Raw genomic sequence first — 52,690 nt, forward strand, 5'->3', positions numbered from 1 at the left:
AGGGGTAGGTGAAAGCTTCCCCTACTCGATTTATTTGCGGTTCTCACGGAGGAGGTCGGCATGGCTTGTATTCTTTTTCCTTCACCAATCTTCGGACCGATTCATTCCAGACGCTTAGGTACTTCTTTAGGGATCAATCTTTTGCCGGCTGAAGCCAAAGTCTGCTCTTTTGACTGCGTGTACTGCGAATGCGGCTTTAATAAAGACCACGACGCCAAACGCAAGCTCCCTACGCGGGAAGAAGTTCGAACAGCTCTGGAAAAGAAACTTATTTATCTGCAGAAAACAGGCGTCGTTCCCGATGTCTTTACTTTTGCCGGTAACGGAGAACCGACGTCTCACCCTGATTTTGACCTCATCATTGATGACACGATTGAGCTTAGAGATCGCTATTTTCCCAACGCAAAAATCAGCGTCTTAAGCAACTCTACCTTCCTTGCGCGCGAGAAGGTTGTTAAAGCTTTGGCAAAAGTGGACAACCCGATTATGAAGCTCGATACCGTAAACGCGGACTACATCAAGCGCATTGATCGTCCGAACGCCAAGTACGATGTAAAAGGTGTCATCGAGAAACTCAAAAACATGACGGTTCGTCCGATTATTCAGACGATGTTCATGAAAGGTGAGTTTGAAGGACAGTCCGTGGATAACACGACAGACGAGTTTGTAGATCCGTGGATTGATGTGCTGGAAGAAATCAAGCCTCGGGAAGTCATGATTTACACCCTTGACCGCGACACACCGGCGGCCGGTTTAAAAAAGGCAGATAAAGAGTCACTTTGTAAAATCCGCGACAAACTTGAAAGAAGAGGTTACCGCGTCATGGTAAGCGTCTAAGGATAAACACTAAACTTTGAGATTTATCTCATTTTTGTCATAAAGCTGTCATATTGAATTACTAAATTGGAAGGTGATTTCATAACAACCTTTGAGGACTAAATGCCTGAATCTCTTCCAATGAAAACTCGTCTTTTATTAGCCGGGGCTTCTCTTCAGTTGATCTCCCTTGCTAAGAAGTCTGAGAAAAAAGAGAAGAAGCAAAAAGTCGTTGCTGTTTCCGCAGGAATGACCCTGTCTAAGGCTACCGCCTAATCTATTCGATAGGACAAATAATTTCGTCGGCCGATTGCCGACATCGATGCACAGCCGCAGAGATTTAGCATACCTGCGGCTTTTGCTTTTTCGGGCGCCTCTAAAAATTCTTTCCTCTGATAGTCCTCGGTCTGCGCTCGCGGCATTGGCTAAGAAGTCGGAAAATCGCGATAATTGAGGACTGAAAACTTCGGCTATCTGAGGAAAGCGATGAATATTTTGATTTCAAACGATGACGGTTATTTAGCGCCCGGTATTCAGGAACTCGCCCGTCGTATCCGCCGATTCGGCAATGTCACAGTGGTTGCACCCGAACAAAACCACAGCGGGGCCAGTAACTCCTTAACGCTTAACCGTCCGCTTTCCGTTCGTCAGGTTCAGGAAAATGTTTTCTTTGTGAACGGTACGCCTTCGGATTGTGTCCATATTGCTTTAACCGGCTTGCTGCCTCAAAAACCGGATATCGTTTTAAGCGGCATCAACTGCGGCCAGAACATGGGTGACGACGTGCTTTATTCAGGAACCGTCGCTGCCGCTATGGAAGGATTCTTGTTCGGTTGCCCGTCCTTTGCTTTTTCTCAGGTGCATTCGGGCTGGTCTTGTTTGGATTCCGCCGCGGAGGTGGCCGAGTACATTGTGGACAACTTTATTAAAAGTCCGCTTCCTGCGCCGTTCCTTTTGAATGTCAATATCCCCAACACAACGATTGACCAGCTCTCTGGGTTAGTCGTGACACGTCTCGGTCGTCGTCACGCCGCCCAATCCGTGATTGAGCAGGTTAATCCGCGAGGCGAGACGATTTATTGGCTCGGCGCCGCCGGTGACGCGCGTGACAGCACTCAGGGAACCGATTTCTGGGCAACATCGCACAATTACGTCAGCGTTACGCCGCTTCAAGTGGATATGACGAATTACGGGATGCTGGATACCGTTCGGACGTGGTGTAACAGCTTTCAGTCCTGAGAATAATTCGATTTGTTCTGACGATTAGGACGGTTTTTACTTAAAATCTGTTCGGTAGAGAAATAAAAGAGGCTCATGGAGGAGTTATGAATTGCAGTAAGTATCTTTGGCCGATGGTGTTTGCTTCGGTGATAGCCGGCTGTTCGTTTACCGGAGGCAATGCCCCGATAACGGACGGTTCAGCGACGGCATCCGTCTATACCGTTAAGCCCGGAGACACGCTGTATGCGATTTCCTCCCGCTACGGCCTCGATCCCGCCGTGGTTGCGCGCGAAAACCACTTGACGAATCCGTCCCACCTATTGGTCGGTCAGAAACTTCGCTTGTCCGTATCGTCTTCAACGGACGCCAATATCCGCAGAGTTGAAGCCAACACCAAGACACAGACGAGTTCGAGCAGTTCTGCTAAGCCCTCGACCTCTTCAAGCGCTGCTCCTGCCGCATCTGCAAGTACTACCCAGACCGCTTCTTCAAGTAGCTCTGTCGGCAGCGCAAACGGCACCTACGGCTGGCCGGCTTCAGGAAAGATTATTCAGAATTTCGGCGGCTTGAATAAAGGTATCGATATCGCTGGATCCGAAGGCGAAAAGGTTCACGCTGCTGTGAACGGTACGGTGCTTTTTGACGGTCAGGTCCAGGGTTACGGTAAGGTCGTGATGATTCGCGATAAAGACGGCTGTGTTTCTGTCTATGGCCGGGTGAAATCGATCTCGGTAAAACAGGGCGATCAAGTTCGTAAGGGCCAGGCGATTGCCGTGATGGGAACAACGGATGTTTCTCCCCGTGTCCATTTTGAAATACGTAAAAACGGCAAACCGATCGATCCTCTTACAATGCTCCAAAAGCACTAAGTTAGTAGTTAGGAAAATTCATGGCACGAGCTAAAAAAGAACGGGCAAAGTATGTCGCCGTTATTGAGTCTCTGGATCAGGAAGGCCGCGGTGTCGCACGCCGTGACGGTAAAGTCGTTTTCATCGAGGGGGCGCTCCCCGGCGAGAAAGTCGAATACGAGGTCTACCGCAGCAAACCTTCTTTTGAATTAGGACTGACAACCGAAATTTATAAGGAATCCCCGCTTCGCGTTTTGCCGAAGTGCCCTCACTTCGGCGTCAAGGACGGCAGCTGCGGAGGCTGCGCCATGCAACATCTCGAGGCCCATGCTCAGGTGGCCATGAAGCAAAAGGTTTTGATGGACGCCTTGTGGCATATCGGCAGAGTCCGCCCTGAACAGGTTCTGGCACCGATCTACGGCTCTGCATGGAGATACCGTCATCGTGCCCGTCTGTCTGTGCGTGAAGTCGCGAAAAAAGGAACCGTGCTCGTGGGCTTCCATGAAAAGCGTTCCAGTTTTATCGCAGACATGAAGAGCTGCGAAATTCTTCCCAAGCGTGTCAGCGATCTTTTGGTTCCCCTGCGCGAACTCATTAACTCTTTATCGCTTCGCAAGAAGCTTCCTCAGATTGAATTGGCCGTGACAGATGAAGCGCTGGCTTTAGTGCTTCGTGTCTTGGAAAAACTGACGGCTGATGATGAAGCAAAACTCAGACAGTTCCAAAAAGACTACGGCGTCGATTTTTGGTATCAGCCGAAAGGCCCGGATTCCATTTATCCGATGGACCCTGAAAATGCGACTCGACTGAAACTGCACCATCGAGAAACCGGTGTGGAAGTCGTCTTCAGACCGACAGACTTCACTCAGGTAAATCATCGCTTAAATGAAGTGATGGTCACCAGAGCGCTTCGTCTGCTGCATCTTGAACCCTCGTCCAAAGTCATTGATTTCTTCTGCGGTCTCGGCAACTTTACGCTGCCGCTGGCGACAAGATCAGCAAAAGTTCTCGGTATCGAGGGAAGCACCGAACTGGTTGATCGTGCCCGTGCAGGTGCAAAAGACAATAATCTCGCAGACAAGACTGAATTTGAGGCTCGTAACCTGTTTGACTGGACGCTGGACGATTGGGATGCCGTCTGGAACAAGCTTGGCGGCGTGGATCGTGTTCTGATCGATCCGCCTCGTGAAGGCGCTATGGCGCTTTGCCGCTCGCTCGCGGACACGGATAAGCGTCCCGCTCGTTTGGTTTATGTTTCCTGCAATCCGGCAACGCTGGCCCGCGATGCTGCGCTGCTCGTAAGGGAAGGCGGCTGGAAACTGCTGTCTGCCGGCGTGATGAATATGTTCCCGCATACGGCGCACGTTGAAAGCATTGCCGTTTTTGAACCGGGTCCTAAGCCGGAAAAAATCGACGAAATCGATGAAATCGAAATCGGCGGAATGACTGAAGAGGCTGAGCAGGAAGCTCGATCCGAGGAACCGAAGATTTAACGGAAATGACGTCTTTGGTTTTTCAGATCGTAATTCTGTTTGTAAAAATTTTGGCGGAGCTGCTGGTCATCATTCTAGTGCCGGCCTTCGCCCTAAAATTTTTCAAGAAGGACTTAAGTTTCGGTCTGGCATTTTCTGCCTCTATTTTGATGATCCTTTTGCCCGTGCTCACGTACGTGAATAACGCCGAGCTCAACAACACGATGCTGCCTTTTGCATCCTGGGGGGTGGGTTCGGTACTGACGCTTTCTTGGATGAGCTGGGGACTGTCGACCGGGGCCATCATTTCTTTTTTGTATGCGGCTTACCTTATCGTGGAAAGCCGCGCCCGCGGGACGATAAATTTAGTCCTGCTCTTCACGGGTCTCGGCTACCTCTTAAATCTGGTGTCTCAGGCAGCTGCGCCGTATCTGCTGTTCGGATCTTTCGGAGTAAATCTTGCCAAAGAAGACCTACCGTTCTTATGCCTGTCGCTGGTACTTGCCTTAGGCGTGGGTATTTACGTAAAGTATTCTGAGGCCGCTGGAAAAACATTCAGCAACGAATAAACAAATAAAAACTAAGGAGAAAGAGAGTGGAAGAAAGCGGAGTATTTGAGTACTGGTTTGCTTTTTTGTTTGCATTGGGCTTTTGTGTCTGGTTTCCGACCTATGTCGTCAAAACCAAAGGGCAGGGCATCTCGACGTGGGGGCTGGCGCTTTGTATTGTCTTCCTGTTTATTGGACTGCCGCTCCTTTCAATTAGTCTGATTCGCGATGTTCTTCCTTCTCTGTGGCTGAGCTTTACCAGCGCCAATTACGAGTCTCCGAGCATATCGCTGCTTTACGGAACCATTCATAAGATGGCCACGCTGGACCAGCTGTATGTGGCGCTCGCCATGATTTGTATTTTGGTTGCCATCGGTCAAAGCATTTTTGCTTCTTGGCTGCTTTACATCCGTCACAACCGCGAAAGCCTGGTTCGGGCACTGAGAATCATGTGGTCCTCGGCTTTCTTTATTGTGTTGGCAGCCGGCATTCTGCCGCTCATTATCTTGGGCTCTCACGGATTTACGGTGGCGATTCCTGCCGGATATACGATGGGTGCTTATATTGCAGTGCTCATGGTGATCACTGCTTACCTGAGAATGAGTCCGCAGGTAGCGGATAATTATCCCATTAGTCACCAGCCGAAGAAAGATCGGGAAAAGAAATAGGAGTGAACGCATGGAATTTCTTATGGCTGTCCGCACACTGATTGCAACAACTGTGATGCTGTTTTGCTCATTATGGCTGGCGCGGCAGTTAAAGATCCATCGTCCGAGACTTCCGGTTTCTGCTGTGCTGATTTTGTCTTTAATCATGCTGTTTGAACCGGGCATGCTGGCTTTCTTGGTTTGGGTAGTGCACGATATCGCTTCGGTAAACGGAGGACTGATGATCCACGCCTACACATTTGTCAAAGCTTCTGTCGCGATCTATCTGCTTTTTATCCTTCCCTCGATTTGGTTTGCCAGAAGCTTCTATGTCGAAAGCAAACTCGTGACCCTCAAAGCACTTCGCTTCGCGATCATTCTTCCGGTCGCATTTACCGCCGTAGTTTTTATTGAAGTTCCGAAAATGATCTGGCAGGATCGCGCCACAGAACTTGTTTCTTCCGGTTTGGAGACGTTCATCGTGGTAGCTGTGATTAACTTGATCCTGCTCGGCCTGACCTACCGTTTCAAACCTTCGAATACGCCTGCACCTTGACCGGTTGCAGGAAACCTTGCACAGCGGAAAACTAAGTAATCAGGCGTTTCAGCCTCTCGTAAAACCTTAGTCCTTAATCCCTGCATGATAAAATCAACCGATTGTCTTTTAGACAAAAAGAAGTGCGGAATCCTCTGCATTTCTATTTTTTACTTTTTTCGTTTTTAAGAGATTGAAATGGCTATTGAACGCACACTTTCGATTATTAAACCCGATGCAGTTGCCAAAAACGTTATCGGTCAGATTTACTCCCGCTTTGAATCTAACAACCTCAAGATTGTTGCTTCCAAAATGAAGTGGCTTTCCCGCCAGGAAGCCGAAGCTTTCTACGCTGTTCACCGTGAACGCCCCTTCTTCAAAGATCTGGTTGACTTCATGGTTTCCGGTCCCGTTCAGATTCAGGTTCTCGAAGGTGAAAATGCCATCATGAAGAATCGTGAACTCATGGGCGCTACCGACCCGAAGAAGGCTGCCAAGGGCACCATCAGAGCCGACTTCGCTCAGTCTATCGACGCTAACGCTGTTCACGGCTCCGACAGCCCTGAAACAGCTGCCGTTGAAATCGCTTTCTTCTTCCCGCAGATGGACATCTACGCCGGCCGTTAATCGACCGCGCATGTAGTTTAGTTAGCGATGTAAAGAATATCCCCGCGCAAGCGGGGATAACACCCGATCATGACAGAAGAAAAGTTGCCTCAGAAAGTGAACCTCCTTGGATTTGATGCCGAGGGGCTGAAGAAGTTTTGTGAAGATCTCGGAGAGAAGCCTTTCCGTGCGAAACAGCTTGAGCGTTGGATTCATCGCCGCGGAGCACGCGATTTTTCTGAAATGACGGATCTCGCCAAGTCCTTCCGAGCCAAACTCGAGAAGGTTGCTGAGATTCGGGGTCCCGAAATCATTCGGGATAAAACAGCTGCTGACGGAACTCGTAAATGGCTGCTTGACGTCGGCAGCGGTAACGCCGTTGAGATGGTTTATATTCCTCAGGACGGCCGCGGCACGCTTTGTGTCTCTTCTCAGGCCGGCTGCGCAATGAACTGTCTGTTTTGTTCGACGGGTAAGCAGGGCTTTAACCGTAATTTGAAAGCATCGGAAATTATTGGTCAGCTTCGGCATGCCGAACACACTTTAAGAAAAGATCTCGGTATCACCGATGAAAACGAAAGAGTAATTTCCAATGTTGTCATGATGGGCATGGGTGAGCCGCTCCAGAATTTGGACGCTGTCATCCCGTCCCTGAAACTGATGCTCGACGATAACGCCTACGGCTTATCCCGCCGCCGCGTTACCGTCTCCACTTCCGGCCTGGTCAGGCAGATGGATAAGCTTGCCGAACAGTGTCCGGTCGCATTGGCAGTAAGTCTCCATGCTCCGAACAATGAGCTTAGAGACAAGATCATGCCGGTCAACCGCAAGCATCCGCTCGAGCAGCTGCTCGCGGCCTGCAAGCGTTATTTGGAACACGCCCCGAGAGATTTCATCACCTTTGAATATATTCTCATCGGCGGCGTGAATGATTCACTCGCACAGGCCAAAGAACTGATTACTTTGGTTCAGGACATTCCCTGCAAGTTCAACTTGATCCCCTTTAATCCCTTCCCGGGATCCGGTCTTGAGCGCAGTAAGCCCGAAGAGGTTAAAGCTTTTGCCGACCGACTGAACGGCGCAGGTATTGTCACTACTGTGAGAAAGGTCCGCGGTGACGATATCGATGCGGCCTGCGGTCAGTTGGCCGGGGAAATTAAAGACCGTACTAAGCTCGCAGAAAAGAGAGCAAATCGCGAGATAATCATCAAAGAGATTAAGAGCCCGGCAAAGGCAACAGGAGGCGAGAAAAATGTCTGAGAACAATATCAACTTGGAAGCCAAAGACCAGCCGTCTGAAGCAACGACGTACGGCGGCTTGTTGCGTATTGCTCGTGAAAATAAAGAATTGAGTATTGATCAGGTATCTTCTCAACTAAGAATTTCACCGGATCAGATCGAAGGATTGGAGTCGGACAACTATAAAGTTTTTCCGACCCCTGTTTACGCTCGCGCCCACCTGCGCAGCTATGCCCGTTTGTTAGGCGTCGATGAAGCCAAGATCATTTCGCTCTTTAATGCGGCATTGGCTCCGGACGATAAAGATCCGCGTACGTTCATCCGCCGCACGACTCAGGAGCTCGCTCCTTATCACGATGCTCAGCCGAAAAACTTTGTCGGTAAGTTTATTGCCGGACTGCTTTTCTTAGCAGTTGTAATCGCATTGGGTTGGATCGGCTACAACTACTACATGAGTCAAAAAACCGAAAAAGCTGCCGAAGTTCCTCAGGCAGAGGCTACACAGCCGGCTGAGGCAGCCGCTCCGGCTTCTGAACTTGCAAAGACTCCTGAAGCCGTTCCTGTTTTGGTTTCCAACACAACGGTTGAACCCGCTCCTCAGCCCGCTGCCGCTGCTTCGGCTCCGGCCGCAGCAGAAGCTCAGACACAGGCTGATCGGGATGCCGCATTAAAAGAAAAACTGCAAAAAGAAGCTGAGGCAGCAGCCGCAGCGAAAGTTGCTGAAGAAAAGCGCTTAGCAGAAGAGGCCAAGAAGGCAGCTGCCGCTGCAGCGCTGGCAGCTGCTGCTCCGTCTAAACTGCTGACGCTGACTCATAACGAAGCTGAAGGCCGCTGGGATCTCGTGGTTCCGAAATCCGCCAACGGAACGTACAAAGTGACGATCGGTGCCGAAGGCGGGGAATGCTGGTTCGGTGTTTACCAGGACAAGAAGCTCGTTCACAATGCTCAGTTAAAGAGCGGTGAAACTCGGGATTATGAAGTTCCGTATCCTTTCAAAGTCTCCGTCGGCAACCGTGCTAAGGGCTTTGTGAAAGTTGACGGCGCACCTGTTGATCTGAATATCAATAATCGCGCGACTTCCACCGTGTTTACTTTGGTTCAAAAATAACGAATGTCCTCTTCACAAAAAGAACCGATGATTGTCCGCTGGAAGGACAATATCGTTGAGATCGGCGCCGGCCGCCCCGTAGTGATCCAGTCCATGACGAACACGGATACGGCCGATGTCGAATCCTCGACTAAACAAGTTTTAGAGCTCGCTCAGGCAGGAAGCGAGCTTGTTCGTCTTACGGTCAACACTCCGGCAGCTGCAAAAGCGATCGCTGAAATTCGCAGGAGGCTGGATGAAGCAGGCTGCTTTGTTCCGCTGGTAGGCGACTTTCATTACAACGGCCACAAACTGCTGAACGAATATCCCGAATGCGCCGAGGCGCTTTCTAAGTATCGAATCAATCCCGGCAACGTCGGAAAAGGCGACAAGCAGGAAGAAAATTTCCGCACAATGATTGAGCTCGCGAAGAAGTATGACAAGCCCGTTCGAATCGGCGTCAACTGGGGCTCGCTCGACCAAGATCTTTTGGCCCGCATGATGTCGGAAAATCAAAAGCTCGAGAATCCGCTCGACGCAAAAGAAGTACTTCGTGAGGCCTTAGTAAGAAGCGCGGTTGAAAATGCGGATCGAGCTGTTGAGCTCGGTATGAAGCCCTCTCAGGTAGCTATTTCCGCGAAAGTGAGCGGCGTCAAGGATTTGATCGCCGTTTACCGTGAGCTCGAGGCTCGCTGTGCTTATCCTCTGCATCTCGGTTTGACCGAGGCCGGAATGGGACTTAAAGGTACGGTTTCTACGACCGCTGCACTCTCCGTGCTCCTGCTGGAAAATATCGGAGATACGATCCGTGTTTCGCTGACACCGGAACCGGGCCAGTCTCGTACAGCGGAAGTCGAACTTGCGTGCGAGATCCTGCAGGCTCTCGGGATGAGGAACTTCACGCCTCAGGTTGTTTCCTGCCCGGGCTGCGGACGCACGACCAGCTGCCTCTTCCAGGAGCTGGCAAAGGAAACTCAGGATTTTATTAAGTTGAGAATGCCGGATTGGCGCAAGCATAATCCGGGTGTTGAAAACATGAATGTGGCGGTGATGGGCTGTGTCGTGAACGGCCCCGGAGAGAGCCGTCATGCAAACATCGGTATTTCTCTGCCGGGCTCAGGCGAGGCGCCGGTTTCTCCCGTCTTTATCGACGGTAAGAAATGGGGGTCTTTGAAAGGGCCGAAGATGAGCGAAGAATTCCATTCGCTCATCGAAGAGTACGTTCAGAAAAATTACCAAAATGCTAAGGAACAATAATGGCGATTGAAAAGATTCAGGCAATTCGCGGCATGAGCGACATGCTGCCGGAAGATGCCCCTCTTTGGCACTTCTTTGAAAAAGAAGCTTCCTCTCTGGCGAAACTTTACGGTTATCAGCACATTCGTACTCCGATCGTCGAACAGACTCGTCTGTTTAAACGCGGTATCGGCGAAGTGACTGATATCGTTGAAAAGGAAATGTATTCCTTCGTCGATTCCTTAAACGGCGACGAGCTTTCTCTGCGTCCGGAAAACACGGCCTCTGTCGTACGTGCCTGTATTGAACACAATCTTCTTTATGAAGGACCGAAGCGTCTTTGGTACATGGGCCCGATGTTCCGTCACGAACGCCCCCAGAGAGGACGTTATCGTCAGTTCCATCAGTTCGGCATGGAAGCCATGGGTTTCAAAGGCCCGGATACGGATGCCGAACAGCTGCTGATGCTTAACCGCCTCTGGAAGCGCCTCGGAATTGCTCCGGTTCGCCTTGAACTCAACTGCTTAGGCCAGCTTGAAGACCGCAAAGCCTATAGAGAAGTATTGATCCAATACTTCGAGGCTCACAAAGATATTCTGGACGAAGACGCTTCTCGTCGTCTTTATTCCAACCCGCTGCGCATTCTCGACACCAAGAACCCCGACATGCAGGACTTGGTCAATAATGCGCCGAAGCTCTATGACTCCTTAGGCGAAGAATCTAAACAGTTCCTTGCAGACCTGGAAGCAATTTTGAAAGCCGAAGGTATCGACTATGTTGTCAATCCGAGACTGGTCCGCGGTTTGGACTATTACAACCTCACGGTCTTTGAATGGGTGACCGATAAACTCGGTGCTCAGGGCACAATCTGCGGGGGCGGCCGCTACGACCCGCTCATCGGAATGCTGGGCGGACGCGATGCTCCGGCCTGCGGTTTTGCCATGGGCATTGAACGCGTGCTTGAACTCATGAAGGAATGCGGCGTTAAGCCCGAATCCAGAGAATGCGACGTTTACGTCGTTTGGGACAAGGCGCTTTACCTTAACGCACTGTCTGCAGCTGAAAGACTCAGAGATGCTGATATCGCGACGATCATCCACAGCGGCAGCATGAAGTTCGGCAACCAGATGAAGCGCGCCGATGCTTCAGGAGCTCTTTATGCATTGGTGATCGGAGCCGACGAAGCGGCGGCCGGAAAGGTCGGCCTCAAAGCACTTCGTGAAAACCTTGAAGGTTACGGTGAACAGAAGACGCTTACGATCGACGAAGCGGTCTCGTTACTCGGCCAGCACGTTTAAAAAGAAGAGGGAACCGGCGTCCCCTTACGTTTACTTCTTTTTTTAGAAATTGAATTTAGAACCTTTAAATAGACCGGGAGATACATTACATGGCCTATGACTTAGAAGAACAAGAGTCCCTTGCCGAGATTAAGGCTTGGTGGGAGAAATGGGGTAACTTAATTTTGACCGTCGTGACGGTCGCCTGCTTATGCGCCGCCGGTTTTCAGGGCTGGCGCTGGTATCAGATGAAAGAATCGACGGATGCCGGTGTTCTGTACGCACAGATGATTCAGGCAAGCAATATGAAGGATGAGGCTCGCGTTCAGGCAATCGCCGGCCGTCTGCACGAAAGCTATGCTTCGACGACGTACGCCGGAATGGGGGCTCTGCTTGCTGCGCATAATGCGGAAACCGCCGGTAAGTATGCCGAAGCAGAAAAAGCACTCAAGTGGATCGTTGATTCCGACAAGTATCCCGAACTCAAGCCGCTCGCTTCTGTCCGTCTGGCTGGTGTTTATCTTGATGAAGGCAAATATGATCAGGGCCTGACTGTTCTCAATGCAGTTAAAGACGCTAAAGGCGAAGAAGTTCCTGTTTATGACCGTATGGGCGACCTCTATCTCGCCAAAGGCGATGTTGCCGCTGCTCGTAAAAGCTGGGAAGACGCCTTGCGTCATGCGCCTATGACCAATCCGCTGGTCGGCGTCATCGAAATCAAATTAAATTCTTTACCCAAGGAATAATTCATGAGTACAAAACTCAAGATTGCGGCCGCAGTCGCTGCAGCAGTTCTGCTTTCGGCTTGTTCCAGTCCTAAACATGAACCCATGCCGCTGGTGAAATTTACACCGAGCATGGAAGTCACCGAGGTTTGGTCCAAAGGACTTTCCTCTGCCGAAGGCTTCTTAGTTCCCGCGGTATATGACGATATGGTGTTTGCAGCCGGCGGAAAGACGCTGACTCGTTTAAATGCCAGGACTGGTGAAACCGAATGGTCCGTTTCTTTTAACAGCCCGATTACCGGGGGTGTCGGCTCTGACGGCTACGTTACAGCTGTCGGTCTTTGGGACGGCAATCTGGAAGTTGTGGATGCCGAAGGCAAGGTCAGCTGGGAAAAGAAACTGACAACGGAGCTGGCTTCTCCTCCCGTGGTTTCTCACGGCCTAGTGATCGCCCGCACGATGGATACCCGAGTCTCTGCTTTTGAAGCTTCCTCCGGCGAACTGCAGTGGACTTATCAGAGAAGTCAGCCCGCTTTGACGGTCCGTTTACCCACAAGAATGCTGGCTCATGATAACTTTTTGTTAGTCGGACAGCCGAACGGCCATATCGTGATTTTGGATATTGCCTCCGGAAAACCGATGTTTGAATTCCAAGTCGCCCAAGCGAAAGGCGTGACCGAAGTCGAACGTTTGGTTGACGTTGTCGGGGCGCCGGCCTTCAGCGACAACTTAGTTTGCGCCGCCGCCTTCCAGGGCGCTGTAACTTGTGTGGACAGCACCAACGGACAGACGAGATGGACGCAAAAGATTGATGCCGTCGCAGGTCCTGCCATTGACGAAGACAACGTTTATGCCGTCAGCGTCAACGGAGAAGTCCAGGCCTTCTACCGCGAAAGCGGAGAACAGCGCTGGTCCAATAAGACCATGCTCTACCGCGGACTTTCCGCGCCGGTCGTATTCCCGGGCGCCGTGGCTGTCGGTGATGAAGACGGTTATGTTCATTTCCTTTCGCCGAGAACCGGTGAAGAAATGGCGCGTGTTCGTTTGAGCGGTCCGATCGTAACGCAGGCACAGCCTTTTAGTGCAGGCGCTATTTTCCAAACCAGTAAAGGCGACGTTGCTTATTTGTCGAATAGATAAGAATTATGGTTCCAGTCATTGCGCTTGTTGGTCGTCCGAATGTCGGAAAGTCGACCTTGTTTAATCGCCTGACGCGTTCGAGAGACGCTTTAGTGGCAGACTTCCCGGGTCTGACCCGAGATCGTCATTACGGCGACGGTCGTATCGGCGATAAACCTTACTTAGTCATCGATACGGGCGGTTTTGAACCGATCCGCACCGAAGGCATCGTCAAAGAGATGACCGGACAGGCGCAGTTGGCGATTACCGAATCTGACGTCGTCTTGTTCTTAGTGGACGGACGCGCCGGCTTAACGCCGCAGGATCAGCGAATTGCCCAGAATTTGCGCGAGTCCGGTAAGAAGACCTATCTCGTCGTCAATAAGGCCGAAGGTTTAACGGAAACGGCTAAGGCCGAGTTCTATGAACTGGCCTTGGGCGAGCCTTACACCATCTCCGCCGCCCACGGCGAAGGGGTCAAAGCCTTGATGGACCTTGTTTTGGAACCTTTCCCGACCGAAAAGGAAATCGATGAGGAAGAGGATTTCAAACATAAGATTAAAGTTGCCATTGCGGGCCGTCCGAACGCAGGCAAGAGCACGCTGATCAATGCTCTGATCGGTGAAGATCGTCTGATTGCTTTTGACATGCCCGGAACCACTCGCGATGCGATCGAGGTCGAGTTCCAATATAAAGATCGTGATTACACCCTGATCGATACCGCCGGCCTTCGCCGTAAAGGCAAAGTGTTTGAGGCAATCGAAAAGTTCTCTGTGATTAAAACGCTTCAGGCAATCGAAAGCTCCAACGTGGTTGTGCTTCTTCTCGATGCGCACGCCGGTATTGCCGAACAGGATGCCAACATTGCGGGCTACATTCTCGAAAGCGGTCGTGCCTTGGTGGTCGGTGTCAACAAGTGGGACAGCTTGGACGATTACGAAAGACGCCGCGTGAAGGAAGAACTTGAACGCAAGCTGCACTTCCTGCGCTGGGCCAAGATTGTTTATATCTCCGCGTTGGAAAAACGCGGTCTGCATCACCTGCTCAACGCAGTCAACGATGCCCATACCGCTGCGTTTATGAAGCTCTCTACACCGAAGCTGACACGCGCTTTGATCGAAGCCACGACTCGTCAGCTGCCGCCGAGAGCCGGCGGAGGACGTCCGAAGATGAGATATGCACACCAGGGCGGTCAGAATCCTCCCGTTATCGTGGTTCACGGAAACGCGCTTCAGGATGTTCCGGAAAGCTACCGTCGATATCTGGAAGGCTGGTTCAGAGATAAATTCAAACTCGAGGGCACACCGCTCCGAATCGAATTTAGAACGAACAAGAATCCCTACGCCCAAAAGGCCTAATCGAAGAATTCCCGCCGAGTGCGGGAATTTTTATAAGGAGCCGCGATTGAAGGACGCTGCCCGTTCTGTGCCTCAAATAAGCATTAACAATGATCTTTCCTGACGGCATTTACAGCTAAAATAGTTACTGTAGTAAGAGAATCTGCTGCGGAAACACAGCTCCACAAGGGGGTTGTCGCCCAACAAGAGTCCTTCGATCATAGAAGTGCAGAAGAATTAAATGTGCGCCCAAAATGATTAATACAAAGAACAATTTCGGTGTGCCGCAGCTAGAATTTATTCAGATTTATGAGCGGAAATTTCCGTTTGGAGAAAAACAATGACAAAAGGGCAATTGTTACAAGACCCATTCTTAAACAGTCTTCGTAAGGGACGTATCCCTGTTTCCATCTATTTGGTGAACGGTATCAAACTGCAGGGACAGATCGAATCTTTCGACCAGTATGTCGTTCTGCTTCGCAACACCGTAACTCAGATGGTTTATAAACACGCTATTAGCACTGTTGTTCCGGCTCGCGCCGTACCGCTGGGCAATGAACAGCAGGGAACTGAAGAAGCAGAAACCGTATAGTGGATTATCAATATCAAAAGGGAGACGAGACACCCGGAAAGGTGTGGCTCGTCTCTGTCATTGTGGGCCGCGAAATTCATCGAGACGCGGCACTTGAATTATCAGAATTAGCGACATCCTGCGGCTTCCAAGTTGCAGGTCTGACTGAAGCAAAACGCGATCGTCCGGACCCTAAAACTTTCCTCGGAAGCGGCAAAATCGAAGAAATTAAAAGTGAAGCGCTTGCTAACGGGGCAAAGGCGCTGATTTTTGATGTCGCTTTATCTCCCGCGCAGCAGCGCAACATCGAAAAAGCCGTCGGAATTGAAGTCCTTGATCGGACCAATCTGATTCTGGAAATTTTCCGCCAAAGGGCAAAGACCAGAGAAGGCCGCCTGCAGGTCGAACTTGCTCGACTGACTCACTTGTCGACACGTTTGGTCAGAGGCTGGACGCACTTGGAACGCCAGAGAGGCGGTTTGTCCAAGACCGGCGGTCCTGGTGAAAAGCAGATCGAACTTGACCGTCGAATGATCGCGACGCGCGTCAAAGCGTTAAGAGAACAGCTTAAGAAACTTGAGCGCCAACGCAATACTCAGCGCAAATCTCGTCAAAGAGGCGAGGTGCTGACTGTCGCACTGGTCGGCTATACCAATGCTGGTAAGTCAACGCTCTTTAATCGTCTGACTCGAGGCGGTGTTTACGCGGCCGACCAGTTGTTTGCAACGTTGGATACGACCGCCCGCAGATGCTTTGTCGGCGGAGATGTGGAAGTCGTCTTAAGTGACACCGTGGGCTTTATCCGCGGATTGCCGCACCAGCTGATCGAGGCTTTTAAATCGACACTGGACGAAGCGGCCCAGGCAGACCTTCTGCTCCATGTCGTCGACTCCTCGACGCCGGCCAGAGAAGAACAGATGACGGAAGTCAATAAAGTCTTAGAAGAAATCGGCGCTAAAGATATTCCGCAGCTGCTGGTTTTCAATAAGATCGACCTGGAAGGCAGGAGTCCGTTTATCACTTGTGCCGAGGACGGAACGCCGAAAGCTGTCGGTATCAGCGCCGCAAACGGTGAGGGCATCGATCTTCTCAAAGACGCCATTCGTCAAATAGCAGAAAAAGAGCCGGAAGAGCCCCAAGAGGCTCCCGATAATGAGGACTGGCTCGCTGAATTTGAGCGGTAATTCCTTCGGGGCCTTCTTTGAAAAAGATCGGCCGCGATTAGCTCTTTGTTAAATGTAATAAGTCTTTAATCTTAAAAATATTATTATTTTTCAAGTGCTAAAATTCTCTGCTCTCTTGTCTAACTCACTCGGACAAGTTCCCTATGTCCTGTGATTTTTAAGGAAATATTCGACAATGTCGCTTAATGACCCCCGTTGGGGCCGAAAAGGCTCGGAGGATGATTCCTCCCAGAAAGAAAACGAAATCAAAGAGCCTCCCAAAGAGACTGATGAAGAACCGAGAAAAGCTGAACCGAGCAAAAACGAAATGCCCGGACGCTTTGCTCAGAACAACAATGACGGAGATTTAGAAGAGCTTTGGAAACAGTTCAACGATCGTCTGAACTCGATGTTGGGCACCAAAGGCAATCAAAATCGCAATGCTCAGAAAGAAGAGCCGTCAGCTTCTTCTCAGACACAAAATCAGAAAAACGAAGACTACGACTTCGACGAACCCCCGTTGCGCAAAGACCACGAATTCAAAAATCAGCAGAATTCGTTCGGCAATGGCGGCGGCAATGGAAACGGCGGCGGAAACTCTTTCCCGCAGTTTAAAGTTCCGTCTTCATTCTCCGGCGGAATGGCTGTTTCCGCCATTGTTATCGCTTTGGCCGCTTGGCTCGCTTCCGGTTTCTACATTGTTCCGGAAGGTCAGAACGGCGTCGTGACGACTTTCGGCCGCTACACCGAAAGTACCAACGCCGGTTTCCGCTGGCACCTGCCTTATCCGATTCAGGACGTTGCTTTGGTCGACGTTTCTTCCGTCCGTAAGGCTGAAATCGGTTTGAGAGGCGGTACACAGCGTCTTAAAGAAGCGCTCATGCTGACCGACGACGAGAACATTGTTGACGTGATGTTCAATGTTCAGTATCGAATTAAGCAGGGCAACGGCGCTGAAGAGTTCTTGTTCCGCACCCGCGATCCGATGGGTGCAGTTGTTCAGACTGCCGAGTCCGCCATGCGCGAAGTGGTCGGCCGCAAGAAGATGGACAGCGTTTTGTTCGAGTCCAAGCAGGAAATTGCAGAAGAAGTTAAAAAGCTGATGCAGGAAATGCTGGACCGCTACCACTCAGGTATTCAGGTTCTGTCCGTCGCCATTCAGAATGCTCAGCCGCCTGAACAAGTTCAGGCCGCTTTCAATGATGCCGTTAAGGCCGGTCAGGACCGAGAACGCCAGATTAATGAAGGAGAGGCTTACGCCAACGATGTTGTGCCTAAGGCCCGCGGTCTGGCAGAACGACTTCGTCAGGAGGCTGAAGCTTACAAGTCTCGTGTTGTCTCTCAAGCCGAAGGTGACGCAAACCGCTTCAATCAGGTCTACGCACAGTATGAGAAAGCTCCGAAGGTGACCCGCGACCGTATGTACGTGGACACCATGCAGCAGATCTTCAACAACACGACCAAGGTAATGGTTGACAATAAGTCTTCCAATAACCTGTTGTACCTGCCGTTGGATCAGTTGGCTAAACGAGCTGCTCCGGCACCGGCGCCTGCAGCTGCGGCCGCACCTGTGCAGCCGAACGTTCCTGCTTCATCTGCCCAGCAGACGCATAATCTGCCCGGCGGAGATCAGCCGCCTTTAACACCGGACGCGAGTCAGCCTACTTCCCGTCTTTTATCCCGCACTTTGAGATAAGGACAGAAAGATGAAAAAATTACTTTCCTTAGTTATTGTTATTCTTTTTGGCGCCTTGCTCGCGAGAACCTGCCTTTACACGGTCAACGAGCGTGAGTACGCCTTAGTCTTCATGCTCGGTGAATTAAAGAGCGTTGTTTCTACACCGGGTCTGCATGTCAAACTGCCGTCACCGCTTCAGAATGTTGTCTATTTGGACAAACGTATTCTCACAATCGACACGCCCGCAGCGGACTTGGTTCAAACCAGCGAGAAGAAGAACCTGATGATTGATTCCTATGTCAAGTGGCGTATCAATGATCCGCGCCGCTACTGGGTTTCCTTCCAGGGCAGCGAGCGCGCTGCGGACGACCGTATGTCTGCGCTGCTTCGTGACGTGCTCAACCAGGTTGTAAACCGCCGCACGGTAAACGACATCACGTCCAGCGACAGAGCACGCGCAATGGCAGAAATCTCTGAAGCGCTCCAGAAGCGCGTTTCCGACTTAGGTATTGAAGTTGTTGACGTCCGACTCAAGCGAGTTGATTTCACACCGGAAATTTCTGAGTCTGTCTATCGCCGCATGGAAGCCGAACGTAAGCGCGTTGCCAGCGAAGAACGCTCCAAGGGTGCTGCTGAAGCCGAAAAGATCAAGGCTGACGCCGATCGTCAAAGAACCGTTGTTTTGGCCGAAGCTTATCGTGACGCTCAGAACATTAAAGGTTCCGGCGACGCTCAAGCTAACGAACTTTACGCCAAAGCATTTAGCAAAGATCCGGAGTTTGCGAAGTTCTACCGTTCACTGGATGCTTATCGCCAGTCCTTCAATAAACCTCAGGACATGATGGTGGTGGATCCGAGCAGCGAATTCTTCGACTATCTCAAGAATTCCCGCGGTGAAGCTCAAGCCAATAAACAACCATAAATTTTTTGTGATCTAAATCATGAAGGCCTTCTTGTACGTACTGGGTTTCTGCTTTGTACTTGAAGGCCTTTTACCTATGTTGGCTCCTGATTTATGGAAGCGCGCCGTGAGATTTATCTCACGATTTCCTAGCGAGAAAATCCGTTATATCGGGTTAGAAAGTGTAGTCTTAGGGCTGGTGCTCGTTTGGGCCGGTTCATTGCTTTTTTAGAAAGGATCTTTATGTCAGTATGGCTGCTACCTGAAAATATCGCGGATATGCTTCCACGAGAGGCGAGGGCCATAGAGCATCTTAGAAGTTCTTTCCTAAAACTGGTGACAAGCCACGGTTTTGAAGTCGTCCGTCCTCCTCTGGTGGAGTACGTTGACTCTCTTCTGACAGGAACGGGCGGAGATCTGGATCTCAGAACTTTTAAAATCGTCGACCAGGTAACTGGAAAGACGATGGGCATCCGCGCCGATATGACGCCGCAGGTTGCTCGAATCGATGCTCACATTCTCAATCGTTCGGGTGTATCCCGCCTCTGCTATGTTGGAAGCGTTCTCCATGCACGTCCTCTGCATCCTCTTGCTTCGCGCCAGCCGTACTTGGCCGGTGTTGAAATGTTCGGCTCTTCCAGTGTGGAAAGCGAACGTGAAGTGATCTGTTTGGGAATTGAGTCTCTGCGTCAATTCGGTCTTGAAAATATTTTCTTAGATTTAGGCCACACCGGTGTGGTCAAGGCAATTCTGGACAGTGATCCTGTAAGTGAAGTTGTTCAGGACCAAATTCTCTTTGCTTTGAGTCATAAGGACCGCTCTGCACTTGAGGAGCTCAGAGGTGTTCTTAAAGAGAAAACCGTTGATGATTTAATTCGCCTGACGATGCTCTTCGGTTCGGAAGACGTTCTCAATCAAGTTATCGAAGAATTTTCCGATTATCCGGAAATTCCGGAAATTCTGGAAAGCGTCCGCAGACTCGGTCGTGAATCCGGCGCAGATATCGTCAGCTGTGATTTCGCTGACGTTGCCGGTTACAACTATCACACCGGCGTGACTTTCAGCGTCAATATTCCCGGCCGTTATCAGCCGATTCTGCGCGGCGGTCGTTACGATGATATCGGTGAGCGTTTCGGACGCAAACGTCCCGCGGTCGGTTTTACGTTATACCTGCGCGAGATTATCGCCGTGATGGACACAAAGCGTCCTTATGCGATCTTGGCGCCCAACAGGCTGGACGATGCCGCCCTGCAGTCCCGCATTCGTGAACTTCGCGAAAACGGCGACATCGTGATTGAAAAACTGCCTGAAGACAATGTTGCTTCGCTGGAAGAATCTTTCCGCTTGGATGAAGAATTAGTTTGTATCAATGGTGTTTGGACGGTAGCGGCCCGTACGTCGAACCGTTAATTTTTTAAGAGGATGAAATGAGTAAAAATGTAGTCGTTGTCGGCGCTCAGTGGGGCGACGAAGGCAAAGGCAAGATCGTTGACTGGCTCACCGAAAGTGTACAAGGCGTTGTCCGTTTCAACGGCGGCCACAATGCAGGCCACACACTCGTGATCAACGGCCAGAAAACGGTTCTTCGTTTGATCCCCTCCGGTGTTATGCATCCTCACGTCAAGTGCTACATCGGTAACGGTGCAGTTGTTAGCCCCGAAGCAATGCTGAAGGAAATCGACGACCTGAAGGCTCACGGAATGGATGCCGAAGATCGTATTTTTGTCTCCGGTCAGTGTCCGCTGGTTCTCCCGTACCACATCGCGCTCGACCACGCTCGTGAAAACGCCTTAGGCGATAAGAAAATCGGTACGACCGGCCGTGGCATCGGGCCGGCCTACGAAGACAAGATCGCTCGCCGCGCTGTCCATGTCAGAGACTTGGCAGAACCGAAAGTCTTTGCAGAAAAAGTTCGTGAAAACTGCAAGCTCATCAACTTCCTGCTGGCGAACTATTACAACAGCGAACCTGTCGACGTCGAAAAGATGATCGAAGATACGCTGGCAATGGCTCCGAGAATTGTTCCGAAGATTCGCGACATTTCTCACATTCTCAACACTAAGATGAAGGAAGGCGAACAGTTCCTGTACGAAGGAGCTCAGGGAACCATGCTCGACATCGACCACGGAACTTATCCGTTCGTCACTTCCAGCAACACCGTTGCAGGCTTTGCCAGCCCCGGATCCGGTGTCGGCCCTCAGAAACTCAATTACATCCTTGGTATCACGAAGGCTTACTGCACACGCGTCGGTTCAGGTCCTTTCCCGACCGAACTCTTTGATGAAGTCGGCAAGACCATTGCTAAGAAAGGAAATGAATTCGGTGCAGTGACCGGTCGTCCCCGCCGCTGCGGCTGGTTCGACGGTGCTGCTCTTCGCCGCGCTGTTGAATGGAACGGCTTAAGCGGTCTGGCTGTGATGAAGCTCGACGTTTTGGATGGCTTTGAAACCGTTCGTTTGGGCGTCGGCTACGAATACAAGGGCGAAAGGATCGACATCATGCCTGTCGGCGCTGAAGAAGTTGCTCAGTGCAAAGTCATTTACGAAGACTTCCCCGGCTGGAAAGAACCGACTTTTGGTATTACAAAGTGGGAAGATTTGCCCGTTAACGCTCAGAAGTATTTAACTCGTCTGTCCGAAGTTGCCGGCTGCCCGATCGCAGTTGTTTCTACCGGCCCGGATCGTGCTCAGACAATTTTGCTTCATAACCCGTTTGAATAATTAGGAATAGGAATGAAAGATCTTCACGTTTCTTGGGAAGAATATCGCCGCCTTATTGAGACTCTGGCTTTTAATGTCTATGACAGCGGCTGGAAGTTTGATTCTTTGCTTTGCTTAGCTCGAGGCGGCCTTCGCCCCGGAGACATCCTCTCTAGAATTTTCGATATGCCGCTGAACATTTTGTCGACCAGCTCCTATAGAGAAGCTGCCGGCACGATTCAGGGAAGTTTGGACATCGGTAAGTACATTGCTTCCAGCCGTCCTGACTCTCTCAAAGGAAGAGTGCTATTGGTCGACGACTTGGTCGATTCCGGACTGACTTTGAAGAAGGTTGTTGAGCACCTTCAGAACAACTATCCGGGCGTGACCGAAGTTCGCACTGCTGTTTTGTGGTGGAAAGGCTGCTCTCAGGTTGAACCTGACTACTATGTCGAATATCTCGGAGATAATCCTTGGATTCACCAGCCGTTCGAAGAGTACGACACAATGCGCCTCGGACAGCTGGTAGCCAAAGTAGAGGGAAAAAGAAAACCCGAATAATGATGGTGTGACAGGGCCTTGAAAACCGTTTGCCTTGAGGATAAATAATTTTGCGGCTTACTGTGCCCGGGTGGCGAAATTGGTAGACGCACTCTTCGCGGGCGTGCTGGTTCGAATCCATTCCCGGGCACCAGACCTACTTGTCATATTCCGTCAAGCCTCGGTTTTACGGGATTTTTTGTTGTCCGTTTTGGCATATCTCGTTATATTCAGGTTTAGATAACGGAAATTTAACGGAAACGCTAACGGAAATTCTCGAGGCGGATATGGCAGGAATTAGAAAAACTCCTTGCGGTACGTATGAAGTTTACGGATACAGACTTCAGGCGGACGGAAACAAACAGCGATTCTCCAAAACATTTAAAACACGTTCTGAGGCGAGACGATTCAGCGCTGAGTTAGAAATTAGCGCAGAGGAGCGATCCTCTTCAATCACGCTGGCCGCACTGATAGACGAATATATTTCAGAAGTCACTTCACAGAAACGCTCCAAACGTACAGAAGAAATCCGACTGAGACGCCTCCAGAGAGATAAACTGGCGGCTAAAACTCTATCTTCTTTTACAAACAGAACGATTGAGAACTACATTGAACGTCGCCTCAGCGAACGTGCCAAAAACCGAGACAACTATATTTCACCGTCCACTGTTAATAGAGAGCTGACAATTCTCTCTGACGTTTTTCAATTCGCTATTAAAAACGAACTCACAGATGTGAATCCTTGCCGGGGTGTGGAGAAACCACGGGAGCCAGAGCACCGCGAGAGAGTTGCTTCAGACGAGGATATAGAGAAACTTTTGCAGGCTAGCGGTTGGGACGGCCACACAGTGCCAAAGAACAAAATGCAACTTGCGGTAGCAGCCTTCCTTTTTAGTTGTCAAACAGGAATGCGAGCAGGGGAGCTTTTAAAGATTGAATATTCTTGGTTAGGTGACAATGTGCTACATGTGCCGGCAGAGGCTACAAAAACATTGTCAAGAAGAGACGTGGCCTTGTCTGCAAGAGCTCGGGAAATTCTTAAATTAGTTATGGAGCTCGAGTATGAACCACGGATTTTTGGCGGACTTAACGATCACAACAGAGATACGTTATTCCGAAAAGTTCGGGATAGAGCCGGCCTTGGACCTGAATATGATTCTCAAAACCGACTAATCAAAGAAGGGCTGAATTTTCATGACGGCCGCGCAACTTTTGCGACTTGGGCCGCCAGCCCTGATCCAGAAACAGGGGCGCCCCGTTTAGATGTCCTGGCGCTTGCTAGACAAACGGGGCACAAAGATTTAAAGATGCTCCAGAGATACTACAGAGCGAGCGCAGAAGAAATTGCTAAGCGGCTGAAATAGCGAGCTTGGCTCGGGCGTGTCTTTTGCTTTCCATGTAATCGTCAATGTCTTTTGTGTACCAACGATCGCGCCCGTTCTCGGAGAATGCGTCAGGCTTAGGGAACTTCGGATCCTTCATTACTTCACGAGCGGCAGAAGAGCCAGGAGCAAAACCGATCCTAACCTCTACTTCTGGACGAGAGAGTGTGAGCTTTGTTGTTTTCTGAATCAGTTTTTCAGCGATCTGGCTGGAGACTTTATCTGCCACCATGCTGGACAATTTGTCATAGTCAATGTCATTCATAGCTAGATACCTTTACTCCGTTATACGCACCATCCGGGCGCGTCATTAAGTTTTTTGTTTTGTTCCAGAATTTGATAATGAGTTTTGGACTGTCTTTAACAATTTCCTCCATTACCGGGAGGAAGAACGTGACAGCCTCCTGAATCGTTTTGAGCTCCTCTCCGGTCGGAACGTAGAACTTAGCTTTGTTCTTGTATGTCCGGAGATATAACGATGTCAGACTATCTGAGAGAGCACACTGCAGCTCATTGGAAGAAATCAGATCTTCCTCACTCAAACGATCCTCCCCCAGTTCATTGAATGTCACGCCTGTCAGATTGCTGAAATCTGCTAGAGCTCTCATATCATCTCGATCAAACGTGCCATTGGGCAATTTAAGTTCAACTGAGAATCCGACATTCGTCATCGTGTCGATAATCACATCAATTCGTTCTTCAGAAATGCGCGGAATCTCAATCCTTCGACAGGTGAATTTTTTCCGAGGTTTCTTGTTCCTGGGCATTGTCAGAACCTCACGCGATCGTTGATGATCATGTCAGCAAACTCAACGTAGTAATCACAGTCAGGACGAGCGAATCTCACGTGAAAACGAAGCGTGTATTTAGTTCTGGATTCGTCCGTGATGCCGAGTGTTTTGAAAAACAGCCAGTAGATTTGCTGTAGTTTTTTCTCTGAGTACGGTGCCGTGGTGTCTGCGTGGATGACAATCGTCTTCGCCCAGTCGGGAATTTGAATGTTTTCGGTTGTGTGCTTCAGGCTGATTCTAGTAATGTTCATTTTGCTTCTTCCTTGATTCTTGATAACTGGCGGTCGGCTTTTTCGTTCATTAGACGAGTGATTTTTTCGTCATATTCCGGGGCCTCAAGCAACAGATATTCCATTTGCCGAGACACTAAGAGAACGTCAGCTATTTCTTCGTCCGTTTTTTCCATGGCCTCAGTCCGTTTTTGAGCGATGGATTCACCGCCTTCACCGTTTTCTTGCTGAATCATGAGACCGACGTTCTTCAACGTAGCAGCGGCTAGTTCTGCGCCTTCTTCGGCCAGTTTGATGGCCTGAAGGTCCATGCCGTAATGGTTCGCAATAACTTGTAGCTTTTCTTGTAAATTCATTTGATGAGTCCTTGTTTTCTAAGCCGTTCTCTGACTTCCTGTTTGATCTTTTCTGATCGTTCGCGCCTTGCCTGTCGTTCTTCCGGTGTTAACGTCAATTCCTTGTAAGCATTGGTGATGGCTTTGGCGGCTGCTTCCCTTGTAATGGGGATTGGTTTCCCGTCGTCTGAGTAGCCTGTAGAGTGAATAAAAGGACGCCAGGGATAGTCGTAGCATTCATCCATGTAGACATCAGAGGCTTCGCAAAAATAGGAGTTGAATGCCTGAGCCCAACATGCCATAGGAGGGCTCCAGTAGTTTCTGAACTCAACCCTGATTCGATACTTCCCGACCACTTGTTGAAAGACTGCTTCTGTAAATTCCATCGGTTCTGTCATAGCTTTATCCATAAAAAAAGAGCACCCGGGAAACGGATGCTCTGAGGTTTGATTTGTTCATTTAGTGCGGCACTTCGATTAGGATTGAATCGAAAGGAAGGGACATCTGTACGTCTTTTTGATATTCGTCCATTTTTAAAAGCATCACTTTCTTTTCATCTTTCCATTTGGCGAGAGAAGAGGCGCAGAAACTAATCTGCCGTTTTCGTTCGTCGAACTTTGCCTCCAGTCGAAGGGCCTTTTGATACGTCGACAGGTTGATGTTCTGTAAAGCCTTCACCGCTGCTTCGAAGGCTTGAGCAAATCTGATTTGATACCTTTCCGCTCTTTTTCCGGACAACTTCATCGCCAGAATATTGAATCCCGTTTGATTCATTCTGAATGCTGGAGACTCAATAAAGACATCCGGATTTTTAGGATGTGGACGGCTTGTGGTTGTCTCCTGAAAATATAGGAGACATAAAAGCTCCGAATTTCGAGCTATCAGGCCTCTAATAATCTGGAGCAAGTTGTCATGGCGGTATCCAAAATAATCCGCCACGACAGTTGACAGGACGGTGGGCACTCCATCAATAATTTCTAATGTCGGTGGCGGTAAAGTGGTTAATTCATTCATTTTGTATTTCCAATAAAAAAGCCCCTCAATTTGAGGGGCGCAACCGTGTTTGTTGGTTTCTTACTGTAATTGGGTTCTTTAGGTGTGAACTATTACCGCACTATTGGAACTGTCTTTATAAAGTTGTCCCTTGTCTCGTAGCGGTAGGTTCCTTCTATAGTCGGTTTAGGAATGGTTACTTTAATCCCGTCATAAAAAGGTTTTTCTCTTTTAGCAAGTAGAGCTACATCCCCATAACAGTATTTGTCGTATTCTGAATCACATTCGACGGCCAAAGCATTTCCATCCGGCAAAACTTGAAAGACTCGATAGGTTTTTATTTCATTAAACCAAAATGTCTGACCGTCGACAACAGTGCAACTAGTTAAAGTTAAGAAGCTTATGGGTAGCAACAAAAGGAGTTTTTTCATTTTCATTGGGTGTTTGAACTGGTGAGAGGCCCAACCATCTGAGAAAAAGTTTAGCGACTTTCATGGCGATCTGTAAAGGAATTCCGATTTAACTGGGTGCTTTTAACCTGTTTCTGCAGGTCACGCAGTTCGTCCAAAATCATCTTGAAAGCGAACCGGACATGCTTGCTTAAGAGGTAAAGCTGGTAGGAAAAGCAGGCCACGCATACGCAGAAACAGCTTAGTAAGAAAACGCTTTGAAAAGTGAAGGTCATTGTTTTAGCCCCAGATAGAGAATAGGCTACTTGGCTTATTTCTTTATTTCCTTCAGAGTCGTTTCAACGGATTCCAATCGCTTGATGACGTTGCTTAATAATCCGCAAATACGTTGAGAAGAGAAAAAAACAAGTCCGGAAAAACAGGCAATGCTGACGACCAGACACAAAATATCGAAAACAAGTTCAGTGGTTGAAAAGTTCATTTAAGTACCTAAAGAGAAGAAAGCTCCTCGGTCCTAGAATTGAGATTGTCAAGAAATCAATCTAAAACCAAGGAGCCTAAGGTGGAGTTTTTATTAACTTTTATCGGAACGGTGGCGGCGATCATGGCCTCTTTCTTTTCGTGGCTCGGATATGTCATTAGCAAGCGCGCTGAGGAGCGAGCCAGACCTTGCATTGGCGAAACCTTGTGGACAGAGAGGTCAGACAGCTATTTTGTAACCTTGAAAATATTTCCGGGGCAGTATTTCGTACAAACAAAATCGATTGAAGTTGCTGGTGCGAAACTGTCGTATGCAAGAGATGTCTCTGGGAATGGACGTTTACTCTCCTCAGGAGAGGAAGTATCGTGCCTTCCTTACACTGTTTCCGTTCCGGTCAATAGAGATATTGTCGAGCTCAAGGTTTGCATAACTCCTAAGCTGAAAGTACCTTTTGAAATCAAAGTAAATTTGGCCGGAGATCACAAACCATTGGTTTACCACGTGTACGAAAATCCTTTTACCTCCCGTACACCCGCCGATAAAGTTTGATAATCATCCAGGTGTTAAACATACTGGCGATTGCAAGTGCAAGAATGCTGATGCCAATGCATGACAATAAAAGTGAATCCATATTTTTCCTTCGGTAAGTTATTGGCAAAAATAAAATTGCTTAATTGGCGCCGGTGTGGTCATTCCATTTCAAAGTCCCGCAAAAAGAGGTTCGTTCCGGATGTCCATTAAAGCCTCCATAGCTTTCCTTTCTCGCTCTGCTTTCTCAGCAGCTCTCTTTTGACACCTGATCCTAAATTCTTCTGCTGAAAAATTCTTCTCGTTTGCACGGAATTGCTTGATGTCTTCGCATAACTTTTTGTCTTCTTCAGACAACTCTGTCGGGACCCCTAGGCTGAGTAAATACCGAACTGCTTCCCCTGGAGTCATGAGGTCGGTAAATTCTTCAGCTCTTTTGTTTAGTTCAGCCTCATCAACCTGAGATTTCCCGGCAAAATATTCTGGCCGTTGCTGAAGTTCTTTCTTCTCAAATTCATCAGCAAACAGTGGAGCTGTCTTTTCAACTCTCGTTTGCATCCTCTTTCTTCTCATGGATGCTCGTTTTTCTTCGTCCATCTTTCTTTTTGGTTTTGGATGCTCGAAGTAGATGCCGATTGCCCATGCGTTGATTCCCCAGTTCGAAGCTATGATCCAAGGAAGTGTCAACTCTTCCTCGAAAGGACTGCTGCATAAAATCTTCGGAAGGCCCGCAGGTCTCGGTTTATATGGATTCCTCCAGGTTACCGTGTACCTGAGATCAGAAACTCTTTGATCTTTCATATCTCACAAAATAAAAAGGCCCTCCGAAGAGGGCACGTTATTTTTCAACTTTGAACGTCACTGGCTCCCAGGCGTCGTATGGAAGATTTTTTTGATCTTCCTCGGAGTATTTGCCTTTATAGAAGTACCCGAAGTCGGTTCCCGGAATTGATAACGTCGCATAGTCATCTCTTTTGATATGGTGCAGAAGCAAGACTTTTCCGTTGTGACGCTTTATACAAGAATCTAAATTGCACATTCGACATAGAAACAGACTGTGATCCGGATAATCATCAAACGGGATCGGACCCGAGTGAGTCAATGCGATTTCCATTGGTTCACTCCTTATTTTCGTCTTCGTAATCTTCATAAGTCCCGATGACATCCTTAGCCTTGAATACTCTTGTGTATTCATCCATGAGCGGCTCTCCTGGCAAGTAAGATCCTGCTTGATCCAAAGCGTCGACCCAACTGTCCAAAAGATCATAAACTTGGTCTTCGAAACGCTCTCTGAGCTGTTTTACGATCTTGATTTGTTCATCTCTATCCATGTTTTCTTTCCTTTTTATAAGGGACTGGTAGTTCTTTGAATCCTTGAATCTGGGCTTGTATTTCTCCAACCCATTCTCCATCTCCGCCAACAATTCCCCAACGCCCGATTCGAACTTCTGATCGCTCACCGATTTTTACCGTGATGAGGTATTCACCTTCCTCCGGAGGAAGGATTTCCGGATACGGGTTCCAAGCCTCTTGCTGATAATCTTCGCAGAGAGAAAAGGCGGAAGAGTTGACCACAAAGGTCATCGATAAGAGTGGATTTATCTCTCTATAAAAACCGATAATCTCAGGAAACTCACGCCGATCAATGTCTGCACGGAAATTCTCGTCAATCTCTTTTTCGCTGAAGTTTCTTCTGAGAACGTTTGCAACCCTGAGGTCGTTTGGTCTCCATTTCATTGCCATATTTGTTCTCCGTACCGGTAGGCCCTGTCAGGGCTGTAATCGACATAACAGAACTGTCCCGGATAAGTGAGGCTCCGAGCCACTGCGTTCACCAGTTCCGTTGTTTTCCCGTCTGCGGGCAGCCGCATTGCTTTTTTGACGATCTTTGTTGTGCCGTCATCCATAGCAGCTATGACACCGGCACAAATAGGATTAGCGGGGGCAGGTGTTGACATTCTTGATTGTGGACGACAATGGAGAATGAAATCACACCATCTGCAAAGTCCGTCTTTGACACACTGATTGTGGTCTTTCAGGTAGGCAGCGATCTTCACGGCTGTAGGTTCGTCCGCAAGAATGTACATCCTGTTTAAAAAGTCCATATAGGACGGCCATTTTTTATCTGTCCGGAAATCATCCCAGCAGGATTTAATTTCAATGCCGCAAAGCTCCATACCGTAGCCAATTCCCAGCACGTCTAGTCGGTGCTCATAACCGTTGCGGTAAGAGATTTCCGTATTCCAAACACCGCCGGAAACAAGATTTTCATTGAAAAATACATCTTTCTCTATCGCTTCTCGAAGTTCGTTACCCGGGTGAATACGATATTCAAACGTCCTGTGGATAGTGAATTGCGGGATTGCTTTGAAACCACGTTCGCCGAGGTAATTTTGTGCAATTTCGGTTAAAAGCCGTTCTTTTCTACCTCTTTCGGCTTGAGAGATATTGAGGATTGGATCTTCATCATTACACATCAATTTTCTCCCATCTCATCAATTCCGGGTCAGGGAAGGGAGCATCAAAATCAAACAACTCACAGCCGTGACCACCAAAAACAAAATCACCGTTTACGTAAGTCAGGATTTCATAGAACTGCTCGCCTGTCTCTGGATTGTTCAAAAGCACAATGATTTGTTCTAAATCCTCAAAGTGGTGATTTCGAGGATCGTCAGTGTGTTCAAGTTCTAGTTTCATTTGTTCGTCTCCGGTTGATATGGAGCGGGGAGGGATCTGAATGCAACGATGAGTCTGTCGTCATGGTCCTCCCAGGAGTAATCGATTCCTTCTTCAAACGAGCGTGCAAATGATCGTATAGCTAAATTTCCGTCTTCATCCTGCGTAAGCCACTTTTTCCCGTCAACCGGGGGCGTTACAGTCGGATATGGGTTCCAGTCGTTTTCTTGATACTCAGGAACGAATTCAACTAACTCTTTTTCGACTGTGATAGTTACACACAGACCTTTTTTGTTAACGGTAGATAATCGGAAGTAGTTATATAAATCGGTGTTTTTTTCAAATTCTTCATGAATTTCTTTATCCGTGAAGAATTGATTCACCTTCGCTTTTAATTCAGGGTCTTTAATCTTCCACATTTATTTCTCCAAAAGAAAAGCCCCGCTCTCGCAGGGCTTATGGTTACTTATTTATTGTCTCCGCCGGAGCGTCCTGAGATGTTCCAACGACCTCGGCATCTTCAATATCCTTGAAGTCTTCGACGGAGATAGCATTGATGTCGATCACATCGTTCGGGTCGATCCTTTCTCCGGCTTCCCGCTTAGCATCGACATTTGCAACTTGCAGGGCCTCGATTGAAACAGGCAGATATTTAAATAGGCGGCGGATGACAGTTTTCAGGGCCATCTGTTCAAAATACGTGTTCCAGATATTCTTTGACTTGGCCTTTGCCTTAACCGCTTCAACCTCGGCGCGAGACATGACCTCGAACTGATATCCGCCTCCCTTGAGGTTAGCGACTGCGTAGACAAAGGTGATCGGTTTTTTAACCCGATCGGCTTCACAACTCGGCACGTGATGAATATCCGGATGGAGGCCGAGCTGGTAGCTGAACTCGTCACCTTCGCGGACAGCGAAAGCTGAGAGTGACAAAACCTGTCCGGAGCGACGAGCCAAATCAATCATGCCGCGGTATCCCAAGATTAGCTGGCACTGGTTGCCATAGGGCACGAGATAAGCTTGACCAAGGGCGGAACCGGGCTCCAAACCTAATTGAGCAGACTGCATGACCGCTCCGAGGAACGAGGCCGGTGTGGTATTGAGAAGGGCTGGAGTTTTACGCAGTTCGGTCGCGGCAATTCTTGCCATTCTGTCCGGGCTTAAATGCTTTGGCACGGCGAGAGCCAGTTGTTTTTTGAACTGGTCGGACAGAACCTGCTGGACGATTGCCGGAGCTTTTGTCTTTGGTTTGGCTACTGGTGCAGAAGGTGCGCCGACTGCTGCGGCGAGTTGGTCGGATGTACTCATGTTTTTTCCTTATATGTAAAAAAGCCCCAATAAAGGGGCGTTACTGTTTATCCATCTCTTGAAAAAGTTACCTCCTGGTGCAAGTATCTAAAGGTCATGCCTGCAACGTATGACTTTTATTAACTTTTACCAAGAGGTAACAATGCAAAAGTTTTCTTATGAAGATGCTTCAAAGATCATCCTTGAACTTATTAAGTCCAATGGAATAACTCTTCCTACCATGGGGAGTAAGTACAACGTAAACAATCCTGCGCCTTCGTCTGCGGAACGGAACAAAGACTTAGCGCAAACTCAGGCTGCTTACTTGAAAGAGTTGTATGACTCTTTGACTACTTACAAGACTGAAGAGTCTTAAAGGCTCGAATCAAGCTTTCTAAATAACTCTCGGGGTCTTTAATGGCCCCGCTAGCAGTTCCTTTCAGGAGGGCCTTCTTAATTCGTTTTTTCAATTTCTTCTTCATGTTTTCGCCTTTATTTGTCATGCGCATACTCGCATTACGCGAGTTGTGCTTTCTTTCAGATAGTCAAAGTAATCATTCAAGTGTTCCTGCTTGAAGGAGTCTGAGTCGAAGCGCTTGGATGTCTGGGTCTTGTACGTCAAAACCTTCTTGCCGTCCAAAGTCAGAATTTCGTTGTCCTTCATGTCGATCGCGATCTTGGCTTTAACCGCGTCTTGCTGCTTCTTGAGCTCCTTAATTTCGCCATTAAGACGAGCATATTCGCCGTAGTTAATAGCCAGATCACCTTGAGCTTCGATAGCTTTACCATTTGATTTCCCATAGAGCTTCAGAACATCTTCGATATTTATCGGTTCAGGAGGCGTTTTAGTTAGAACATAGTTGTTCCAGAACGCAGAGCATTTTTCTTTGATGACTTGGAATACATCCGGGCGAGCATCGATCCAGTACATCCTGTAATCTGACCCGCCTATTAAAACTGCCAGGTACATACCGCGAAGCCGAAGGATGCCGCAATACCATTGAATTTGCGTCTCGTAGTAAAGCGGGATTTCGTGCTCTGTTCTCAGATTGTTTTGTTTGATCTCAAGTTCCTGCGAAGGGCCCCAAAGATCAGCTGTGAAGGCATGGGCTGTTTTGGCCTCAAACGCAATGTCTGTCGTGATGGGACGATTGCCATATTTGGCGATTTCTTTTTCGGTCATCTCCAGCGGACGAACTCGCTTAGCAATATCCGGATTGATAATCGCTCTGTCGATATTTGCGATTGCCCAGTCATTTTCCGGATCAACAAACTGGTGATTGACGTTTTGCAGTTTGAAGCCTGTTCTAAGTGCGAACTCCTTTGCGACAACTTGCTCTAATGTCGTCCCCCAGTAGAGGGAAGAGGTCATCTCATGTTCCGGAGAAAGTCCGAGTTTGTCGTTCCAAACATCTAAAGGAGTTCTCCACGGGCTCAGCTGAAGAACAGCTGCTACATCAGAACCGCCGATACCCCGGCGCCGGCCTTCGAGCCATTGTTGTTTGTCTTTTGTCATGTCTATTCCTTGTGTGGTGAGTTAGTGAAATTAAAAAGTGCTGAAAATGGTATTGGGAGCAGGGTTGACTTCAATTTTTCCCACTCTCGTTCGCGTTTCTTCCTCGTAGCTTGCTCTCGATATCGAGCGCGCTTTCTGGCGAGAATTTCTTCATGATCAGGAGAGTTATGTTGTTCTTTTTTCATAGATTCGCAAGCATTCCCGGGATAAAGAGCAGCAAAATGAGGACAGCGGCGAACAGGATGAAGGCGAAAGCAACTGCTAGAAAATTTTCACCGTCCTCGGTCTTTGCTTTCAAGACACGTCCGATCACTGTTAGTAACAAAACCCATGCGGAAGTGAATATTGCTAACTGGATTCCATTCATTCCTCTCATGATGATTTCTCCAAGAAAAAAGCCCCTTCGATGGGGCTTCTAGTAGTTATCTATGTGAAAAAGACAACAACAAAATAATTATTTGTTGCAGTTGATTATTGTCTCGATCACGTTATCGAGCTCCTTTCTCGTAGCTCTGAGATAAAAATTGATTGCTCTGAGTTGATCAACGTCTGAGCAGTCGTTTGCGTAAAATCCTGTAGAACGTAATCTGGTTATCACTTCTGTGATTTGTTCCTCAACGGTGTAAATTTTTTCTTTGGCACCTTGCAGCGCTAGGATTTTTTCAAAGTCTTCTTTTTTAATCTTTATCATTGGCGTTCCCTAATAAAAAAGACCACATTTCGGAGTCCCCCTAAGCTACAAAAATTGGAACTAACAAAGTTTGAGAAAAAGCCCGAGGGACTCAGAAAGGTGGTCTAAAGAAGTCCCCGTCTTTCCGGGGTGTCACCTCTGCGAGATAATTAATTTGCGACTTTTTAACTATCTTTTTGGAGGAAAAAATGTCTGAACTTAAGCTCGATCAAAATCAAGCTGTTTCTATACTCATTGCCCTTATCAATCAGGGGAAGATTGAGTTGCCTTGTCTTAAAGAGTTCAATAAATTCCGAGAATGGGAGCTTAGTCAGTCAAGGCCTGACGGCAGCCGATTTAATCCGGTATTCGGTTACGACCTTGACGAGCATAGAAACGCCATTTGTAGACAAGCGGCAGCCCTCGATGCGGAATATCTCAAAACTTTCTTAGATGTTCTTATGTTGGAGAGGACATCTCGGGATAGGTCACTTGACGCTTGGAACCTTGTAAATTCACTAAGGTTAATCAGAGATAAGATAGAAGCTAACTCTCTTGAGCCGATTCAGAAGTAATTTGCTCAAGAATAACGCTGGCTTCCACTGCTTGAGATGACAGCTCATGGATTCTTTTGGCTCTATCTATGGCTGTCATTTCAGCGTTTCTCTCAGGAAAACTAATTAAGTTCAACTTTCGATCTATTAAAGTCTTTAACAGATCAGCCATTTCTTTCTTACTCATTGGAATAGTGAGGTTCCCGTAACAAATCGCGCACGGTACATCTTGCTCTTTATCTGTCATTGTTGTCTCCTTTGACGGTCAATTCATTCAGAAACCTCTTCCGCTGCCGTTCAGTGAACAGAAACAAGGGATTTGGCAGAGAAGAGGTTTGTGAATGAACTTGTTCAAAAAATGTACAAGTTGGTGTGCCGTTTATAATGAGGCCTGACGGACTGGATCAAGCCGACCCAAGAGATCGGACCCAGCCGGAATGCAGTGTGAGAACACTGAGAAATGCGTCCCAGTGGCGGGCGCCGGAAACTGTCCTAGCGGCAGGCCGGCGCTTTTGATTTCATTGTTCGTCCGTACGAACAATTTCTTTACCAGCAGAAATGCAATCCTCTAAATATTCATCTACGGCCTTTTGAAACGCCTTTTCTAGGTCTTTTATACTGGCGGATTCGTAAAGAACTAAATCCAATACATCCAGAATTTTTCCATAAAAGCAATCATCTTCGACGCTCTTCTCAATCGAGCCTTGGAATCCTTTATAAGGCCCTAAGGTTTTCATTGCTAACTCCCTTCCAAGACAAATATTCTTCAAACGTGACAAAGCTTGAAGAGAACTTTATGGCCTGTTCAATCAAATCCAGTTTGGTATCGCAATAAGTATCGAACGGCCGGCCAAGCTTGAACCCGCTGAGTATTAAGCCGTCCGCACTAAATTCTCCGCTTTTATTCAAAGCATCGATGACGAAATCAATAAATTCTTGAGCTTGAGGACTTGCCGGGAAAAGGCGCTTGAGCGTTTCGTCCGGCAAAATTCTCTCTGCGAATTTGGAGTTGTTGAACTCGCCACAAATGCCTACAAATAGAACATCCTCTCCGCAAGTTACGGGAGTGAATAGAACAGGAATCCAGCGGGCCTGATACTTCGGAAGACTGGGGAAAGGTATTTTCATAGGATTCTCAGCAATACCTGCGCAGGTAGTTGTAGATTTCATCAACTTCCCAGCCGCGTCCGAACTCGCAGGCATAATCCCAACAGTTCCCATAGTCGAACTCATTTCGTTTGGCCAACTCGTCACAGTAGGCCTTGGCAGCTCTTTTCTGCTCCAGTAATTCGAGCCGTTGTTTCTTCGTTAATTTCTTCGGTTTTTCCATGGTTATCTCCAGAGAAGAAGTGCTCGTCTTTCCGAGCCGCCACCCTCCTAAAATTGAAGTGTCTAAGCTCAATTTCTAAGGAAGGAAAATGAATGTCTTTAACAAGTACATCCTCTTGGTCTCTGCTATCAAAGAGAAGAGGATCGTGACCTTTAACTACGATGGTCTGGATAGAGTCGTTGAATGCGCGACACTCGGCTACACCACCGCAGGAATGCCTGCCGTTCGTGGGTACCAAATAGAAGGAGATACGCATTCAGGAACAGTCCCTTGCTGGCGGCTGTTTTTGATCGACAGAATCCGCGGACTAGTTTTAACCGAAGAGCATTTTTACAGCGAGCCGCCTTTTTATAAAAAATCTGACCCATCATTCTCACGTATCGACGCTGAGCTCTAGCTTCTGCTCCGCAATCACAAGGGCCGGCGGGAAAGGCTGGCTCATTGTTTACAGCACAGTCGCTGTCGTGGACTATCTCTTTCATTATTGCTCCAGTAAATAAACAAAAACTCCCTCCGGAGTGTTGACACGCTAGGACGGATACATTCAGAAGATCCGGAGGAAGTTTTTGTTTGCGCTCTACAGTTTCTCTTGCGAGAGCGCTTAGCTCACCCAGTTCACGAGACTGGGACGCCCGAGTTTCTGTTCTTGGTTTTGATTTCCTCATCTGGTTAGCTTCTCGGGACCTCAACGCAGGTTTGCTGTTCTTGATACTGCGTGCATCTCAAATGCCTTTATTTGTCAGAGGTCTCTAGCTGAAAAGTGCTTCGTGGCTACCGTTTGCCTTACTCATTCACTTCACTGACTGCTGGTGTTCGATTGTCTTCCTTCGCGTGACCAGCACCGCCTGCATCGGCCGTTTCGAATTTTTTCACTAGCAGGCTCTTTTTCTACCTGCTGCGTCGGCGTTTAGTTCTCCATGGCGCCGATTCTGAAATTGTGGGTATTAGAGGAACATTGTTTACCTGAGTTAATAAATCGATGAGCAAATATTAACCTAGGTAAACTAAAAAGTAAAGCAAATCGTTAAGTATTTTTACTTAGATAAATTTTTTAGTAAAAAAGGCTGCACAAACGACAACAAAAAAGCCGCTCTCGCGGCCATAAAAAACCGCCCGGGGGCGGCTTGTAAGTTATGGGTAGATTATTTCTTTAATTTTTTAACTTCGTTTAGGAAGTTCTTAAAGTCTCTGCCTATCGGCTGAGTTTTGTTGAAAATTTCGTATTCTTTGTGAGCTTTTTCTTCAGCCTGCTTTTTAGAAACCTGTCCGTTTCCTTCTAAAACCGGGAGGTCATTGAACGCCAGGAACTTGTCTACAGACTGGCGCAGCTCGAGCATACTAAAATTCTTCTTGCGTTCAATCTGTCCTTCAATGTAATCAAAATAACTGTTGACGGAACGCTCTAATGACTTGAGCTCCTTTTCGTCCAAATAGTTTTTTGCAATTGTCGTATCTGATTTATTGACACGCCCCTCCGGGCTGTTAGACCACGTTTTCAAACCCATGTGTGGCTTCGTGTGGTCTGCTCTGGCATGAATAATCTCGGCGGCAGTTTGATTGTTGATGGCAAAGTGAAAACGGTTCTGAACAGTTGCAAAAAAGCGTCTTGCTTCCAATGAATGACTGTCGTAGTCGATGCTGCATTCCTTGAATATTTCAGTAACTTGAAGCCAGATCCGCTGTTCGCTTGCTCGGATGGAGCGAACTCGTTCCAATAATTCTTGAAAGTAGTCTTTTCCAAGAACAGTCTTAGCTTGCTTTAGGCGATCATCATCCAAGGCAAATCCTTTGATAATGTATTCCTTGAGAACTTTCGTTGCCCACTGACGGAAATGGGTCGCTTGAATACTGTTGACCCTATAGCCTACGGCGATAATCGCATCTAAGTTGTAATGCATTACGTTATACGATTTGCGATTTGTAGCAACTATTCGGAAATTCCGAATAGTTGAATTTTGCTCTAATTCGCCAGATTCAAATACGTTTTTAAGATGTTCATTAATTGTTGTGAGAGAGACGTTAAATAGCTCAGCCATTTGTCTTTGAGAGAGCCATAGTGTTTCATTTTCAACTACTACAGCCACAACGGGACCGTCATCAATATTTCCGTAAAGGACGATATTCTTTTCTTCCATAATTTTTTGAAAGTCGATGTTTTGTCAGCCACTTATTTTAAGACTGGTTAAAAAGGAATAAGTTTTATCGTTACCGATTTTGGTAGCGGGGTTTTACCCAATAAGTAATCTTGGTTGAAGCTGTATTAACGCCTTAAAAATAAATAAAAAAAGTAAGCCGCCCGGAGGCGGTCAAAAAGTGAATTCAGTGTTTATTCATCAAATTCAAAGGGCAACTGTCCTCCGAAAGCTAAAGAGAACCTTCGTTCGTATTCTTCCACAGACTGGCTGGTTTTGGCGATTCCGACTACTTGCCAAATATGTGCACGCAAAGCTGTTAAGCCAATTTCGTTGAGGAATTGGTGAAGCTTGTCGTATTTTTTGCCCTTTGATTCTTTTTTAGCTTCCTTGAGCAATGCAAGAAGCTTGCCGTTGCTCTTGGCCAAAGGAAGGTAAATAAACTTCAAAGTTAGATGGTAATGCTCCCAGTTACGACCGCGGACTGGTACGGGAATGTCATAAAGTCGCTGCCATTCTGCGTATAAGTCGTCTGGGAACTCTTTTGACCATTTTCTTGCCTCCTCAAGAATGTATTGCCTAAAGGCTGCAATAACAGCCTCTTTCGTAGAGTTGTATCCAGCGAGCTTATAAACAAGTTCTCTAATACCTAGTTTGGCAGAGGCTTGAAGAATTATCGAAGCATTTTTTACTAAAAAAGCCTGGTTTGATTTAAGTTGATTATTGTCATTTGCCCTGATTATTGCTTGGCAGATGTCAATCAGAATCGTCACGTCATATCCATAAGCCTTCCGCCCGGAACCAGTCTGATCTAGTTTAAAAACAATGGGTTGGTCTGTTTTTTTGGAAAGTTCGGAACCAATATACGGAAGCATAGACTGAGAGCTTAAGAACTTTTTTATAGCCGTTCCGCCCCCTGTCGCAAAACCCAACGCTTCAGCGATTCCTCTTTGGCTCATAACGGCCGTATGGTTTGAGTCGTTTAGGACGTAGCAGGGGATATCGACACCAATCACCTCCTTGAAGTTCCCTTTATGAAGGGCCTTAAAGCCACCGCTTTTTACTAATGCTGCGTCCCGGGCAATTTCAGATCTACGCTCGGGAGAGAGTTTCTTAGCTCTTTCCAAACCGCCTTTGGACTGCTTAGTTTTACTATCCATAGCAAGCACCTAAAAATATAATTTGCTTGCTTGATTGTAACTGATTTTATGCTTAATTATTGCAGGCTAATTTTGGTGATCCCATACAAGAAGGCCGCCCGGAGGCGGCGTTTGTTATTTTTTTAATAATTGAACAATTACGATCGACCAACCTATGATGGCAACAACCAGCGGCACTAGGATTGCTCCTACTATCCATTTTGTTTGCTTTCCAATGGCCTCGGAAACATGGGTGAGTGTACGTTGATCGGATACGGCAATTTTTCCTTCCAGATCTTTTATGTCGGCTTTGGTTGCAAAGCTTTCCAGTCTGCCTTCTATGTACCCTAGACGAGTCTCATGTCCCATCATTATGCCCACCGAGTCTTGATCTCTTTGAGCTAATTTTATCTTATTCCCCTGATCGGCTTCCATTGCGTTTACCTTACTTGGTTATTTTTCCAGGCCTTGGCTTTTTTGATTAACTGGAAGTAGTCGAATCTCAATTCACAGCTGCAAACGTTGCACCTTAAACGCATGTAAACACTAGGAGGTTCATCTGAGGGCTTCAGGATAAATTTTGCGTCTCTCACTCCTTCAGTAACAGGAGGAGTTGTATACCTGACGGAGTTGGCCATTTCCAATGCTGGTTCTCCGACGCACATGGCCGAGCTCTCCGTGATCATGCTCCAGTCATTACTTTTGCACCAAGGGCAAGAAGACCTATTGATTGCATTCAGATACTCAACGACTAATGGTGCATCACAAGAAAGAAATTGTTCTGTCATAGCACATTTCTCCAATTAATAATATTTGCAGATTTTTTCCAAAGTTCTCAGCAAGGGAAGTTCCATATCGGCTCCTGCTATCCATTCAGTCGTATCTTTTGAGGTTCATCGGATTAAACCGATCCAGATCTTTCTATGACTTCTCCAATGATCTGGACTTGCTCAGTGTCGACTGGTTTTATTGTTTCGTCCTCAAAATTTGGATTTTCTGAATGAACCACTATTGAGCCGTCAATCTTTCTATAGAGCCTCTTAACACGTAAGGCATTCCCAAAAACAAAGGCGTAGATTCGACCATCGATAATCTCTGTTTTTGAACAGTCGACCAGGACAACATCGTGGTCGAGCAAAAGAGGCTCCATAGAGTCCCCCTTTACTTTGAACCGTTTGCAGTCTTCTGGGTTGATGTTTTTTCGCTGAAACCAAGATCGGCGATAAGCAGCCTTATATTCAGAAGCAAGTTCTTCTAATGTTGAATTTTGTTCAAATCCTGCCGCAAACCGAATTTTGTATTCTGGAATTTCTACCCAATCGTCGTCATCACAGACTTCTTCCGTCACCAAAACATTTGGGGACTTCATTGGACCGTTACCGGTTGCTAACCACGTTGAAGAGACGCCAAGCAATTTGGCAACTTTAGGAAGGTAAATAGATTTGATGCTTTTCGACTTGCCAGTAAACCAATCAGAAACCGAGGCCGGAGAGATCGAACATAACCTAGCGATGTCACTTTTCTTTAGTCCGGAATCACTTAGCGCCAAGGTTAAACGCTCTGCCAATGTTTTCATTTCAAATGTCCACGAGTTTCAAACTTTTGATTACGCGTCCGATGATGCGGACCTCAATATCAGAATCAAGGCTGATTTCAATGTCCTTATATGCTTTATTCGTTGAAAGGAGTGCGATCTTCTTGCCTATTAGTTTTTGTACTCGTTTGATATAGGCTTCTCCATCAACCACTAACAGGTATATACCATCCCTTAAGGTTTCTTTGTCTGTTATGTCAATGAACACGGCGTCCCCGTCACGGATCTCTGGCTCCATGGAGTCACCAAGCGCAGTGATGATCTTCACGTCTCTTGGGTTGTAGAAAGCAAAGTTCCGAGAGAACCACGCTGGAGTAACTTGAAGGGTCTTGATTTCCGGATAGTCCTCGAAATTCATCACTCCGACACCGCAAGAGCCATAAAAGTCAACTTGTTGGATGGAGACCATGTTGGCAGCAGGCATGGTTTTGTCGTTGATTGAACCAATGCCTTTCATGAGCCATTCCGTGGTGATGTCCAAGAATGAACAAACAGCAAAAACGTCATCGAATTTCGGCTTTGAGACATCGCCATCGATCCATTTTTTGATTCCGGCAGGTGTGATGCCGGTTGCCTTTGATATGTCCGCCGGAGATTTTCCGCGCAACGCTAAAGCCTCATTTAAGCGGTCTGTCCACGTTTTTTGAGAGTCATTTGTTCTCATACGTTCCTCCGTCTGTGTGAGATAAATTTAACCTAAGTTAACACTGAATTGGTTTACCTAGGTAAATTTTTAAGTTAATATATAGGAGTTAATTTTTAACCTAAGTAAAATCATGAAAAAACTTGAAGAGCAGGTTTTTGATGAACTTCTGGGTGAGTTCAAACGGAAGTCTGTAATTGCAAAGACCTTTGGGTTAAGTGCTGCCGCCGTCACTAAGTGGTCGAAGAACGGAGTTCCTCTTGGAAGGCTCCCTTACCTTCGGCTCGCGTTTCCACATTTCAAAGCTTGGAAAAAATCCAAATAGGGGGCAACCATGGCGATCTATAGAAAGATCGACTGCCGCATCAGCAACGATAAGAAGTTCAGAGAATTGTCTGTAGAGGGCAAGCTGGCTTGGTACACAATCCTAAGTCGCCGTGACCTTGCGCCTATTGGTGCATTCAAAGCTTCATTTGAATCTCTGGCTATCGAGCAAAGAGGCAATGAATATCTAAACAAAGGGTTTGAGAAAGCCTTTGGAGAAGCCTTTCTTGAAGCCTTGTATGAACTCTCTTCAAAGGGTTTAATAAAGTACGATCCGGAAGCTTTTTTGATATATGTTCCGAACTTTTTGCGGTTCAATTTTCCAGAAAATCCCAATGTTGTTAAATCATGGAACAGCGTCCTGGACTCCCTTCCTGAATGCGATCTAACTAATTACGCTCTTGCAAAGTCGACTGAAATTATTCTTAATAGTCAAAAAGATAGTTTCTTCAAAGCATTGCCTAAAGAGTTTGTGGAAGCCTTTGAGAAAGGCTATGGCAAAGGCTTTCCGGAAGACTTCGGGAAGGGTTTGGCAAAACAAGAACAAGAGCAAGAACAAGAACATAAAAGAAAAGAAAATATAAAAGAAAAAAATCCGCCGACTACTTCTGGGCTTGAAAACCAATCCGAAGACGAACTTCCATTTTCAGAACCAGAAAACCAATCTATTTCCAAAACGGAAACAGTTGAGAAAAAAGCGAAGCGGAAAACCAAAGCTAAACAACCGTGTCCGTTTAATGACGGAGACGTTATTCCGGAAGATTTTTTGAAGATAGCTGAGCAATACCTCATTGCAAATCCTCAGCTGCTCTTCCAAAAGATGATTTCGTACTGCAAATCAAACGGGAAAGAGTACGTCGACTACAAAGCCGCTTTCCGAACATTCTGCATACAAGATCAGGAAAGGAATCGCGGTAAGCCAAGCTCCGGAACCAACAGCAACAACTCAGCACCTATGCCTTATGAGCCTCCGGGAGGTTTTACGGAGGACTACTACAGAAAGGGCTGCAAATTCGATGACAAAGGGAACATTCTGCTATGACAACATTCGTATCAATCGGGAGCCTGACTGGTTCCATCCATCCGTCTCTTTCCGGAGTTTTAACTAAACGCAAGACGGTTCTCAATTGCCCGATCCATGGTGATTATGAGGCTGAGGGAATCTACCTCGGTTCCATTCTCAAGACTCAAACAAAATGCCCGCAGTGCGAAGAAGATCAACGGGAAGCAAGAGAGGCCGTCGAAGCTGTAATGAGACAAGAGGCCATCAAGAAAGAGGTTGAGGAACGAGTTGCAAAGTCTCGTGTTCCGCTCGAGTACAGAACCAAATCCTTTGACAGTTTTCGAGTTCTTAATGCTGAGCAAGGAAAGGCTCTTGAGCTTTCAAAGCGTTTCGTCCGAGGCTGGGAGAAGGCAAAAGCGGGAGGCTATGGCTTGCTTTTCCTTGGAAGCTGCGGGACTGGCAAGACTCACCTTGCCTGTTCGATCGTGGCTGCTCTTATTGCTAACCACCAGTTTCTGTTTCCGAAGTATTACCGAACATCCGAGATTTTCTCGGCAGTTCGGAAAAGTTACGTTCCTGGCTCCCAGACAAGCGAAGACGAAGTTCTCAACTACTTCTCCGGAATCGAACTGCTCGTTATCGATGAGGTCGGGGTTCAGAAAGGCTCCGATGCAGAAAGAAGGATCTTGTTTTCGATTCTGGACACCCGCATGACTTCCAACAAGCCAACCATTCTGCTGAGCAACCTTAGTGCTGAGGGTTTGTGCTCTCTGCTCGGTGATCGTCTCTATGACCGTGTTCGCTCCAAATGCGTTCCGGCGCTGTTTGTAGGTCAGTCCATGAGAAAGCCGGCAACACCTGATTTATTCGACTGAGGTGCGAGATGTCAGAGAGTGCATGGCAGCTATTGATGATCATTTTGGCGCCGGTGGTGTTCATCAATTTGGTGCTGTTTGGGTTGCTGGTGAGAGCGGCGTTTGAACTACGAGGGGAGAAAAAGAATGCGAATTTACAGAATCAAGGAAGAGGAAGTTCTACGTTTGACTGCTGAGGGATACGAGGACCTATACGGGGAATCCATATCTGAGTGGTTCAATTGGGTTAATGAATCTGCTGACCCGGATGAAGTCAGGAAGGCGACTCTTAAGGCCTGGGGCTTGTTGAAGCGCAATTCTGATTTAACCGGTGAACAGTCGAACCGGGAGGAATGGAAGTATGAGCTTTGATTCTAGAAGCTTCGTTCTATCGCTCAGTTGCATCGGCGGGATCCTCTACTTAGCAGATATTTTCTGGTTTACATGGAGTGGGTCGAACATAGATTACTGCATGGCCTAGGTTGTCGGAATCTTTATCGGAGCCGTTATCGGCTCAATCAGGTGGCGTAAATGAGTGGCTGCTGCCTCTACTGCATTCATGCTCAGGCCTTTTGGATAGGAACTGACGGGAAGAAGCATTTGCCTCCCAAACAGTCCTTTGGGGACATGTACATCTACTGCCACCATCCGAAGAAAGGCGCCGGTATCGAGTGCTATCCGGTCTCGTTTGCTCGATGCTCCGTGTTCGAGCAGGCAGGAGACGAGCAAATTCAACGCAGGAGAGACTTCTTTTCACAGTTTGAACGTTGGCCTTCGCACGCTCAGATCATCGCTCAACGGAACTCTAATGTTCTGGAAACAGCATCAAAGAATTCAATCAAACCACACAAACTCAATCAGGAGGGATAAATGAAAAGGTTTTTACAAGCAAAAGGACGGCTCAAGGTCGGTGAAATGAACCGAACTGAGGCCGCCTATCGAGATTACCTGGAACAACAGAAAAACTCTGGGTTAATTCTCAAATACTGGTTCGAGCGGTTCACATGGAAGATTGCCTCAAACCGATGCTCATACACGCCTGATTTTTTGGTCATGCGTCCGGATAGATCTCTTGAACTCCACGAGGTCAAAGGTTCCCTGAAAATCTTTGCAGATGACAGCAAAGTTAAATGCAAGGTTTGCTCGGATGAGTGCCCGATTCCGCTGTTTGTCGTCACGCCTAAACCGAAGAAAGAGGGAGGGGGCTGGAATGTATTGGCCTACTAGCACTGAAGGTTATGTTTTCTGGATGATCAATTGCTACGTCGCGATGTTCGTCTTCCTTTGGATCTTCAAATGGATTACGGATTATTTAGAACGCCGCGACAAACTCAGAAAAAAGGTTGAGTTCTGGGGGCTATCAGCTCTCGGGATTATTTATCTCACGTGAGGACTCTTGGATGACAGAAACAGAACAAAAACTCATTGATGATCTCAGACCTCGTTTGGACAATTGGCGCCGGGCATATCGTGACCGTGTTGTCAAAAACGTCTCAATTGCCTACGCAGTGGAGAGAGCTCTCGCATTGACGAGAAACAAGACGGATTTTTCTGAGGACTACACAGACGACAATGGCGAAAACGGTCTGAGTTCCTGCGAAATCGACATGAAAGATGCGGACTTCCTCAACACCGTTTGGCAAAACTTCTCGGCGCCGGGAACCGAAGTTCTCTCTATCGGAACCCATGGTCTGAATGTCCGGACAGCGAAACTGATTGTTCTGCTATATGTGTTTGGCTCCCAGTCTTTATTGAGCAAGGCAGGTAAGCGAATCTGGAACATCAAGCGGAGAAAGCTTGATCTGTGGACTGAAGATGCCTTGATATTTTTCGCTTTTCGAATTCGATATTTCGAACAAATCAACGAAAGGAAGGTTAAAAATGCGACTTGATTGGAATTTGATAAGAACGATTCTCGCTCACGTTGAAGCTGAGACGATCAAAGAGTTTTTACAGGATATGGATAGCCTTTCTATATGGGGTGAGGGTAAATCACCGTGGGAAAGGCTAGACGAGAAGCAGAAAACTCTTAAAAGTGTGCTAGGTCATTTTGAAATCTTGCTAGATGCGGGAATCCTTAAAAACGGACAAGTAACGCGACGCTCGGATGGGAGTTTTGAATTTTGGGACTTTCAAGGGGTCTACATATCGATGTCCGGGCATGACTTACTTGACGCTTTGCGAGATAAAACCATTTGGGAAAAAATTAAAAGAATGTCAAAAAGAAGCGGCGTCTCCCTCTCTTGGGAGTTCATTAAAGCGGCTATCCCTATAGCAATTCAGCAGGCACTTAAAAATGTTTCTTAAGATGGACCTATTTATTTTTTCTTCTATTCAGGCTAAACTTTTCGCAAGTGCTCAAAACACTTGCCATCTAGCGTCGCCGTTGCGTTAATTTACGGACTTTTTTATGCCCGAGTGTGAGGCTAATACAATACCCTCGCGGAAATACGCCCGCAGACTAGATGCTGTTTTGAGCACTTGGGCTCCTAACTCAAAATTAGGAGATTTATAAATATTCATCTAGGAGATAGTCGATGACTACTCAAGCTCTCACAAACTTCACGTTTGAAGATTGTTCTATTCGCGTTTTTGGCGATTTCATTAAACCTCTTTTTGTGGCCGCCGATGTTTGCAAAGCTCTAAGCATTCAAAACGTCACACAAGCTCTACAGTCATTAGCTCCATTTGAACGGTCTATGTTAAACATAGGGCGTCAGGGGAATGCCAATGTCGTAACCGAAAGCGGTCTCTATACTTTAATCCTCCGTTGCCGTGACGCGGTTAAAGAAGGAACCTTCGCTTACCGTTTTCGCGTTTGGGTCACTAACGAGGTTCTCCCGGCAATTCGAAAACAAGGTTTTTACGCAGTTCAGAAAGAGCAGAACAGCTCCCTGATCACTAACGCCCAACAAGTTGCCATCCAACAGGCAGTAGCAAGACGCGCAAAGAAAACGGCTGTGTACTATCAGACGATCTACCGCGCGATCAAGGTACGCTACCAAATCCCACGCTACACAGAACTCAAACAGTCGCAATTCGAGGACTGCCTGCGCTTTATTGAAACGGTTGACTTGAGCGTACCTGAAGCACCAGCCTCTGAGCCTACCAAGACTGAAAGACAACGATACGTTGTTTACGCGGATTTCTTGAAGACCCTGCAAGTGTTCTGCTACTACCAGCGCTACCTTTTCAGAAAACCTCTGATGCAGGCAATGCGGGTCATGCTGGCGTTGGATGTACCCGACGCAAGTAAACTTTGGGACGTTGTGAACAACCTTAATTTTGTTGAGCTCGAACGCTCGCTCGATGATCTCGGATTTTCAGTCAAAGACCTTGACTGTTACAAGCATTGGGCGTTGACGCACGCTGCCTAACAATCGAAATTTGAAACTCCGCCCCTCCAGCCCGAGGGGCTTCTTTTTGGTGTATAGTCACAAGTAGACAATTTCAAGCCTGTTTGCCAGGCCGCCTAGAGGCTTAAAGATGACGGTTCCTTGCGGAGGAACCGGTGTGTCCAGAGAGAAGAGGATGCAAAACTTAAGCCAGGCGAATATGAGAGCTCCGATTTCGGGGCTTTTTTGTTATCTGTTGCCTCTCAGAGGTCAACAACGGAACTTTTATGATCGAACCCAATAAGTACGACATCCAGACTGCATCCATCCTTATCGATACCGCCAAAGCCGAACTGGATAGAAAAATTATCGCCGAGCTTCCGGAGCAAACCAAGCGGCTAGCCTTCTACCAAGGCTTCTGCGTCGTGGTTCTCGGTGTCCTGTTTTATCTATTCGACAACCATTTCTTCCAAGGCTGGAGTTTGTGGCTGGCAGTTGTTTCCGGTGCTTTAGGCTTTGCGTCCTTGCTGATGTCGATTATCTTTTCAAGCGGCGCTGCTTATCCTTCCGGAATTTGCAAGGATTACCTGAGATGGCTGAACACTCATTACCAAGATGATGTGCCAGTTCTATCCGTCCAGAAGGATTTGCTCAAACAGTATCAGCGCTCGATTGATGCTCTGAACGCTATTCATAACAGACGAGGATATGCGCTCCGGACAATCAATTTTTTGTTGATTCTGTCAATTATCTTGGGGTGCTTGGCCCTTTGATTTCTTTAGCGGTTTCATTGTTGTCCACAACGTTTATCGACAAACCGCACAGCCTCTCGGTGGGCTTAAGCACCGAGCCAAACAAAGCAAAACCCCGACAGTTGCGAGCTGTACGGGGTTTTTAGTGTCAACCTAGAACCAGTAGGTCGATATGGAGATTATATCAAAGCACTGTAGGAAGCTAGTCATGGAACTATTAGACCGTTATCCGAAATGGTCCTTTTTTCTCCGTTGGGGTTTCTCCATCATTGCGATGATGTGCATGACCGTCATATCTTTTGCCTTCGCTTACTCGCTGATTAAGTAGTCAAGCGACAAAGTTACAACATCCAGCAAGCCTAGACTCCCAACGGGAAGATGCTCACTCCGCTGGATTTCTAATTCTCCTGACGAGAATGTCGGAGAAAACCGCCTTAACAAACTATCTCCTTGGGGTTGGTTGGAGTGCGCTCGGCTGAAAATGCTGGGCGCACCTTTTTTTAACTATGAAAGAATCTGAACTCAAAATTCTCTACAGGCCGGTCAATGACCTGATTCCGTATGCAAACAATGCCCGGACGCATTCTGAAGAACAGGTGAATCAAATCGCCAGTTCGATCAAGGAATTTGGGTTCAACAATCCAATCCTTGTGGATGAACAAGGCGGAGTGATTGCCGGACATGGACGCTTAAAGGCGGCCAAAAAGCTTGGTCGTAAGTTTGTTCCGACCATCGAGCTAAGCGGATTATCCGATCCGCAGAAGAAAGCCTTTATCCTCGCAGACAATCGAATTGCTCTTAATTCCGGCTGGGATATTGATCTCCTGAGAATTGAGCTGCAGGAATTGCAGAATACAGATTTGGCACTGGTCACTGGTTTCTCCGACGAAGAGTTGAATGCTTTGTTGTGTGGAACCACCGAACTCGCTGAGGAAGAGGAAGAACCGGAAAAAGAGGAGCCCGAGGCAGACCGCTTTAATCTGACGCTCTCAATTCCGATCGAATACAAAGAGCAGGTTCAGGATTTCGTTAAGAGTTTCGGACCTGAGGATTTAATTCAGAAGATCATCGATGTGACCAGTTAACCAAAAGAAGGTTGAAGGCATGGAAGAAAAAGTTCAAAAGAAGCGGACTCGTCCACGCATTCAGATTGATCTGGAGAAGGTTGAACAACTGGCTCAGGTTTGTGACAACGAGGAAGAGATTGCTCTCGCGCTCGGGATTAGTTATCGAACCTTGAGAAATCGAAAAAAAGATTTTGCCAATTTTGCCACCGCCATAAAAAAGGGAAAGGCTAAGGCCAACGCCTTTGTTGGTGGCAAGTTGATGGCTCTCATCCGAGAGGGAAATCCGGCAGCGACCATTTTTTACATGAAGAGTCGCTGTGGGTGGAAAGAGACTGACCGTAAGGAAATTACCGGCAAAGATGGAGAGCCGGTTAAAGTCGACAAGGTTAACCAGCTGGATCTAAGCAAGCTCACCTTGGAACAATTAGACGCGCTGGAGGGTATTGTGAATGCGGCTTCCAACGATACAGGAGATCAGACTAGCTAAGGCCCGAAAGGGCTTGTCTTACTTCACATTGCACACAAAACCTGACTACCTGCTCGGCTGGGTACACAAAGAAATTTGTGATGAGCTAGACAGGTTCCTGCAGGACGTGGCGGACAAAAAGTCTCCTCGGCTAATTATCACGATGCCTCCGAGATCCGGGAAGAGTGAGCTTGTTTCTAGGCGCTTTCCGGCTTTTGCCCTTGGGAGAAATCCGGAGCTTCAAATCATCGCAACATCGTATTCTTCAGACCTATCACAGCGCTTCAACAGAGATGTTCAGCGCGTAATAGATGATGAGAAATACTTTGACCTGTTTCCGAATACTCGGCTCAGCAATTCGAGAGTGCGTACCGACTCCCGGGGATCCTATATAAGAACCTCTGACCTCTTCGAGATTGTTGGTCATGCCGGCGCCTATCGTTCTTGCGGTGTGGGTGGGGGCATAACAGGTCAGGGTGCCGATATCCTGATTATCGATGACCCGATTAAAGACCGAGCTCAAGCAGGTTCTAAGACTATTCGAGACTCCATTTGGGATTGGTACACATCGACCGCATACACCCGACTGTCTCCCGGAGGAGGCGTCATCGTAATGGCCACCCGTTGGCACACAGACGATCTGATTGGTCGATTGATCCAGAGAATGGGAGAGGGAGATACATTCCGGATCGTGAATTATCCGGCAATTGCGGAGCATGACGAATTGCACCGCAAAGCTGGGGAAGCCCTGCATCCTGAGCGGTATCCGCTCTCAACTCTGCTGCAGATCCAGAAAACGATCGGCAGTCGTGACTGGGAGGCACTGTATCAGCAGCATCCGGTTCCCGATGGCGGTGCTTTATTCAAGCTCGAGTGGTTTAGAAGATGGACAGCAACAAGCCTTCCGCCAGAGTTTGACCATACGCTCATGTCGTGGGATATGACGTTCAAGGATTCCAAAAACTCCGACTATGTGGTCGGTCAAGTGTGGGGCAAAAAAGGACCGAATTTTTACCTGCTTGATCAAGTACGGGGCCAATGGGATTTTGTGAAGACAAAAGAGATGGTCCGAGTTCTTGCCCATAAGTGGCCGCGTGTTGTCCGGAAGCTGGTTGAAGATAAGGCGAACGGATCGGCGGTGATCTCTGAGCTGAAATCTACGGTTTCGGGATTTGTTCCGATAACGCCCACTGAATCGAAAGAGGCCCGGGCATCGTCCGTCACTCCTTATTTTGAGGCAGGGAATGTTTTTATTCCGGAAGACAGTGCAGCGCCTTGGGTGCCGCATTACGTCAGTGAGTTGCTTGAGTTTCCCGCAGGTTCTCACGATGACCAGGTGGACAGCACAACTCAGGCATTGAACTATTTCCGCAACGGCTCAGGCGTCATTCTGACCCGAGAGCAGATGCAGCAGGCACGTTTTAGATTTTGAAAATCATGAATCAACTGGACGAAAACAAACGCCGAAAGATCAATCAAGAGATTCTCGACGCGGCAGGCTCTCGCTTCGTGCCTCCTAGAACATCGTTCTCTTCGGAAGATGCTAAAGCGCTCTTTTATCCTCCGATCACTTTGAACACCAAAGAGCCGGAGAAAGAGGAGTCTCGCTTCACGAACGATGCCGCGATTGGCTCGAGTTTCAACGCGTACTATGCATCTTTGACACAGCACGCTTTGGACCTAGGACAGTTCCCGATGACATCGTTTGTCGGTTACGGTGTCCTTCAGAATATCGCCCAAAACGGCATGATCCGCACCTGTATTCAGACTGTCGCGGATGATATGTGCCGGGAATGGATTCAGGTAGAGGGCGGTGAAGACGAATCGGCGGATAACGTTAAGCAGCTCCAAGATCTGCAGGAGAACAAGTATCGACTGAGACGGCTTTTTAATGAAGCCCTGAGCCTCGTCGGCTTCATGGGAGGATGCTTCATTTTCGTTGACACAGGAGTCGAAGGAGAGGCTCTAAAGCTCCCTCTTAATTTCTCTGACAAATCAGCAGAACTGGTTGGCGAGGATAAGTCGGTCAAATTTATTGTCATTGATCCGGTAAATGTCTCGCCTGGTTTTTACAACGCCAACCAGCCGCTCAAAGATGATTACCTTAAGCCAAAGTCTTGGTTTGTTTTTGGGCAAGAGGTGCATGCATCTCGTCTTATTCGACTGGTTGACAATGAGCCCCCTTTACTTCTGAGACCAGCCTATAACTTCCTTGGAATCCCACAGGCTCAGATCTTATGGGACTATGTGCTGCACTGGAACAAGGCCAGAGAAACGGGCGTCAGCATTCTGGAGAAACTCAACCTCACGGTATTCAAAACAAATTTTGCTGAGGCTTTTGAAGCTGGCGGGATTGAGCAGTTAGACGCGAAGATGATGCTCTTACAGCGTTATCGCTCTAATGAGGCCATTTTTGCCTGTGATTCTTCCGAGGATCTGCAGAACATCACACTGACGATCTCAGGAGTTGAAGGCATTATTCGTCAAGCTCTGGAATTCATTGCGGCCATTAACCGTACACCGGCGGTCAAGCTGCTCGGAATCTCTCCGAGCGGTTTCAACGCTACCGGTCAGAGCGACATCCGGAATTACTACGACCATATCAAATCAAAACAAGAGCTCAATCGAGACGCAATTCAAACTGTCTTGAAAGCTATCCAGTTGGTGGAATTTGGACACGTTGATCAGTCCATTACATTCAAATTCAACGAACTTGGAGAGGCAGATGCCGCGGCCACAGCAATCACGGCCAAGACGAAGGTCGACATGTTGGCTGTTCTGCAGGACCGCAATGTTCTGAGTGCTGAAGAGGTCCGTGAGTTTGTCCGACGCGATTCCGATATGGGTTTGGACTTCATTCCGGAAGAATTGCCGGAAGGGATGGAGGGAGAGCTCATGACCGATGATCCCAGTCAGCAGAATGAGCTGATGAACAACTTCCTGAAACAGCGCTCGGCCGAGAACGTGGCGCCGGCGCCGAAGGTTGATGAAGACAAAGCTGGAGAGATTTTCTAATGAAGACTGCTCGTGCTGTTCAGCCGAATCTAGGCAGACAGGCAAAGTTCAAAAAGAAGCTCGACACCTTCTTGCGGTCCTTTAGAAATAGGATTCTCAACGAGATTCTCCTTTATCTGTCCGATGCTGGAGGATTGACCGAGGACGCTTCCTTAACGTTCCGTCCGGACGATCCTCTCGATCGCGCACGGCTGCGGAATATCAAGGAACGAATTAACCGCTTGGTTCTTCGTGATCCGGATAGATTCCGTCGCAATGTTGATGACTTCATAGCCCGTAACATGGGCAACTGGATAAGAACGGCGGATCGGGAAACACGCCAGATTGCTGAGTGGTACGTGAAAAACCTTGCCGCCGATGTCTCGACAGCCCAAAAGGCATCGCTCAAGGCGGCGGGCATTCCTGATTCCGTTTTTGCTTATGAGATGAGGCAGACGCGCAAGCACTTCTTCATCACGCCTCAGGCAATAAATGAACTACCGGGAATGGTCGCCGACACGACGAGCCTCATCAGCAACATCACAACATCCGAGCTGACAAATATTCGCTCTGCCTTTATGGATGCTTACGAAGGTCATGGCACGTATTCGCAGATTGTGGAAGCCCTTGGACGATCTTCTTCATTTACGGCTCAACGAGCTCAGCGTGTGGCAATTGACCAAACGCTGAAACTGAATCAGCAGATTCAGCAGGCCAACTGCAAAGGTTTAGGGATTACTCGAGGGGTTTGGATTCATGTCCCTGGCAAGTACACCAGTCGAGAAAGCCACATTGAGATGAACGGAAAAGAGTTTGATCTTTCTAAAGGCCTGTACGACAAGGAGGTCGGTCGGAACGTGATGCCCGGTGAGCTTTATTGGTGCAGATGCCAGTTCAGAAGCATCCTTCCGGATTAAACATTTTCGAGGTTATTACTGT

Annotated in this window: 72 protein-coding genes and 1 tRNA gene (1 of these 73 cut by a window edge); 46 read left to right on the forward strand and 27 right to left on the reverse strand. The window is 47.7% G+C overall.

Translation table 11 applies throughout. From position 1 onward, the window contains the following. Nucleotides 1-60 precede the first annotated feature (60 nt). The 26 genes from HMPREF9439_RS04405 to HMPREF9439_RS04520 all read left to right on the forward strand — a co-directional run bounded on the left by HMPREF9439_RS04405 (nt 61) and on the right by HMPREF9439_RS04520 (nt 23,629). Nucleotides 61-837: a radical SAM protein gene (locus HMPREF9439_RS04405; RefSeq protein ID WP_008811541.1), complete on the forward strand. Its 777-nt coding sequence runs from the start codon at nt 61-63 to the stop codon at nt 835-837. A gap of 102 nt (nt 838-939) precedes the next feature. Then, nucleotides 940-1,092: a hypothetical protein gene (locus tag HMPREF9439_RS13280; protein WP_008811542.1), complete on the forward strand. Its 153-nt coding sequence runs from the start codon at nt 940-942 to the stop codon at nt 1,090-1,092. 210 nt (nt 1,093-1,302) lie between these two features. Next, entirely contained in the window at nt 1,303-2,055 is a 753-nt protein-coding gene (gene surE / locus HMPREF9439_RS04410; protein WP_008863881.1) for a 5'/3'-nucleotidase SurE, read from the forward strand. 86 nt (nt 2,056-2,141) lie between these two features. Beyond that, entirely contained in the window at nt 2,142-2,906 is a 765-nt protein-coding gene (locus HMPREF9439_RS04415; RefSeq protein WP_040603409.1) for a M23 family metallopeptidase, read from the forward strand. A gap of 20 nt (nt 2,907-2,926) precedes the next feature. Beyond that, a complete protein-coding gene (gene rlmD / locus HMPREF9439_RS04420; protein ID WP_008811545.1) occupies nt 2,927-4,378 on the forward strand; it encodes a 23S rRNA (uracil(1939)-C(5))-methyltransferase RlmD in 1,452 nt (483 codons plus the stop codon). Nucleotides 4,379-4,383: 5 nt separating this feature from the next. After that, nucleotides 4,384-4,926 (forward strand): hypothetical protein, encoded by a 543-nt coding sequence (locus HMPREF9439_RS04425; RefSeq protein ID WP_008811546.1) that lies wholly within the window; start codon nt 4,384-4,386, stop codon nt 4,924-4,926. A 26-nt stretch (nt 4,927-4,952) separates the two neighbouring features. Continuing rightward, complete coding sequence (locus HMPREF9439_RS04430) at nt 4,953-5,573, forward strand: hypothetical protein (protein WP_008811547.1); 621 nt, start codon at nt 4,953-4,955, stop codon at nt 5,571-5,573. A gap of 10 nt (nt 5,574-5,583) precedes the next feature. After that, a complete protein-coding gene (locus tag HMPREF9439_RS04435; protein ID WP_008811548.1) occupies nt 5,584-6,108 on the forward strand; it encodes a hypothetical protein in 525 nt (174 codons plus the stop codon). Between the two features lie 177 nt (nt 6,109-6,285). Next, on the forward strand, nt 6,286-6,714 hold the full coding sequence (gene ndk / locus HMPREF9439_RS04440) for a nucleoside-diphosphate kinase (RefSeq protein ID WP_008811549.1): 429 nt from the start codon (nt 6,286-6,288) through the stop codon (nt 6,712-6,714). Between the two features lie 69 nt (nt 6,715-6,783). Then, on the forward strand, nt 6,784-7,953 hold the full coding sequence (rlmN, locus tag HMPREF9439_RS04445; RefSeq protein ID WP_008863883.1) for a dual-specificity RNA methyltransferase RlmN: 1,170 nt from the start codon (nt 6,784-6,786) through the stop codon (nt 7,951-7,953). Continuing rightward, nucleotides 7,946-9,040, forward strand: coding sequence for a helix-turn-helix domain-containing protein (locus HMPREF9439_RS04450; protein ID WP_008811551.1), 1,095 nt, complete (start codon nt 7,946-7,948; stop codon nt 9,038-9,040). Before rlmN ends, HMPREF9439_RS04450 begins: the two co-directional genes overlap by 8 nt. Before the next feature lie 3 nt (nt 9,041-9,043). Further along, nucleotides 9,044-10,276, forward strand: a complete 1,233-nt coding sequence (gene ispG / locus HMPREF9439_RS04455; protein WP_008811552.1) for a flavodoxin-dependent (E)-4-hydroxy-3-methylbut-2-enyl-diphosphate synthase — start codon at nt 9,044-9,046, stop codon at nt 10,274-10,276. Then, complete coding sequence (gene hisS / locus HMPREF9439_RS04460) at nt 10,276-11,553, forward strand: histidine--tRNA ligase (RefSeq protein WP_008811553.1); 1,278 nt, start codon at nt 10,276-10,278, stop codon at nt 11,551-11,553. The genes ispG and hisS overlap by 1 nt, the downstream gene beginning before the upstream one ends. A gap of 89 nt (nt 11,554-11,642) precedes the next feature. Beyond that, on the forward strand, nt 11,643-12,278 hold the full coding sequence (locus HMPREF9439_RS04465; RefSeq protein WP_008811554.1) for a YfgM family protein: 636 nt from the start codon (nt 11,643-11,645) through the stop codon (nt 12,276-12,278). 3 nt (nt 12,279-12,281) lie between these two features. Further along, nucleotides 12,282-13,397, forward strand: a complete 1,116-nt coding sequence (gene bamB, locus HMPREF9439_RS04470) for an outer membrane protein assembly factor BamB (protein ID WP_008811555.1) — start codon at nt 12,282-12,284, stop codon at nt 13,395-13,397. A gap of 5 nt (nt 13,398-13,402) precedes the next feature. Then, the gene (gene der / locus HMPREF9439_RS04475) at nt 13,403-14,734 is read left to right on the forward strand and encodes a ribosome biogenesis GTPase Der (RefSeq protein WP_008811556.1); all 1,332 of its coding nucleotides are present in this window, start codon (nt 13,403-13,405) and stop codon (nt 14,732-14,734) included. A gap of 319 nt (nt 14,735-15,053) precedes the next feature. Further along, entirely contained in the window at nt 15,054-15,305 is a 252-nt protein-coding gene (gene hfq, locus HMPREF9439_RS04480; RefSeq protein ID WP_008811557.1) for an RNA chaperone Hfq, read from the forward strand. Beyond that, nucleotides 15,305-16,468 carry a GTPase HflX gene (gene hflX / locus HMPREF9439_RS04485; RefSeq protein WP_008863885.1) on the forward strand — a complete coding sequence of 388 codons (1,164 nt, stop codon included), beginning with the start codon at nt 15,305-15,307 and terminating at the stop codon, nt 16,466-16,468. The genes hfq and hflX overlap by 1 nt, the downstream gene beginning before the upstream one ends. Nucleotides 16,469-16,643: 175 nt before the next feature. Beyond that, nucleotides 16,644-18,143, forward strand: a complete 1,500-nt coding sequence (gene hflK, locus HMPREF9439_RS04490; protein WP_008863886.1) for an FtsH protease activity modulator HflK — start codon at nt 16,644-16,646, stop codon at nt 18,141-18,143. Between the two features lie 10 nt (nt 18,144-18,153). Beyond that, entirely contained in the window at nt 18,154-19,047 is an 894-nt protein-coding gene (gene hflC, locus HMPREF9439_RS04495) for a protease modulator HflC (RefSeq protein ID WP_008811560.1), read from the forward strand. A 19-nt stretch (nt 19,048-19,066) separates the two neighbouring features. Continuing rightward, nucleotides 19,067-19,258, forward strand: a complete 192-nt coding sequence (locus HMPREF9439_RS13050) for a DUF2065 domain-containing protein (protein ID WP_008863887.1) — start codon at nt 19,067-19,069, stop codon at nt 19,256-19,258. Nucleotides 19,259-19,269: 11 nt separating this feature from the next. Next, nucleotides 19,270-20,436 (forward strand): ATP phosphoribosyltransferase regulatory subunit, encoded by a 1,167-nt coding sequence (locus HMPREF9439_RS04500; protein WP_008863888.1) that lies wholly within the window; start codon nt 19,270-19,272, stop codon nt 20,434-20,436. 17 nt (nt 20,437-20,453) lie between these two features. After that, nucleotides 20,454-21,746, forward strand: coding sequence for an adenylosuccinate synthase (locus tag HMPREF9439_RS04505; RefSeq protein WP_008811562.1), 1,293 nt, complete (start codon nt 20,454-20,456; stop codon nt 21,744-21,746). 12 nt (nt 21,747-21,758) lie between these two features. Continuing rightward, the gene (locus tag HMPREF9439_RS04510; protein WP_008811563.1) at nt 21,759-22,286 is read left to right on the forward strand and encodes a phosphoribosyltransferase; all 528 of its coding nucleotides are present in this window, start codon (nt 21,759-21,761) and stop codon (nt 22,284-22,286) included. Between the two features lie 64 nt (nt 22,287-22,350). Further along, a tRNA-Arg gene (locus HMPREF9439_RS04515) sits at nt 22,351-22,419 on the forward strand. A 7-nt stretch (nt 22,420-22,426) separates the two neighbouring features. Then, nucleotides 22,427-23,629, forward strand: coding sequence for a tyrosine-type recombinase/integrase (locus tag HMPREF9439_RS04520; RefSeq protein WP_244862386.1), 1,203 nt, complete (start codon nt 22,427-22,429; stop codon nt 23,627-23,629). Here HMPREF9439_RS04520 and HMPREF9439_RS04525 read toward each other — a convergent pair. The 7 genes from HMPREF9439_RS04525 to HMPREF9439_RS04555 form a co-directional block, all read right to left on the reverse strand. After that, nucleotides 23,613-23,912, reverse strand: a complete 300-nt coding sequence (locus HMPREF9439_RS04525) for a hypothetical protein (protein ID WP_008863890.1) — start codon at nt 23,910-23,912, stop codon at nt 23,613-23,615. The two genes, HMPREF9439_RS04520 and HMPREF9439_RS04525, sit on opposite strands and share 17 nt — an antisense overlap. Beyond that, nucleotides 23,905-24,414, reverse strand: a complete 510-nt coding sequence (locus HMPREF9439_RS04530) for a hypothetical protein (protein WP_008863891.1) — start codon at nt 24,412-24,414, stop codon at nt 23,905-23,907. The genes HMPREF9439_RS04525 and HMPREF9439_RS04530 overlap by 8 nt, the downstream gene beginning before the upstream one ends. Before the next feature lie 2 nt (nt 24,415-24,416). Beyond that, nucleotides 24,417-24,689, reverse strand: coding sequence for a hypothetical protein (locus HMPREF9439_RS04535; RefSeq protein WP_008863892.1), 273 nt, complete (start codon nt 24,687-24,689; stop codon nt 24,417-24,419). Then, nucleotides 24,686-25,024: a hypothetical protein gene (locus tag HMPREF9439_RS04540; protein WP_008863893.1), complete on the reverse strand. Its 339-nt coding sequence runs from the start codon at nt 25,022-25,024 to the stop codon at nt 24,686-24,688. Before HMPREF9439_RS04540 ends, HMPREF9439_RS04535 begins: the two co-directional genes overlap by 4 nt. Beyond that, complete coding sequence (locus HMPREF9439_RS04545) at nt 25,021-25,401, reverse strand: hypothetical protein (RefSeq protein WP_157645826.1); 381 nt, start codon at nt 25,399-25,401, stop codon at nt 25,021-25,023. Before HMPREF9439_RS04545 ends, HMPREF9439_RS04540 begins: the two co-directional genes overlap by 4 nt. A gap of 61 nt (nt 25,402-25,462) precedes the next feature. Beyond that, nucleotides 25,463-26,017, reverse strand: a complete 555-nt coding sequence (locus tag HMPREF9439_RS04550; RefSeq protein WP_008863895.1) for a Rha family transcriptional regulator — start codon at nt 26,015-26,017, stop codon at nt 25,463-25,465. A 92-nt stretch (nt 26,018-26,109) separates the two neighbouring features. Beyond that, on the reverse strand, nt 26,110-26,427 hold the full coding sequence (locus HMPREF9439_RS04555) for a hypothetical protein (protein ID WP_157645827.1): 318 nt from the start codon (nt 26,425-26,427) through the stop codon (nt 26,110-26,112). A gap of 541 nt (nt 26,428-26,968) precedes the next feature. Here HMPREF9439_RS04555 and HMPREF9439_RS04560 point away from each other — a divergent pair. Beyond that, nucleotides 26,969-27,436 (forward strand): hypothetical protein, encoded by a 468-nt coding sequence (locus tag HMPREF9439_RS04560; protein ID WP_157645829.1) that lies wholly within the window; start codon nt 26,969-26,971, stop codon nt 27,434-27,436. 150 nt (nt 27,437-27,586) lie between these two features. Here HMPREF9439_RS04560 and HMPREF9439_RS12890 read toward each other — a convergent pair whose 3' ends face one another. The 8 genes from HMPREF9439_RS12890 to HMPREF9439_RS04600 are packed head-to-tail and all read right to left on the reverse strand — an operon-like array spanning nt 27,587 to nt 31,399. Further along, entirely contained in the window at nt 27,587-28,216 is a 630-nt protein-coding gene (locus tag HMPREF9439_RS12890; protein ID WP_008863900.1) for a hypothetical protein, read from the reverse strand. 37 nt (nt 28,217-28,253) lie between these two features. Further along, nucleotides 28,254-28,529 (reverse strand): hypothetical protein, encoded by a 276-nt coding sequence (locus HMPREF9439_RS04570; protein ID WP_008863901.1) that lies wholly within the window; start codon nt 28,527-28,529, stop codon nt 28,254-28,256. Between the two features lie 4 nt (nt 28,530-28,533). Next, nucleotides 28,534-28,746 carry a hypothetical protein gene (locus HMPREF9439_RS04575; RefSeq protein ID WP_008863902.1) on the reverse strand — a complete coding sequence of 71 codons (213 nt, stop codon included), beginning with the start codon at nt 28,744-28,746 and terminating at the stop codon, nt 28,534-28,536. After that, nucleotides 28,739-29,158, reverse strand: coding sequence for a hypothetical protein (locus tag HMPREF9439_RS04580; RefSeq protein WP_008863903.1), 420 nt, complete (start codon nt 29,156-29,158; stop codon nt 28,739-28,741). Before HMPREF9439_RS04580 ends, HMPREF9439_RS04575 begins: the two co-directional genes overlap by 8 nt. Next, entirely contained in the window at nt 29,149-29,892 is a 744-nt protein-coding gene (locus HMPREF9439_RS04585; RefSeq protein ID WP_008863904.1) for an MmcB family DNA repair protein, read from the reverse strand. The genes HMPREF9439_RS04580 and HMPREF9439_RS04585 overlap by 10 nt, the downstream gene beginning before the upstream one ends. After that, nucleotides 29,885-30,112: a hypothetical protein gene (locus HMPREF9439_RS04590; RefSeq protein WP_008863905.1), complete on the reverse strand. Its 228-nt coding sequence runs from the start codon at nt 30,110-30,112 to the stop codon at nt 29,885-29,887. Before HMPREF9439_RS04590 ends, HMPREF9439_RS04585 begins: the two co-directional genes overlap by 8 nt. After that, on the reverse strand, nt 30,109-30,510 hold the full coding sequence (locus HMPREF9439_RS04595) for a hypothetical protein (protein WP_008863906.1): 402 nt from the start codon (nt 30,508-30,510) through the stop codon (nt 30,109-30,111). The genes HMPREF9439_RS04590 and HMPREF9439_RS04595 overlap by 4 nt, the downstream gene beginning before the upstream one ends. A 43-nt stretch (nt 30,511-30,553) precedes the next feature. Further along, nucleotides 30,554-31,399, reverse strand: coding sequence for a recombinase RecT (locus HMPREF9439_RS04600; RefSeq protein WP_008863907.1), 846 nt, complete (start codon nt 31,397-31,399; stop codon nt 30,554-30,556). 142 nt (nt 31,400-31,541) lie between these two features. Between HMPREF9439_RS04600 and HMPREF9439_RS04605 the strand changes: the two genes are divergently transcribed. Next, nucleotides 31,542-31,754 carry a hypothetical protein gene (locus HMPREF9439_RS04605; RefSeq protein ID WP_040603410.1) on the forward strand — a complete coding sequence of 71 codons (213 nt, stop codon included), beginning with the start codon at nt 31,542-31,544 and terminating at the stop codon, nt 31,752-31,754. 123 nt (nt 31,755-31,877) lie between these two features. Here the strand turns inward: HMPREF9439_RS04605 and HMPREF9439_RS04610 are convergent, their stop codons facing one another. Further along, on the reverse strand, nt 31,878-32,894 hold the full coding sequence (locus HMPREF9439_RS04610) for a YqaJ viral recombinase family nuclease (protein WP_008863910.1): 1,017 nt from the start codon (nt 32,892-32,894) through the stop codon (nt 31,878-31,880). Nucleotides 32,895-33,075: 181 nt separating this feature from the next. Beyond that, nucleotides 33,076-33,270, reverse strand: a complete 195-nt coding sequence (locus HMPREF9439_RS04620) for a hypothetical protein (protein WP_008863912.1) — start codon at nt 33,268-33,270, stop codon at nt 33,076-33,078. Between the two features lie 503 nt (nt 33,271-33,773). Between HMPREF9439_RS04620 and HMPREF9439_RS04630 the strand changes: the two genes are divergently transcribed. After that, nucleotides 33,774-34,139, forward strand: a complete 366-nt coding sequence (locus HMPREF9439_RS04630) for a hypothetical protein (protein WP_008863914.1) — start codon at nt 33,774-33,776, stop codon at nt 34,137-34,139. On the opposite strand, the gene HMPREF9439_RS04635 is transcribed toward HMPREF9439_RS04630, so the two are convergent. From HMPREF9439_RS04635 to HMPREF9439_RS13285, 4 genes are all read right to left on the reverse strand, one after another. Next, entirely contained in the window at nt 34,111-34,365 is a 255-nt protein-coding gene (locus HMPREF9439_RS04635; RefSeq protein WP_008863915.1) for a hypothetical protein, read from the reverse strand. The genes HMPREF9439_RS04630 and HMPREF9439_RS04635 overlap by 29 nt on opposite strands. A 271-nt stretch (nt 34,366-34,636) precedes the next feature. Continuing rightward, nucleotides 34,637-34,855: a hypothetical protein gene (locus HMPREF9439_RS04640; RefSeq protein WP_008863916.1), complete on the reverse strand. Its 219-nt coding sequence runs from the start codon at nt 34,853-34,855 to the stop codon at nt 34,637-34,639. Beyond that, a complete protein-coding gene (locus tag HMPREF9439_RS04645; protein ID WP_157645834.1) occupies nt 34,833-35,246 on the reverse strand; it encodes a hypothetical protein in 414 nt (137 codons plus the stop codon). The genes HMPREF9439_RS04640 and HMPREF9439_RS04645 overlap by 23 nt, the downstream gene beginning before the upstream one ends. Before the next feature lie 7 nt (nt 35,247-35,253). Then, nucleotides 35,254-35,448: a hypothetical protein gene (locus tag HMPREF9439_RS13285; RefSeq protein ID WP_008811582.1), complete on the reverse strand. Its 195-nt coding sequence runs from the start codon at nt 35,446-35,448 to the stop codon at nt 35,254-35,256. Between the two features lie 88 nt (nt 35,449-35,536). On the opposite strand from HMPREF9439_RS13285, the gene HMPREF9439_RS04655 reads away from it, so the two are divergent. Next, entirely contained in the window at nt 35,537-35,845 is a 309-nt protein-coding gene (locus tag HMPREF9439_RS04655) for a hypothetical protein (protein ID WP_040603411.1), read from the forward strand. A gap of 745 nt (nt 35,846-36,590) precedes the next feature. On the opposite strand, the gene HMPREF9439_RS04660 is transcribed toward HMPREF9439_RS04655, so the two are convergent. The 6 genes from HMPREF9439_RS04660 to HMPREF9439_RS04685 form a co-directional block, all read right to left on the reverse strand. After that, entirely contained in the window at nt 36,591-37,583 is a 993-nt protein-coding gene (locus HMPREF9439_RS04660; protein WP_008863920.1) for a virulence RhuM family protein, read from the reverse strand. 191 nt (nt 37,584-37,774) lie between these two features. After that, entirely contained in the window at nt 37,775-38,740 is a 966-nt protein-coding gene (locus tag HMPREF9439_RS04665; RefSeq protein WP_008863921.1) for a P63C domain-containing protein, read from the reverse strand. 114 nt (nt 38,741-38,854) lie between these two features. Then, nucleotides 38,855-39,154 carry a hypothetical protein gene (locus HMPREF9439_RS04670; RefSeq protein ID WP_008863922.1) on the reverse strand — a complete coding sequence of 100 codons (300 nt, stop codon included), beginning with the start codon at nt 39,152-39,154 and terminating at the stop codon, nt 38,855-38,857. Between the two features lie 5 nt (nt 39,155-39,159). After that, nucleotides 39,160-39,507 carry a hypothetical protein gene (locus HMPREF9439_RS13435; protein WP_244862387.1) on the reverse strand — a complete coding sequence of 116 codons (348 nt, stop codon included), beginning with the start codon at nt 39,505-39,507 and terminating at the stop codon, nt 39,160-39,162. Between the two features lie 113 nt (nt 39,508-39,620). Then, a complete protein-coding gene (locus HMPREF9439_RS04680) occupies nt 39,621-40,295 on the reverse strand; it encodes a S24 family peptidase (RefSeq protein ID WP_008863924.1) in 675 nt (224 codons plus the stop codon). 1 nt (nt 40,296) lies between these two features. Continuing rightward, the gene (locus HMPREF9439_RS04685; protein WP_008863925.1) at nt 40,297-40,977 is read right to left on the reverse strand and encodes a S24 family peptidase; all 681 of its coding nucleotides are present in this window, start codon (nt 40,975-40,977) and stop codon (nt 40,297-40,299) included. A 112-nt stretch (nt 40,978-41,089) separates the two neighbouring features. Here HMPREF9439_RS04685 and HMPREF9439_RS04690 point away from each other — a divergent pair, with 112 nt between their 5' ends. From HMPREF9439_RS04690 to HMPREF9439_RS04770, 16 genes are all read left to right on the forward strand, one after another. After that, a complete protein-coding gene (locus HMPREF9439_RS04690; protein ID WP_008863926.1) occupies nt 41,090-41,281 on the forward strand; it encodes a hypothetical protein in 192 nt (63 codons plus the stop codon). 66 nt (nt 41,282-41,347) lie between these two features. Next, entirely contained in the window at nt 41,348-42,322 is a 975-nt protein-coding gene (locus HMPREF9439_RS04695; protein ID WP_157645831.1) for a hypothetical protein, read from the forward strand. Further along, the gene (locus HMPREF9439_RS04700) at nt 42,319-43,158 is read left to right on the forward strand and encodes an ATP-binding protein (protein ID WP_008863928.1); all 840 of its coding nucleotides are present in this window, start codon (nt 42,319-42,321) and stop codon (nt 43,156-43,158) included. Before HMPREF9439_RS04695 ends, HMPREF9439_RS04700 begins: the two co-directional genes overlap by 4 nt. Nucleotides 43,159-43,668: 510 nt before the next feature. Beyond that, nucleotides 43,669-44,007 (forward strand): hypothetical protein, encoded by a 339-nt coding sequence (locus tag HMPREF9439_RS04710; protein ID WP_008863930.1) that lies wholly within the window; start codon nt 43,669-43,671, stop codon nt 44,005-44,007. Beyond that, a complete protein-coding gene (locus tag HMPREF9439_RS04715) occupies nt 44,008-44,364 on the forward strand; it encodes a hypothetical protein (protein WP_008863931.1) in 357 nt (118 codons plus the stop codon). Then, the gene (locus HMPREF9439_RS04720) at nt 44,348-44,527 is read left to right on the forward strand and encodes a hypothetical protein (protein ID WP_008863932.1); all 180 of its coding nucleotides are present in this window, start codon (nt 44,348-44,350) and stop codon (nt 44,525-44,527) included. The genes HMPREF9439_RS04715 and HMPREF9439_RS04720 overlap by 17 nt, the downstream gene beginning before the upstream one ends. A gap of 10 nt (nt 44,528-44,537) precedes the next feature. Further along, entirely contained in the window at nt 44,538-45,029 is a 492-nt protein-coding gene (locus HMPREF9439_RS04725; protein WP_008863933.1) for a hypothetical protein, read from the forward strand. Next, nucleotides 45,019-45,444, forward strand: coding sequence for a DUF2513 domain-containing protein (locus HMPREF9439_RS04730; protein ID WP_008863934.1), 426 nt, complete (start codon nt 45,019-45,021; stop codon nt 45,442-45,444). Before HMPREF9439_RS04725 ends, HMPREF9439_RS04730 begins: the two co-directional genes overlap by 11 nt. A 230-nt stretch (nt 45,445-45,674) precedes the next feature. Beyond that, a complete protein-coding gene (locus HMPREF9439_RS12895; protein ID WP_008863935.1) occupies nt 45,675-46,514 on the forward strand; it encodes a BRO family protein in 840 nt (279 codons plus the stop codon). A gap of 245 nt (nt 46,515-46,759) precedes the next feature. Further along, a complete protein-coding gene (locus tag HMPREF9439_RS04740) occupies nt 46,760-47,245 on the forward strand; it encodes a hypothetical protein (RefSeq protein ID WP_008863936.1) in 486 nt (161 codons plus the stop codon). Nucleotides 47,246-47,730: 485 nt separating this feature from the next. Further along, entirely contained in the window at nt 47,731-48,309 is a 579-nt protein-coding gene (locus HMPREF9439_RS04745; RefSeq protein WP_008863939.1) for a ParB/Srx family N-terminal domain-containing protein, read from the forward strand. A 19-nt stretch (nt 48,310-48,328) separates the two neighbouring features. Next, nucleotides 48,329-48,778 (forward strand): hypothetical protein, encoded by a 450-nt coding sequence (locus HMPREF9439_RS04750; RefSeq protein ID WP_008863940.1) that lies wholly within the window; start codon nt 48,329-48,331, stop codon nt 48,776-48,778. Nucleotides 48,779-48,920: 142 nt separating this feature from the next. Next, a complete protein-coding gene (gene terL, locus HMPREF9439_RS04755; RefSeq protein ID WP_244862390.1) occupies nt 48,921-50,189 on the forward strand; it encodes a phage terminase large subunit in 1,269 nt (422 codons plus the stop codon). Nucleotides 50,190-50,194: 5 nt separating this feature from the next. Then, a complete protein-coding gene (locus HMPREF9439_RS04760) occupies nt 50,195-51,772 on the forward strand; it encodes a phage portal protein (protein WP_008863942.1) in 1,578 nt (525 codons plus the stop codon). Then, nucleotides 51,772-52,668 (forward strand): conserved domain protein, encoded by an 897-nt coding sequence (locus tag HMPREF9439_RS12900; RefSeq protein ID WP_008863943.1) that lies wholly within the window; start codon nt 51,772-51,774, stop codon nt 52,666-52,668. Before HMPREF9439_RS04760 ends, HMPREF9439_RS12900 begins: the two co-directional genes overlap by 1 nt. 20 nt (nt 52,669-52,688) lie before the next feature. Further along, nucleotides 52,689-52,690, forward strand: partial view of a DUF2213 domain-containing protein gene (locus HMPREF9439_RS04770; protein WP_040603423.1) — a 2-nt sliver only. It continues 1,450 nt past the right edge of the window; only 2 of the gene's 1,452 nt are visible here; only part of the start codon is in view: it crosses the right edge, with 2 bases visible at nt 52,689-52,690; the stop codon falls past the right edge of the window.

The sequence above is a fragment of the Parasutterella excrementihominis YIT 11859 genome (assembly GCF_000205025.1).
GTDB lineage: Bacteria > Pseudomonadota > Gammaproteobacteria > Burkholderiales > Burkholderiaceae_F > Parasutterella > Parasutterella excrementihominis.

Coding starts and splice junctions, on each gene's coding strand:
- HMPREF9439_RS04405 (WP_008811541.1), top strand. CDS start 61: ATGGCTTGTATTCTTTTTCCTTCACCAATCTTCGGACCGATTCATTCC.
- HMPREF9439_RS13280 (WP_008811542.1), top strand. CDS start 940: ATGCCTGAATCTCTTCCAATGAAAACTCGTCTTTTATTAGCCGGGGCT.
- surE (WP_008863881.1), top strand. CDS start 1,303: ATGAATATTTTGATTTCAAACGATGACGGTTATTTAGCGCCCGGTATT.
- HMPREF9439_RS04415 (WP_040603409.1), top strand. CDS start 2,142: ATGAATTGCAGTAAGTATCTTTGGCCGATGGTGTTTGCTTCGGTGATA.
- rlmD (WP_008811545.1), top strand. CDS start 2,927: ATGGCACGAGCTAAAAAAGAACGGGCAAAGTATGTCGCCGTTATTGAG.
- HMPREF9439_RS04425 (WP_008811546.1), top strand. CDS start 4,384: ATGACGTCTTTGGTTTTTCAGATCGTAATTCTGTTTGTAAAAATTTTG.
- HMPREF9439_RS04435 (WP_008811548.1), top strand. CDS start 5,584: ATGGAATTTCTTATGGCTGTCCGCACACTGATTGCAACAACTGTGATG.
- ndk (WP_008811549.1), top strand. CDS start 6,286: ATGGCTATTGAACGCACACTTTCGATTATTAAACCCGATGCAGTTGCC.
- rlmN (WP_008863883.1), top strand. CDS start 6,784: ATGACAGAAGAAAAGTTGCCTCAGAAAGTGAACCTCCTTGGATTTGAT.
- HMPREF9439_RS04450 (WP_008811551.1), top strand. CDS start 7,946: ATGTCTGAGAACAATATCAACTTGGAAGCCAAAGACCAGCCGTCTGAA.
- ispG (WP_008811552.1), top strand. CDS start 9,044: ATGTCCTCTTCACAAAAAGAACCGATGATTGTCCGCTGGAAGGACAAT.
- hisS (WP_008811553.1), top strand. CDS start 10,276: ATGGCGATTGAAAAGATTCAGGCAATTCGCGGCATGAGCGACATGCTG.
- HMPREF9439_RS04465 (WP_008811554.1), top strand. CDS start 11,643: ATGGCCTATGACTTAGAAGAACAAGAGTCCCTTGCCGAGATTAAGGCT.
- bamB (WP_008811555.1), top strand. CDS start 12,282: ATGAGTACAAAACTCAAGATTGCGGCCGCAGTCGCTGCAGCAGTTCTG.
- der (WP_008811556.1), top strand. CDS start 13,403: ATGGTTCCAGTCATTGCGCTTGTTGGTCGTCCGAATGTCGGAAAGTCG.
- hfq (WP_008811557.1), top strand. CDS start 15,054: ATGACAAAAGGGCAATTGTTACAAGACCCATTCTTAAACAGTCTTCGT.
- hflK (WP_008863886.1), top strand. CDS start 16,644: ATGTCGCTTAATGACCCCCGTTGGGGCCGAAAAGGCTCGGAGGATGAT.
- hflC (WP_008811560.1), top strand. CDS start 18,154: ATGAAAAAATTACTTTCCTTAGTTATTGTTATTCTTTTTGGCGCCTTG.
- HMPREF9439_RS13050 (WP_008863887.1), top strand. CDS start 19,067: ATGAAGGCCTTCTTGTACGTACTGGGTTTCTGCTTTGTACTTGAAGGC.
- HMPREF9439_RS04500 (WP_008863888.1), top strand. CDS start 19,270: ATGTCAGTATGGCTGCTACCTGAAAATATCGCGGATATGCTTCCACGA.
- HMPREF9439_RS04505 (WP_008811562.1), top strand. CDS start 20,454: ATGAGTAAAAATGTAGTCGTTGTCGGCGCTCAGTGGGGCGACGAAGGC.
- HMPREF9439_RS04510 (WP_008811563.1), top strand. CDS start 21,759: ATGAAAGATCTTCACGTTTCTTGGGAAGAATATCGCCGCCTTATTGAG.
- HMPREF9439_RS04525 (WP_008863890.1), bottom strand. CDS start 23,912: ATGAATGACATTGACTATGACAAATTGTCCAGCATGGTGGCAGATAAA.
- HMPREF9439_RS04530 (WP_008863891.1), bottom strand. CDS start 24,414: ATGCCCAGGAACAAGAAACCTCGGAAAAAATTCACCTGTCGAAGGATT.
- HMPREF9439_RS04535 (WP_008863892.1), bottom strand. CDS start 24,689: ATGAACATTACTAGAATCAGCCTGAAGCACACAACCGAAAACATTCAA.
- HMPREF9439_RS04540 (WP_008863893.1), bottom strand. CDS start 25,024: ATGAATTTACAAGAAAAGCTACAAGTTATTGCGAACCATTACGGCATG.
- HMPREF9439_RS04545 (WP_157645826.1), bottom strand. CDS start 25,401: ATGACAGAACCGATGGAATTTACAGAAGCAGTCTTTCAACAAGTGGTC.
- HMPREF9439_RS04550 (WP_008863895.1), bottom strand. CDS start 26,017: ATGAATGAATTAACCACTTTACCGCCACCGACATTAGAAATTATTGAT.
- HMPREF9439_RS04555 (WP_157645827.1), bottom strand. CDS start 26,427: ATGAAAAAACTCCTTTTGTTGCTACCCATAAGCTTCTTAACTTTAACT.
- HMPREF9439_RS12890 (WP_008863900.1), bottom strand. CDS start 28,216: ATGAAAGATCAAAGAGTTTCTGATCTCAGGTACACGGTAACCTGGAGG.
- HMPREF9439_RS04570 (WP_008863901.1), bottom strand. CDS start 28,529: ATGGAAATCGCATTGACTCACTCGGGTCCGATCCCGTTTGATGATTAT.
- HMPREF9439_RS04575 (WP_008863902.1), bottom strand. CDS start 28,746: ATGGATAGAGATGAACAAATCAAGATCGTAAAACAGCTCAGAGAGCGT.
- HMPREF9439_RS04580 (WP_008863903.1), bottom strand. CDS start 29,158: ATGGCAATGAAATGGAGACCAAACGACCTCAGGGTTGCAAACGTTCTC.
- HMPREF9439_RS04585 (WP_008863904.1), bottom strand. CDS start 29,892: ATGTGTAATGATGAAGATCCAATCCTCAATATCTCTCAAGCCGAAAGA.
- HMPREF9439_RS04590 (WP_008863905.1), bottom strand. CDS start 30,112: ATGAAACTAGAACTTGAACACACTGACGATCCTCGAAATCACCACTTT.
- HMPREF9439_RS04595 (WP_008863906.1), bottom strand. CDS start 30,510: ATGTGGAAGATTAAAGACCCTGAATTAAAAGCGAAGGTGAATCAATTC.
- HMPREF9439_RS04600 (WP_008863907.1), bottom strand. CDS start 31,399: ATGAGTACATCCGACCAACTCGCCGCAGCAGTCGGCGCACCTTCTGCA.
- HMPREF9439_RS04605 (WP_040603410.1), top strand. CDS start 31,542: ATGCAAAAGTTTTCTTATGAAGATGCTTCAAAGATCATCCTTGAACTT.
- HMPREF9439_RS04610 (WP_008863910.1), bottom strand. CDS start 32,894: ATGACAAAAGACAAACAACAATGGCTCGAAGGCCGGCGCCGGGGTATC.
- HMPREF9439_RS04620 (WP_008863912.1), bottom strand. CDS start 33,270: ATGAGAGGAATGAATGGAATCCAGTTAGCAATATTCACTTCCGCATGG.
- HMPREF9439_RS04630 (WP_008863914.1), top strand. CDS start 33,774: ATGTCTGAACTTAAGCTCGATCAAAATCAAGCTGTTTCTATACTCATT.
- HMPREF9439_RS04635 (WP_008863915.1), bottom strand. CDS start 34,365: ATGACAGATAAAGAGCAAGATGTACCGTGCGCGATTTGTTACGGGAAC.
- HMPREF9439_RS04640 (WP_008863916.1), bottom strand. CDS start 34,855: ATGAAAACCTTAGGGCCTTATAAAGGATTCCAAGGCTCGATTGAGAAG.
- HMPREF9439_RS04645 (WP_157645834.1), bottom strand. CDS start 35,246: ATGAAAATACCTTTCCCCAGTCTTCCGAAGTATCAGGCCCGCTGGATT.
- HMPREF9439_RS13285 (WP_008811582.1), bottom strand. CDS start 35,448: ATGGAAAAACCGAAGAAATTAACGAAGAAACAACGGCTCGAATTACTG.
- HMPREF9439_RS04655 (WP_040603411.1), top strand. CDS start 35,537: ATGAATGTCTTTAACAAGTACATCCTCTTGGTCTCTGCTATCAAAGAG.
- HMPREF9439_RS04660 (WP_008863920.1), bottom strand. CDS start 37,583: ATGGAAGAAAAGAATATCGTCCTTTACGGAAATATTGATGACGGTCCC.
- HMPREF9439_RS04665 (WP_008863921.1), bottom strand. CDS start 38,740: ATGGATAGTAAAACTAAGCAGTCCAAAGGCGGTTTGGAAAGAGCTAAG.
- HMPREF9439_RS04670 (WP_008863922.1), bottom strand. CDS start 39,154: ATGGAAGCCGATCAGGGGAATAAGATAAAATTAGCTCAAAGAGATCAA.
- HMPREF9439_RS13435 (WP_244862387.1), bottom strand. CDS start 39,507: ATGACAGAACAATTTCTTTCTTGTGATGCACCATTAGTCGTTGAGTAT.
- HMPREF9439_RS04680 (WP_008863924.1), bottom strand. CDS start 40,295: ATGAAAACATTGGCAGAGCGTTTAACCTTGGCGCTAAGTGATTCCGGA.
- HMPREF9439_RS04685 (WP_008863925.1), bottom strand. CDS start 40,977: ATGAGAACAAATGACTCTCAAAAAACGTGGACAGACCGCTTAAATGAG.
- HMPREF9439_RS04690 (WP_008863926.1), top strand. CDS start 41,090: ATGAAAAAACTTGAAGAGCAGGTTTTTGATGAACTTCTGGGTGAGTTC.
- HMPREF9439_RS04700 (WP_008863928.1), top strand. CDS start 42,319: ATGACAACATTCGTATCAATCGGGAGCCTGACTGGTTCCATCCATCCG.
- HMPREF9439_RS04710 (WP_008863930.1), top strand. CDS start 43,669: ATGAGTGGCTGCTGCCTCTACTGCATTCATGCTCAGGCCTTTTGGATA.
- HMPREF9439_RS04715 (WP_008863931.1), top strand. CDS start 44,008: ATGAAAAGGTTTTTACAAGCAAAAGGACGGCTCAAGGTCGGTGAAATG.
- HMPREF9439_RS04720 (WP_008863932.1), top strand. CDS start 44,348: ATGTATTGGCCTACTAGCACTGAAGGTTATGTTTTCTGGATGATCAAT.
- HMPREF9439_RS04725 (WP_008863933.1), top strand. CDS start 44,538: ATGACAGAAACAGAACAAAAACTCATTGATGATCTCAGACCTCGTTTG.
- HMPREF9439_RS04730 (WP_008863934.1), top strand. CDS start 45,019: ATGCGACTTGATTGGAATTTGATAAGAACGATTCTCGCTCACGTTGAA.
- HMPREF9439_RS12895 (WP_008863935.1), top strand. CDS start 45,675: ATGACTACTCAAGCTCTCACAAACTTCACGTTTGAAGATTGTTCTATT.
- HMPREF9439_RS04740 (WP_008863936.1), top strand. CDS start 46,760: ATGATCGAACCCAATAAGTACGACATCCAGACTGCATCCATCCTTATC.
- HMPREF9439_RS04745 (WP_008863939.1), top strand. CDS start 47,731: ATGAAAGAATCTGAACTCAAAATTCTCTACAGGCCGGTCAATGACCTG.
- HMPREF9439_RS04750 (WP_008863940.1), top strand. CDS start 48,329: ATGGAAGAAAAAGTTCAAAAGAAGCGGACTCGTCCACGCATTCAGATT.
- terL (WP_244862390.1), top strand. CDS start 48,921: ATGCCTCCGAGATCCGGGAAGAGTGAGCTTGTTTCTAGGCGCTTTCCG.
- HMPREF9439_RS04760 (WP_008863942.1), top strand. CDS start 50,195: ATGAATCAACTGGACGAAAACAAACGCCGAAAGATCAATCAAGAGATT.
- HMPREF9439_RS12900 (WP_008863943.1), top strand. CDS start 51,772: ATGAAGACTGCTCGTGCTGTTCAGCCGAATCTAGGCAGACAGGCAAAG.